Source organism: Frankia sp. CcI49 (genome assembly GCF_001983215.1).
Taxonomy (GTDB): Bacteria; Actinomycetota; Actinomycetes; order Frankiales; family Frankiaceae; genus Parafrankia; species Parafrankia irregularis.
The window spans coordinates 115,344-173,014 of the sequence record NZ_MOWP01000004.1; the positions used below are offsets into that span (position 1 = coordinate 115,344).

General features: G+C 72.8%; 41 protein-coding genes (2 of these 41 cut by a window edge). 19 read left to right on the forward strand and 22 right to left on the reverse strand.

The annotated features are described in order from the left end of the window. The 9 genes from gltB to meaB form a co-directional block, all read left to right on the forward strand. On the forward strand, positions 1 to 3,936 hold the 3' portion of the coding sequence (gltB, locus tag CcI49_RS01300; RefSeq protein ID WP_076823723.1) for a glutamate synthase large subunit. It extends 675 nt beyond the left edge of the window; the window shows 3,936 of its 4,611 coding nt (coding positions 676-4,611); the start codon falls outside the window, past its left edge; it ends in the stop codon at positions 3,934 to 3,936. A gap of 64 nt (positions 3,937 to 4,000) precedes the next feature. Next, a complete protein-coding gene (locus CcI49_RS01305) occupies positions 4,001 to 5,446 on the forward strand; it encodes a glutamate synthase subunit beta (protein ID WP_054564215.1) in 1,446 nt (481 codons plus the stop codon). 155 nt (positions 5,447 to 5,601) lie between these two features. After that, positions 5,602 to 6,201 carry an adenylate kinase gene (locus CcI49_RS01310; RefSeq protein WP_054564214.1) on the forward strand — a complete coding sequence of 200 codons (600 nt, stop codon included), beginning with the start codon at positions 5,602 to 5,604 and terminating at the stop codon, positions 6,199 to 6,201. Between the two features lie 111 nt (positions 6,202 to 6,312). Continuing rightward, positions 6,313 to 8,856: a hypothetical protein gene (locus CcI49_RS01315; protein ID WP_083749271.1), complete on the forward strand. Its 2,544-nt coding sequence runs from the start codon at positions 6,313 to 6,315 to the stop codon at positions 8,854 to 8,856. 166 nt (positions 8,857 to 9,022) lie between these two features. After that, the gene (locus tag CcI49_RS01320) at positions 9,023 to 9,478 is read left to right on the forward strand and encodes a TerB family tellurite resistance protein (protein WP_054564213.1); all 456 of its coding nucleotides are present in this window, start codon (positions 9,023 to 9,025) and stop codon (positions 9,476 to 9,478) included. A gap of 209 nt (positions 9,479 to 9,687) precedes the next feature. Beyond that, positions 9,688 to 10,491 carry a sulfite exporter TauE/SafE family protein gene (locus CcI49_RS01325; RefSeq protein WP_076823725.1) on the forward strand — a complete coding sequence of 268 codons (804 nt, stop codon included), beginning with the start codon at positions 9,688 to 9,690 and terminating at the stop codon, positions 10,489 to 10,491. Positions 10,492 to 10,668: 177 nt separating this feature from the next. Further along, positions 10,669 to 12,555 (forward strand): methylmalonyl-CoA mutase family protein, encoded by a 1,887-nt coding sequence (locus CcI49_RS01330; protein ID WP_076823727.1) that lies wholly within the window; start codon positions 10,669 to 10,671, stop codon positions 12,553 to 12,555. Next, the gene (scpA, locus tag CcI49_RS01335) at positions 12,555 to 14,810 is read left to right on the forward strand and encodes a methylmalonyl-CoA mutase (RefSeq protein ID WP_076823730.1); all 2,256 of its coding nucleotides are present in this window, start codon (positions 12,555 to 12,557) and stop codon (positions 14,808 to 14,810) included. The genes CcI49_RS01330 and scpA overlap by 1 nt, the downstream gene beginning before the upstream one ends. 5 nt (positions 14,811 to 14,815) lie before the next feature. After that, positions 14,816 to 15,802: a methylmalonyl Co-A mutase-associated GTPase MeaB gene (gene meaB, locus CcI49_RS01340; protein WP_054564209.1), complete on the forward strand. Its 987-nt coding sequence runs from the start codon at positions 14,816 to 14,818 to the stop codon at positions 15,800 to 15,802. Between the two features lie 11 nt (positions 15,803 to 15,813). Here the strand turns inward: meaB and CcI49_RS01345 are convergent, their stop codons facing one another. Then, on the reverse strand, positions 15,814 to 17,370 hold the full coding sequence (locus CcI49_RS01345; RefSeq protein WP_076823733.1) for a class I adenylate-forming enzyme family protein: 1,557 nt from the start codon (positions 17,368 to 17,370) through the stop codon (positions 15,814 to 15,816). A 639-nt stretch (positions 17,371 to 18,009) separates the two neighbouring features. Here CcI49_RS01345 and CcI49_RS01350 point away from each other — a divergent pair. After that, positions 18,010 to 20,673, forward strand: a complete 2,664-nt coding sequence (locus CcI49_RS01350; RefSeq protein WP_076823736.1) for an Hsp70 family protein — start codon at positions 18,010 to 18,012, stop codon at positions 20,671 to 20,673. Between the two features lie 185 nt (positions 20,674 to 20,858). Here the strand turns inward: CcI49_RS01350 and CcI49_RS01355 are convergent, their stop codons facing one another. Next, on the reverse strand, positions 20,859 to 23,582 hold the full coding sequence (locus tag CcI49_RS01355; protein ID WP_241839852.1) for a protein kinase: 2,724 nt from the start codon (positions 23,580 to 23,582) through the stop codon (positions 20,859 to 20,861). Positions 23,583 to 23,844: 262 nt separating this feature from the next. On the opposite strand from CcI49_RS01355, the gene CcI49_RS01360 reads away from it, so the two are divergent. Together CcI49_RS01360 and CcI49_RS01365 are read left to right on the forward strand one after the other, a co-directional pair. Next, the gene (locus CcI49_RS01360; protein ID WP_076824190.1) at positions 23,845 to 24,714 is read left to right on the forward strand and encodes a methyltransferase; all 870 of its coding nucleotides are present in this window, start codon (positions 23,845 to 23,847) and stop codon (positions 24,712 to 24,714) included. A 167-nt stretch (positions 24,715 to 24,881) separates the two neighbouring features. Continuing rightward, the gene (locus CcI49_RS01365) at positions 24,882 to 26,129 is read left to right on the forward strand and encodes an ABC transporter substrate-binding protein (RefSeq protein ID WP_076823741.1); all 1,248 of its coding nucleotides are present in this window, start codon (positions 24,882 to 24,884) and stop codon (positions 26,127 to 26,129) included. A gap of 153 nt (positions 26,130 to 26,282) precedes the next feature. Here the strand turns inward: CcI49_RS01365 and CcI49_RS01370 are convergent, their stop codons facing one another. Both CcI49_RS01370 and CcI49_RS01375 read right to left on the reverse strand, forming a co-directional pair. After that, the gene (locus CcI49_RS01370) at positions 26,283 to 27,329 is read right to left on the reverse strand and encodes a hemolysin family protein (protein WP_054564204.1); all 1,047 of its coding nucleotides are present in this window, start codon (positions 27,327 to 27,329) and stop codon (positions 26,283 to 26,285) included. Further along, positions 27,326 to 28,621 (reverse strand): hemolysin family protein, encoded by a 1,296-nt coding sequence (locus CcI49_RS01375; RefSeq protein WP_076823743.1) that lies wholly within the window; start codon positions 28,619 to 28,621, stop codon positions 27,326 to 27,328. The genes CcI49_RS01370 and CcI49_RS01375 overlap by 4 nt, the downstream gene beginning before the upstream one ends. A gap of 651 nt (positions 28,622 to 29,272) precedes the next feature. On the opposite strand from CcI49_RS01375, the gene CcI49_RS01380 reads away from it, so the two are divergent. Continuing rightward, positions 29,273 to 29,983: a DUF4232 domain-containing protein gene (locus CcI49_RS01380; protein WP_158230687.1), complete on the forward strand. Its 711-nt coding sequence runs from the start codon at positions 29,273 to 29,275 to the stop codon at positions 29,981 to 29,983. Between the two features lie 211 nt (positions 29,984 to 30,194). Here the strand turns inward: CcI49_RS01380 and CcI49_RS01385 are convergent, their stop codons facing one another. The 5 genes from CcI49_RS01385 to CcI49_RS01405 form a co-directional block, all read right to left on the reverse strand. Beyond that, entirely contained in the window at positions 30,195 to 30,407 is a 213-nt protein-coding gene (locus CcI49_RS01385) for a hypothetical protein (RefSeq protein ID WP_006539468.1), read from the reverse strand. A 450-nt stretch (positions 30,408 to 30,857) separates the two neighbouring features. Further along, the gene (locus CcI49_RS01390; RefSeq protein WP_277872662.1) at positions 30,858 to 31,622 is read right to left on the reverse strand and encodes a sulfite exporter TauE/SafE family protein; all 765 of its coding nucleotides are present in this window, start codon (positions 31,620 to 31,622) and stop codon (positions 30,858 to 30,860) included. A gap of 97 nt (positions 31,623 to 31,719) precedes the next feature. Continuing rightward, a complete protein-coding gene (locus CcI49_RS01395) occupies positions 31,720 to 32,832 on the reverse strand; it encodes a CaiB/BaiF CoA-transferase family protein (protein WP_054564201.1) in 1,113 nt (370 codons plus the stop codon). 98 nt (positions 32,833 to 32,930) lie between these two features. Continuing rightward, positions 32,931 to 34,124, reverse strand: a complete 1,194-nt coding sequence (locus tag CcI49_RS01400) for an acetyl-CoA C-acyltransferase (RefSeq protein ID WP_054564200.1) — start codon at positions 34,122 to 34,124, stop codon at positions 32,931 to 32,933. Positions 34,125 to 34,325: 201 nt separating this feature from the next. After that, positions 34,326 to 34,826, reverse strand: a complete 501-nt coding sequence (locus CcI49_RS01405) for a pyridoxamine 5'-phosphate oxidase family protein (protein ID WP_054564199.1) — start codon at positions 34,824 to 34,826, stop codon at positions 34,326 to 34,328. 61 nt (positions 34,827 to 34,887) lie between these two features. Here CcI49_RS01405 and CcI49_RS01410 point away from each other — a divergent pair, with 61 nt between their 5' ends. After that, positions 34,888 to 35,979, forward strand: coding sequence for a WYL domain-containing protein (locus CcI49_RS01410; RefSeq protein ID WP_241839854.1), 1,092 nt, complete (start codon positions 34,888 to 34,890; stop codon positions 35,977 to 35,979). Positions 35,980 to 35,998: 19 nt separating this feature from the next. Here CcI49_RS01410 and CcI49_RS43005 read toward each other — a convergent pair whose 3' ends face one another. Further along, positions 35,999 to 36,172, reverse strand: a complete 174-nt coding sequence (locus tag CcI49_RS43005) for a hypothetical protein (RefSeq protein ID WP_235497473.1) — start codon at positions 36,170 to 36,172, stop codon at positions 35,999 to 36,001. A gap of 293 nt (positions 36,173 to 36,465) precedes the next feature. Beyond that, positions 36,466 to 36,999: a hypothetical protein gene (locus tag CcI49_RS01420; RefSeq protein ID WP_054564198.1), complete on the reverse strand. Its 534-nt coding sequence runs from the start codon at positions 36,997 to 36,999 to the stop codon at positions 36,466 to 36,468. 350 nt (positions 37,000 to 37,349) lie between these two features. Between CcI49_RS01420 and CcI49_RS01425 the strand changes: the two genes are divergently transcribed. The 4 genes from CcI49_RS01425 (at position 37,350) to CcI49_RS01440 (ending at position 42,659) form a co-directional block, all read left to right on the forward strand. Continuing rightward, the gene (locus CcI49_RS01425) at positions 37,350 to 39,251 is read left to right on the forward strand and encodes a GAF domain-containing protein (RefSeq protein WP_076823748.1); all 1,902 of its coding nucleotides are present in this window, start codon (positions 37,350 to 37,352) and stop codon (positions 39,249 to 39,251) included. A gap of 239 nt (positions 39,252 to 39,490) precedes the next feature. Beyond that, a complete protein-coding gene (locus CcI49_RS01430; protein ID WP_076823751.1) occupies positions 39,491 to 41,038 on the forward strand; it encodes an AAA family ATPase in 1,548 nt (515 codons plus the stop codon). Positions 41,039 to 41,242: 204 nt separating this feature from the next. Beyond that, complete coding sequence (locus CcI49_RS01435) at positions 41,243 to 42,328, forward strand: nitroreductase (RefSeq protein WP_076823753.1); 1,086 nt, start codon at positions 41,243 to 41,245, stop codon at positions 42,326 to 42,328. A gap of 46 nt (positions 42,329 to 42,374) precedes the next feature. Beyond that, positions 42,375 to 42,659, forward strand: a complete 285-nt coding sequence (locus CcI49_RS01440) for a GNAT family N-acetyltransferase (protein ID WP_076823755.1) — start codon at positions 42,375 to 42,377, stop codon at positions 42,657 to 42,659. A gap of 148 nt (positions 42,660 to 42,807) precedes the next feature. Here CcI49_RS01440 and CcI49_RS01445 read toward each other — a convergent pair whose 3' ends face one another. Next, positions 42,808 to 43,836 carry a hypothetical protein gene (locus CcI49_RS01445; RefSeq protein ID WP_076823758.1) on the reverse strand — a complete coding sequence of 343 codons (1,029 nt, stop codon included), beginning with the start codon at positions 43,834 to 43,836 and terminating at the stop codon, positions 42,808 to 42,810. Positions 43,837 to 44,102: 266 nt separating this feature from the next. Then, a complete protein-coding gene (locus CcI49_RS01450; RefSeq protein WP_054564192.1) occupies positions 44,103 to 44,876 on the reverse strand; it encodes a pirin-like bicupin family protein in 774 nt (257 codons plus the stop codon). An 81-nt stretch (positions 44,877 to 44,957) separates the two neighbouring features. Between CcI49_RS01450 and CcI49_RS01455 the strand changes: the two genes are divergently transcribed. Next, positions 44,958 to 45,575 carry a MarR family transcriptional regulator gene (locus tag CcI49_RS01455; RefSeq protein WP_241839855.1) on the forward strand — a complete coding sequence of 206 codons (618 nt, stop codon included), beginning with the start codon at positions 44,958 to 44,960 and terminating at the stop codon, positions 45,573 to 45,575. A gap of 419 nt (positions 45,576 to 45,994) precedes the next feature. Here the strand turns inward: CcI49_RS01455 and CcI49_RS01460 are convergent, their stop codons facing one another. The 9 genes from CcI49_RS01460 to CcI49_RS01500 form a co-directional block, all read right to left on the reverse strand. Next, positions 45,995 to 47,233: an FAD-dependent oxidoreductase gene (locus CcI49_RS01460; RefSeq protein ID WP_076824196.1), complete on the reverse strand. Its 1,239-nt coding sequence runs from the start codon at positions 47,231 to 47,233 to the stop codon at positions 45,995 to 45,997. Positions 47,234 to 47,297: 64 nt separating this feature from the next. Continuing rightward, complete coding sequence (gene ftsH / locus CcI49_RS01465) at positions 47,298 to 49,286, reverse strand: ATP-dependent zinc metalloprotease FtsH (RefSeq protein WP_076824198.1); 1,989 nt, start codon at positions 49,284 to 49,286, stop codon at positions 47,298 to 47,300. Positions 49,287 to 49,372: 86 nt separating this feature from the next. Continuing rightward, entirely contained in the window at positions 49,373 to 49,705 is a 333-nt protein-coding gene (locus CcI49_RS01470; RefSeq protein WP_083749251.1) for a DUF2277 domain-containing protein, read from the reverse strand. A gap of 15 nt (positions 49,706 to 49,720) precedes the next feature. After that, positions 49,721 to 50,551: a PhzF family phenazine biosynthesis protein gene (locus tag CcI49_RS01475; RefSeq protein ID WP_076823760.1), complete on the reverse strand. Its 831-nt coding sequence runs from the start codon at positions 50,549 to 50,551 to the stop codon at positions 49,721 to 49,723. A 25-nt stretch (positions 50,552 to 50,576) separates the two neighbouring features. Beyond that, positions 50,577 to 51,440, reverse strand: coding sequence for a prephenate dehydratase (locus CcI49_RS01480; protein ID WP_054564188.1), 864 nt, complete (start codon positions 51,438 to 51,440; stop codon positions 50,577 to 50,579). A gap of 125 nt (positions 51,441 to 51,565) precedes the next feature. Continuing rightward, the gene (locus CcI49_RS01485; protein ID WP_076823763.1) at positions 51,566 to 55,564 is read right to left on the reverse strand and encodes a histone-like nucleoid-structuring protein Lsr2; all 3,999 of its coding nucleotides are present in this window, start codon (positions 55,562 to 55,564) and stop codon (positions 51,566 to 51,568) included. Further along, positions 55,564 to 56,796 (reverse strand): DNA repair exonuclease, encoded by a 1,233-nt coding sequence (locus CcI49_RS01490; RefSeq protein ID WP_076823765.1) that lies wholly within the window; start codon positions 56,794 to 56,796, stop codon positions 55,564 to 55,566. The genes CcI49_RS01485 and CcI49_RS01490 overlap by 1 nt, the downstream gene beginning before the upstream one ends. A 275-nt stretch (positions 56,797 to 57,071) precedes the next feature. Continuing rightward, positions 57,072 to 57,275, reverse strand: a complete 204-nt coding sequence (locus tag CcI49_RS01495) for a hypothetical protein (RefSeq protein ID WP_054564185.1) — start codon at positions 57,273 to 57,275, stop codon at positions 57,072 to 57,074. A 241-nt stretch (positions 57,276 to 57,516) separates the two neighbouring features. Next, positions 57,517 to 57,671, reverse strand: the 3' end of a protein-coding gene (locus CcI49_RS01500) for an SDR family oxidoreductase (RefSeq protein WP_054564184.1). Its footprint extends 634 nt past the window's final position; 155 of the gene's 789 nt are visible here — the last part of the coding sequence; its start codon lies beyond the right edge, outside the window; it ends in the stop codon at positions 57,517 to 57,519.

A 57,671-nucleotide genomic window follows, 5' to 3' on the forward strand; every position in this document is an offset into this window, starting at 1 on the left:
CAGCTCTCCGCCTACTTCCCGGACCTCGACGACCCGCGGTTCGACAGCGCCATCGCGCTGGTCCACAGTCGGTTCTCGACGAACACCTTCCCGAGCTGGCCGCTGGCACACCCGTACCGGCTGATCGCCCACAACGGCGAGATCAACACCGTGCGCGGCAACCGTAACTGGATGCGCGCGCGGGAGGCGCTGCTGGCCAGCAACCTCATCCCCGGCGACCTGGCGCGGCTGTTCCCGATCTGTGAGGACGGTGCCAGCGACTCGGCCAGCTTCGACGAGGTGCTCGAGCTGCTGCACCTGGGCGGGCGTTCGCTGCCGCACGCGGTGCTCATGATGATCCCGGAGGCGTGGGAGAACCACGAGGAGATGGACCCGGCCCGCCGGGCCTTCTACGAGTTCCACTCCGCGCTCATGGAGCCCTGGGACGGCCCGGCCTCCATCGCCTTCACCGACGGCACGATGATCGGCGCGGTGCTGGACCGCAACGGCCTGCGCCCGTCCCGCTACTGGGTGACCGACGACGGCCTGGTCGTGATGGCCTCCGAGGTCGGCGTGCTGGACATCCCGCCGCACAAGGTGGTGCGCAAGGGCCGCCTGCAGCCTGGGCGGATGTTCCTCGTCGACACCGCGAAGGGCCGGATCGTCAGCGACGACGAGGTCAAGTCGGCGCTGGCGAACGCCGCGCCGTACGAGGAGTGGCTGCACGCCGGCGTCATCTCCCTGGACGATCTGCCCGAGCGGGAGCACATCCTGTACGGGCACTCGTCCGTCCTGCGCCGCCAGCAGGTCTTCGGGTACACCGAGGAGGAGCTGCGGATCATCGTCGGCCCGATGGCGCGCTCGGGGGCCGAACCGATCGGGTCGATGGGCACCGACACCCCGGTCGCCGTGCTCTCCACCCGGCCGCGGCTGCTGTTCGACTACTTCACCCAGCTGTTCGCCCAGGTCACCAACCCGCCGCTGGACGCGATCCGGGAGGAGCTGGTCACCAGCCTCGCCCGCACGCTCGGCCCGGAGGGCAACCTGCTCGACCCGACTCCGGCGTCGGCCCGGATGGTGCACCTGCCGTTCCCGGTGATCAGCAACACCCAGCTGGCGCGGATCATCGGCATCAACGACGACGGTGACATGCCCGGCTTCGCGTCGGTGACGGTACGTGGTCTGTACGACGTCCAGGGTGGCGGTGCCGCGCTGGCCGCGCGCCTCGCGGAGATCTGTGCCGGTGTCAGCGAGGCCATCGCCGACGGTGCCCGCATTGTGGTCCTCTCCGACCGCGACTCCGACGAGCACAAGGCGCCGATCCCGTCCCTGCTGCTGACCGCGGCGGTGCACCACCACCTGATCCGTGAGAAGACCCGGACGAAGGTCGGCCTCATCGTCGAATGCGGTGACGCCCGCGAGGTCCACCACATCGCGCTGCTCACCGGCTACGGCGCGGCTGCGGTCAACCCGTACCTGGCCTTCGAGTCGATCGACGACCTGCTCGCCAGTGGCGAGCTCACCGGCGTCGACCGTGAGCAGGCCGAGAAGAACATGATCAAGGCGCTCGGCAAGGGCCTGCTCAAGGTGATGTCCAAGATGGGCATCTCCACGGTGGCGAGCTACACCGGGGCCCAGGTCTTCGAGGCGATCGGGCTGTCGCAGGAGCTGGTCGACGAGTACTTCGTCGGCACGCCCAGCCGGCTCGACGGCGTCGGCATCGACGTCATCGCCGAGGAGGTCGCGGCCCGGCACCGGCGCGCGTACCCGACGGTCCCCTCCGAGCTCGCGCACCGCACCCTGGAGGTCGGCGGCGAGTACCAGTGGCGGCGTGAGGGCGAGCTGCACCTGTTCAACCCGGAGACCGTCTTCCTGCTCCAGCACGCCACCCGCAGCCGCCAGTACGACCTGTTCCGCGAGTACACCGCGAAGGTCGACGACCTGGCCCGGCAGAACGCGACGCTGCGCGGCCTGTTCGCGCTGCGTGACACCGGGCGTGGCCCGATCCCGATCGACCAGGTCGAGCCGGCCTCCGAGATCGTGAAGCGGTTCGCGACCGGCGCCATGTCGTACGGCTCGATCAGCGCCGAGGCCCATGAGACGCTCGCGATCGCGATGAACCGCCTCGGCGGGAAGTCGAACACCGGCGAGGGCGGCGAGGACGCGCGCCGCTTCACCCCGGACGACAACGGTGACCTGCGCCGTTCGGCCGTGAAGCAGGTGGCCAGCGGCCGGTTCGGGGTGACCAGCGAGTACCTGGCGAACGCCGACGACATCCAGATCAAGATGGCGCAGGGCGCGAAGCCGGGCGAGGGCGGCCAGCTGCCCGGGCACAAGGTCTACCCGTGGATCGCGAAGACCCGGCACTCGACCCCGGGCGTCGGCCTGATCTCGCCGCCCCCGCACCACGACATCTACTCGATCGAGGACCTCGCCCAGCTCATCCACGACCTGAAGAACTCCAACCCCAAGGCGCGGGTGCACGTCAAGCTCGTCGCCGAGGTCGGGGTCGGGACGGTGGCCGCGGGTGTCTCCAAGGCGCACGCCGACGTCGTGCTGATCTCCGGCCATGACGGCGGCACCGGGGCGTCGCCGCTGACGTCGCTCAAGCACGCCGGCGCGCCGTGGGAGCTCGGCCTCGCCGAGACCCAGCAGACCCTGCTGCTCAACGGCCTGCGGGACCGCATCGTCGTGCAGGTCGACGGCCAGATGAAGACCGGCCGGGACGTGGTCATCGGTGCCCTGCTGGGTGCTGAGGAGTTCGGCTTCGCCACCGCGCCGCTCGTCGTCGCGGGCTGCGTGATGATGCGCGTCTGTCACCTGGACACCTGCCCGGTCGGCGTGGCGACGCAGAACCCGGAGCTGCGCAAGCGGTTCACCGGCCGCCCCGAGTTCGTGGAGGCGTTCTTCACCTTCATCGCCGAGGAGGTGCGCGAGCACCTCGCCGCGCTGGGCCTGCGCAGCATCGCGGAGGCGGTGGGCCGGGTCGACCTGCTCGACGCCCGGGCGGCGATCGACCACTGGAAGGCCTCCGGGCTCGACATCACCCCGCTCCTGCACACGCCGGAGCGGCCGTTCGGTGGCTCGCTGCACTGCACCGCGAGCCAGGACCACGGCCTGGACAAGGCGCTCGACAACTCGCTGATCCAGCTCTGCGAGGGCGCGATCGAGGACGGCCGGCCGGTCTGGCTGGAGATGCCGATCCGCAACGTCAACCGGACGGTCGGCACCATGCTCGGCTACGAGGTGACGAAGAGGTACGGGGCGGCCGGGCTGCCCGACGACACGATCTCGCTGCGGTTCACCGGCTCCGCCGGGCAGAGCTTCGGCGCGTTCGTCCCCCGCGGGATGACCCTCACCCTGGAGGGGGACGCCAACGACTACGCCGGCAAGGGCCTCTCCGGCGGGCGGCTCATCGTCTTCCCGCCGAAGGAGGCGCCGCTGCGGGCGGAGGAGAACATCGTCGCCGGCAACGTGCTGCTCTACGGGGCCACCGCGGGCGAGGCGTACTTCCGCGGCATCGTCGGCGAGCGGTTCTGCGTGCGTAACTCGGGCGCCGTCGCGGTGGTCGAGGGCGTCGGAGACCACGGCTGCGAGTACATGACCGGCGGTGTCGTCGTCGTCCTGGGCTCGATCGGCCGCAACTTCGCGGCCGGGATGAGCGGTGGCGTCGCCTATCTTCACAAGCCGGTGCTCCAGCGCATCAACACCGAGATGGTGGACGTCGACCCGCTCGACGACGATGACCGGGTCGCGCTGCGCGGGCACATCGAGAAGCACTACCGGGAGACGGGCTCCGCTGTCGCAGCCCGGCTGATCTCCCGCTGGGCGGACGAGCAGGACCACTTCGTGAAGGTCATGCCGCGCGACTACAAGCGAGTCCTGGCTGCCATGCGCAGGGCGCAGGAGCAGGGCCTGCCCGTCGACGAGGAGATCATGGCGTCGTCCCGCGTCTGACCAGGTCACCACGCGGGTACCGACCCATTGATCCAACGAAGAACCAGACCGCGACAGGAGTGTCATGGCTGACCCGACCGGGTTTCTCAAGCACCGCCGGGAGCTGCCCTCACGTCGGCCGGTGGACCTGCGTCTCACCGACTGGCGCGAGGTGTACGAGCCGTTCTCCGAGCCGGCGCTGCGCGACCAGGCCGGCCGGTGCATGGACTGCGGCATCCCGTTCTGCCACAACGGCTGCCCGCTGGGGAACATCATTCCCGAGTGGAACGACCTCGCCCGCCGCGGGGACTGGACCGAGGCGATCGAGCGGCTGCACGCGACCAACAACTTCCCGGAGTTCACCGGGCGGCTGTGCCCGGCGCCGTGCGAGGCGGCCTGCGTGCTCGGCATCGGCGACGATCCGGTGACGATCAAGCAGATCGAGGTCACCATCATCGACCGTGCCATCGCGGACGGGGTGGTGACCCCGGTCCAGCCGTCGGTGCGGACCGGGCGCCGGGTCGCGGTGGTCGGTTCGGGCCCGGCCGGGCTGGCCGCCGCCCAGCAGCTGACCCGGGCCGGCCACGAGGTGGTGGTCTACGAGCGTGCGGACCGCGTGGGCGGCCTGCTCCGCTACGGCATCCCCGAGTTCAAGATGGAGAAGAGCGTCCTCGACAACCGTCTCGCGCAGATGGAGGCAGAGGGCACCTCGTTCATCACCTCCTGCAACGTCGGTGTCGACCTCACCGCGGACGAGCTGCGGTCGTCCTACGACGCGGTCGTCCTCGCCGGCGGGTCGACGGTGGGCCGTGACCTGCCGGTGCCGGGCCGGGAGCTCAACGGCATCCACCTGGCCATGGACTTCCTGGTGCCCGCGAACAAGGTCCAGCTCGGTGACCTGGATCGGACGACCATCTCCGCCGAGGGCAGGCGGGTGGTGATCATCGGCGGTGGTGACACCGGGGCCGACTGCCTGGGCACCTCGCACCGCCAGGGCGCGGTGTCCGTCCACCAGCTGGAGATCATGCCCCGGCCGCCGGCGTCGCGCGCCCCGGCGAACCCGTGGCCGACCTTCCCGCTGCTCTACCGGGTCACCAGCGCGCACGAGGAGGGCGGCGAGCGGGTCTTCGCCGTGTCCACCGAGCGGTTCCTCGGCGATGACGACGGCAACGTGCGGGCGCTGCTCATGCACGAGGTCGAGATGGTCGACGGCAGGCCCCGCAAGATCGAGGGGACCGACACCGAGCTGCCCTGCGACCTGGTGCTGCTGGCCATGGGCTTCGTCGGGCCCGAGCGCCCGGGCCTGCTGGAGCAGCTCGGGGTCGACCTCGACCCCCGTGGCAACGTCGCCCGCGACCTGGGCTGGTCGACGTCCGTCCCCGGTGTGTTCGTGGCCGGTGACATGGGCCGCGGTCAGTCGCTGATCGTCTGGGCGATCGCTGAGGGGCGCTCGGCCGCGGCGGCCGTCGACCGGTATCTGATGGGCACGACGGACCTGCCCGCTCCGATCCTGCCGACCCGACGGCCCTGACGGCCTTTACGGCCTTTACGGCCAGCCGACCCTGACGATTGGTCAGGAACGGCCCGGACCGAGGGAGGTGAGCTGCCTTCCATCGAGTCCGGGCCGGGCCCTTTTGTCCTTTTGGTGCGGCTGTCGACGGCGCAACTGCCTGTAGCGTGCAGGGCATGAGGCTCGTGCTGCTCGGTCCACCCGGTGCAGGCAAGGGAACCCAGGCCGCACGTATCAGCGCGCGTCACGGCGTTCCCGCGATCTCGACGGGCCAGCTCTTCGACCAGCAGATCTCCGCCGGCACCAGCCTGGGCCGGCGGGCGGAGCGCTACGTCCGTGCCGGTGAGCTGGTCCCCGACGAGATCGTGCTGGACATCGTCGCGGACCGTCTCACCACCGGTGCCGACTGCGGGGCCGGCTTCCTGCTCGACGGCTTCCCCCGGACGCTGCCACAGGCCGAGGCCCTCGACCGCATGCTGGACGCCTCCTGCGGCCCGCTGGATGTCGTGATGGATCTCGAGGTCGACCAGGCCGAGGTGCTGGCGCGGATCAGCCGGCGTGCGCTGTCCGAGGGCCGCGTCGACGACACCGCCGAGACGGCGCGGCGCCGCATGGAGGTCTTCACCGCGGAGACGGCACCGCTGCGCAGCCACTACGGGGAGCAGGGCCTGCTGCGGACCATCGACGGTTCCGGCACGCCGGACGACGTCGCGGCGCGGATCGAGGAGGCTCTGACGGCCGTCCTCCACCCGCAGCTGCGTGCGAGCCAGCCCTGAGCTGATCTCTGAGTGTTCCCCGGCCGGCGGAACCGATCTCTGATCGGCCCGGCCGGGATAGGTTGGAAGCCGTCCATGACGGTGGGTGGTGACAGGTCGGAGATGGGCCGAATGGCTTCTGGGCTCCGTGGGCGCATAGGCAGGCGGGCCACCGCGCCCGGGTCCACCATGCCCGGGTCCACCATGCCCGGGTCCACCATGCCCGGGTCCACCACGGCCTCCGGGCCCGCTCCGACGCCCGGTTCCACGGCGGCGCACGGGTCCGACTCGGGGGATGGCTCTAACGCGGCCCCGTCCACGAGCTCGTCCGGCGACACCAGGCCGGCGGTCCCCGAGCCGCGTGCCGCCGACGGCGATCCGCCGGGCCCAGGCGGCGAACCACCCGCCGCGGGTGGCCGAGGCGCCGGAGCCGGCCGAACTGCCAGCGCCGGCCGGGTCGCCAAAGCCGGCCGGGTTGCCAGCGGCGGCCGGGCCGCCGGGCCGGTGCCGTCCGGCCGTGGGAGCGGTGTGCGGCTGCGGGCGGCCCAGGCGGGCCTGGCCGTGCTGCTGGCGCTGGTCTGGGTGCCCATCGTCGTGCTCACCACCGCGCGTTCCACGGTGCTCAGCCCCGACTTCTACTCCCAGTCGCTCACCGAGGCCGACGCCTACGACCGCATCTACACCGAGGTCCTGCCCGACCCGGCGGTGGACTCGCTGCTCTCCGGCCTGCCGATCGACTCGTCGCTGGTCACGGCGAACCTGCGCACGGTGCTCCCGCCGTCGACGGTCGAGGAGATGACCGACGAGCAGATCCGGCGCATCGTGGGCTACCTGAGCGCGAAGGATGACGATCTCGCGTTCACGGTCGACCTGACGCCGATCTTCGGCAACATCTCCGGCCTGGCCAACCGCTACATCGCCGGGGAGCTCGGGTCGGGGAGCAGCTACCAGGTCGAGTCCGTGACGGACTTCACCCGCGCGATCCTGACCGCAATCGACGAGATCATGGCCGGTCGCCCGCCGGCCGATCTGCCCACCATGCAGCTGTCCGCGCAGGACACCGACCGCGTCGTCGACGCGGTGCTCGGTCGGCTGCCGGCGGCCGACCGCGACGAGATGGCCGGCCCGCTGCGCGCGGACCTGCGCTCCGGGGACGTCGCCGGCGCGCTGGCCCTGGTCGGCCCGCTGTTGTTCCAGGGCGACGAGCAGGCGATCGGTGAGATGCGGTCGCACCTCACCGACGGTGCCGTGCTCGACCTGGGCGTCCGACTCTCCGACCTGCGCGACGAGCCGGCCATCAGCGCTGTCTCCCGGCTGCACGACGTCTCCGCGGCGCTGGACGGCCTGACCGTGGCCCTGCTCGCCCTGGTCGGCCTGATCGGTGTGGCGATCATCGGGCTGGCGGCCAGGCGGGGCCGGTCCCGGGTGCGCGCGCTGGCGGCCGCCGTGATCACCGCGGGTGCCGCCGCGGGCCTGTTCGGGGTCGCGATGCGGATCCTGCTGCCGAACCCGCTGCTGGCGCTGGACAAGCCCGGCGGGCCGCTGCCACCGGGCGCCGGGGCCGTCCTCGCGGACTTCTCCCGGCATGCCTACGGTGACATCGAGGCCGACTACCTGCGCATCGTCGGCTGGACGCTGCTCGTGGGCATGGTGGTCGTCGGCGCGGCCGTGTTCCGGCGGGTGTCCGGGCGGTGGGGCCGGGTCGGCCGGCGGCGCCGGCTCGCCGGTGGCCTCGTGGTGACCATTCCGGTGATGATCGCGGTGACCTGGGTCGCGTTCCCGGGCGCCGCGGCCACCGGGCGCGAACTGTGCAACGGCCAGGCCCAGCTCTGCGCGAAGCGCTACGACGAGGTCACCTACCTCGCGACCCACAACGCGATGGCGAACAGCGAGGACCGTTTTCTCGGCCCGACGCAGGATCCGTCGCTGGTGCACCAGCTCGACCTCGGCGTTCGCGCGCTGCTGCTCGACGTGCACCACTGGACCACGCCCGAGCAGGTCGACGCCGTGCTCGCGACGCTCCCGCCGACGACCCGGGCGGCCATCGAGCCGTTGACCCGCAACGCCAGGTCGGCCCGGCCGGGGCTGTGGCTGTGCCACGACATGTGCCAGCTCGGTGCGCTTGACCTGGTCGAGGAGCTCGGCAAGGTGGGGGACTGGATGGCCCGCAACCCGAGCGAGGTCGTCACCTTCATCATCCAGGACGGCGTGCCGGCCTCCGAGATCGCCGGCGCGGTCGCGCAGGCGGGGCTTTCCCGGCTCGTGGTCACCCCGCCCGCCGACGACGGCTCATGGCCCACGCTGCGTGAGATGGTCGACAGCGGCCGGCGGCTGGCCGTCTTCACCGAGAGCCAGGACCTGCCCGGAACATTTCTCCGAAGTTTCTACCGCTATGCATCGGACACACCCTTCTCCGTCGACTCGGCGGACAAACTTGTCGGCTGTGCGCGCAATCGCGGCGAGGCCGGGTCGGAGCTGCTCCTGCTCAACAACTGGGTGACCGACGCGGCGCCGAGCCGGCAGGCGGCTCTGGTCGCCAACAATGCCGACCGGATTCTCGACCGTGCGCACAGCTGTGAGTCCGAACAGGGGCGGCGCCCGACCTTCGTCGCGGTGGACTTCGTCAATATCGGTGATGCCCAGCTGGCCGTCGACCGGCTCAACGGCGCATCCTGACAAGCGAGGAGCGTTGCCCGGCAGTCGCACGTTCTCCTCGTGGGAGGCTGGCCAGGTCAGGCAGGGCTTGGCCCGTCCTGACGGGTCTGACCGCCTGATCTGACCTGCCACCACCAGAACGCCAGGATCCTCGAACACCGGAAACGCCACCGGCAAAGGAGCACAGGTGCCGATCTGGAACCAGCTACGCCAGTCCGCGCAGACCATGCAGGGCCAGCTCAACGCGAAGAAGAACGACCTCAAGAGCGGCGCGTTCCGTGACGCGAGCATGGCGATGTGTGCTCTCGTGGCCGCCGCGGACGGCAGCATCGACCCGGCGGAGCGCCAGCGGGTCGCCTCACTGATCGTCAGCAACGACGTGCTGTCCAACTTCCCGGCCGACGACCTGCAGCGCAGGTTCAACGACTACCTCGGCAAGCTGCAGGCGGACTTCGACTTCGGCAAGGTCTCCATCCTGCAGGAGATCGGCAAGGTCAAGAAGAAGCCGACCGAGGCCCGCGCGGTGATCCAGATCGGGATCGTCATCGGCGGCGCCGACGGCAACTTCGACAAGACCGAGCAGGCGATCGTCCGGGAGGCGTGCTTCGCGGTCGGGATCAACCCCGAGGAGTTCGACCTCTGACCGCGACCTCTGACTCAGCGTCGGTGGGTCGGCTGGCTCCGTCGCGGCCCGGGCCGATCGGCCCGGAAAGTGCCGTGACCTGGGCCGCAATCCCTGGAAAGGCTGCATTCATCCGGACAGGGTGAGGCCCGCGGCCTCCCGACGGGCGCCGTGTCGCCGTCGGTCGTGACCGAGTTGTCGGCGGTTCGTCACGACCGGACGGAGGACCTGTGGGACCAGCCGACGCTGCTCTCGTCGCGGGCGGCGGCCTGCTCGCGGGCGCGGTCAACGCCATCGCGGGCGGCGGCACGCTGATCGCGTTCCCCGCGCTGCTGGCGACCGGGATGCCGGCCCTGACCGCCAACATCACCTCTTCGGTCGGTCTCGTAACCGGCTATGCGGGCGGAGCACTCGGGTATCGGCGGGAGCTGCGTGGCCAGACCGGTCGGCTCAAGGCGCTGGCGCCCCCCGCGATGCTCGGTGGTCTGATCGGCGCGATCGTGCTCCTGCTGACGCCCTCCGACGGGTTCAAGTCGGCTGTTCCGTTCCTGGTCCTCGCCGCCTGCCTGCTGCTCGCGGTGCAGTCCCGGCTCGCGGCCATGGTCGCCCGGCGGCGGGCCGCCACGGTGGCCGCCGCGGCCGCCACACAGTCCGGGACGGAGCCCGGGCCGCCGGAGGGCGCCATCACCTGGCCGACGCGTATCGGCGTGTTCGTCGCCGGCGCGTACGGCTCGTATTTCGGCGCCGGGCTCGGCGTTCTGCTGCTGGGTGTGCTCGGCATTCTTCTCGTCGACGAGCTGCAGCGGACGAACGCGCTCAAGACGCTGCTCTCCTTCGGCGTCAACTCGATCGGTGTCATGGTCTTCCTGGTGACGGCGCAGGTCTCCTGGGCCTTCGCGGGCATTCTGGTGGTGACGTCGGCCTGTGGTGGTGTGCTCGGCGCGCGGGTTGCCCGGCTTCTGCCCGCGAATGTCCTGCGCACCGCGGTCGTCGTGCTGGGTGTGGTCGTGGCCGTGGTCCTTCTGGTCCGCTGACGTCCGCTTACCTCCGCTGACCTGCTCCGGCCCTGGCTGTCAGGCTGTTGATGTTGGTCTCGGGACGGCTGATGAGGGCGTCGCGCAGCTGGTCGGACGGGCATCCGGCGCAAGGCTCTGTGACGGGAGGAACATGCTCCGAGCCTCCGAGGTCGTTGCCCCCTAGCATTGCCTGTCATGACCGTTCCACCGGTGGAGCTGGAGTTGGCCGCCGACTTTCCGAGCGCGACCCGGGATGAGTGGCGCAAGCTCGTCCTGGGCGTGCTGCGCAAGTCCGGCGTCGCGGGCGAGGACGCCAGCCCGGACGAGGCCGAGGACCTGATCGCGACCTCGACGTATGAGGGCATCAGCATCCGTCCGCTGTATGACGCGGCCGATGGCGCGGCGCTCGCGCCGACGGGCCTGCCGGGGCTCGCGCCGTTCGTGCGCGGTGCGCGGCCGCAGGGCGCCAACACCGACGGCTGGGATGTGCGCGCGCTGCACAGCCATCCCGACGCCGGGCTCACCTCTCAGGCGGTGCTTGCCGACCTGGAGAACGGCGTGAGCTCGCTGTGGCTCCGGCTCGGCCCGGCGGGGCTGCCGCTGGACGGTCTCGCCACGGTCCTGAAGGACGTCTACCTGGACCTCGCGCCGGTGGTGCTCGACGCCGGCCCGCTCACCGCCGAGGCCGCGGCCGCCTTCCTGGCGCTGGCCGACGCACGCGGCGTCCCGGCGTCCCAGGTCAGCGGGGTGCTGGGTGCCGACCCGCTGGGGCTCGCCGCGCGGGCGGGGACCGCGCCCGACTTCACCGCGGTCCGCGCGCTCGCGCCCCGGGTGGCCGCCGAGTACCCGCGGCTGCGCACACTGGTCGTCGACGCCCGGGCGTACCACGATGCCGGCGGCAGCGACGCCGAGGAGCTCGGCGCGTCGATCGCCACCGGGGTCGCCTACCTGCGGGAGCTGACCGCGGCCGGCCTGAGCGTGGACGACGCCCTGGGCCAGCTGGAGTTCCGGTATGCGGCGAGCGCCGACCAGTTCCTGACGATCGCCAAGCTGCGGGCGGCGCGGCGGCTGTGGGCGCGGGTCGCGGAGGTCTGCGGCGCGCCGGCCCAGCTGCGGGCCCAGCGCCAGCACGCGGTGACCTCGGCCGCGATGATGAGCCGCCGCGACCCGTGGGTGAACATGCTGCGCACGACCGTGGCCTGCTTCGCCGCCGGCGTCGGTGGCGCGGACGCGGTGACGGTCCTGCCCTTCGACAGCCGGCTGGGGCTGCCGGACGACTTCTCCCGGCGGATCGCGCGTAACACCCAGACCCTGCTCCAGGAGGAGTCGAGCCTGATCCGGGTGGTCGACCCGGCCGGTGGGTCCTGGTACGTCGAGACGCTGACCGACCAGCTGGCCGCCRCCGCGTGGGCGATCTTCACCGAGATCGAGCGTGCCGGCGGTATCGCCGCGACGCTGGCGGACGGCTCGCTGCGCGCCCGGCTGGACGCCACCTGGACGGCCCGGGCCGACGCGCTCGCGCATCGGCGGGACCCGCTGACCGGGGTGAGTGAGTTCCCGAACCTGGGCGAGACGCTGCCCGCCCGCGAGCCCGCCCCGACCGCGGAGCCTGCAGGTGGTCTGCCGACCATCACCTACGACCAGGACTACGAGGCGCTGCGGGCCCGCTCGGACGCCCACACCGCGGCGACCGGTGCCCGTCCGGTGGTCTTCCTGGCGACGATCGGCAGCGTGTCGGCCTTCACCGGCCGGTCGACGTTCGCCGCGAACCTGTTCCAGGCCGGCGGCCTGGCCACGCCCGACGCCGGGCCGGGTACCGACCCGGCGGTGATCGCGGCCGCGTTCACCGCGTCCGGCGCGAAGGTCGCCTGCCTGTGCTCGGCGGACAAGGTCTACGCCGAGTGGGCGGCCCCGGTCGCCGAGGCGCTGCGCGCCGCCGGGGCGGAACGGGTCTGGCTGGCCGGCAAGGCCGGTGCCCGCGCGGAGACCGACGCCGCGGCCGGGGTGACCGGGTACGTCTTCGCCGGCTGCAACGCCGTCGAGGTGCTGAGCACGACCCTGGCAGCGGTGGGAGTGGCCTGATGTCTTCGATCCCCGACTTCTCCGAGATCGCCCTCGGCGCGCCGGCGGGTGCCGACGCCGACGAGGCCCAGTGGCGGGCCGCGCTGGAGAAGTCCACCGGCAAGGACGTCGACGCCCTCACCTGGGACACCCCCGAGGGCATCGCGGTCAAACCGCTCTACACCGCGACCGACACCGCCGGCCTGGACTTCCTGGGCACCTACCCGGGTGTCGCGCCCTACCTGCGCGGCCCGTACCCGGCGATGTACGTGACCCAGCCGTGGACGATCCGCCAGTACGCCGGCTTCTCCACCGCGGCGGAGTCGAACGCGTTCTACCGGCGCAACCTGGCCGCCGGCCAGAAGGGCCTGTCGGTCGCCTTCGACCTGCCGACCCACCGCGGCTACGACAGCGACCACCCGCGGGTCACCGGCGACGTCGGCATGGCCGGGGTCGCCATCGACTCGATCTACGACATGCGCCAGCTGTTCGAGGGCATCCCGCTGGACCGCATGAGCGTCTCGATGACCATGAACGGCGCCGTGCTGCCGGTGCTGGCGCTTTACATCGTGGCGGCCGAGGAGCAGGGGGTGGCGCCGGAGCAGCTCGCCGGCACCATTCAGAACGACATCCTCAAGGAGTTCATGGTCCGCAACACCTACATCTACCCGCCGCAGCCCTCGATGCAGATCATTTCCGACATCTTCGCGTACACCTCGCAGAAGATGCCGAAGTTCAACTCGATCTCCATCTCCGGCTACCACATGCAGGAGGCGGGCGCGACCGCCGACCTGGAGCTCGCCTACACGCTCGCGGACGGCGTCGAGTACATCCGGGCCGGGCGCAACGCCGGGCTGGCGATCGACGCGTTCGCGCCCCGGCTGTCGTTCTTCTGGGCGATCGGCATGAACTTCTTCATGGAAGTCGCCAAGATGCGCGCCGCCCGGCTGCTGTGGGCGCGGCTGGTGAACCAGTTCGAGCCGAAAAGCCCGCGCTCGACGTCGCTGCGGACCCACTCGCAGACGTCCGGCTGGTCGCTGACCGCGCAGGACGTCTTCAACAACGTGGTGCGCACCTGCGTCGAGGCGATGGCGGCGACCCAGGGCCACACCCAGTCGCTGCACACCAACGCCCTCGACGAGGCGCTGGCGCTGCCCACCGACTTCTCCGCCCGCATCGCCCGCAACACCCAGCTGCTGCTGCAGCAGGAGTCCGGCACCACCCGGGTCGTCGACCCGTGGGGCGGCAGCTACTACGTCGAGAAGCTGACCTACGACCTGGCCCGCAAGGCCTGGGGCCACATCAGCGAGGTCGAGGCCAGCGGCGGCATGGCGCAGGCGATCGACGCCGGCATCCCCAAGATGCGCATCGAGGAGGCCGCGGCCCGCACCCAGGCCCGCATCGACGCCGGCCGCCAGCCGCTCGTCGGGGTCAACAAGTACCGGGTCGACGCGGACGAGGCCATCGAGGTTCTCAAGGTCGACAACTCGGCCGTGCGGGCCGGGCAGATCGAGAAGCTGCGCCGGCTGCGCGAGGAGCGCGACAGCGCCGCCGTCGAGTCCGCGCTGCGTGCGCTGACCGGCGCGGCCGAGGCGGCCCGCGACGGCTCCCGGCCCGCCGACCTGGGGCACAACCTGCTCGCGCTGGCCGTCGACGCCGCCCGCGCCAAGGCCACCGTCGGGGAGATCTCCGACGCCCTGGAGAAGGTCTACGGGCGCCACGCGGGCCAGATCCGTACCATCTCCGGTGTGTATCGGGACGAAGCCGGGCCGGCCGGGAACATCGTCGCCGCCCGCGATGCCGCCGCCGCCTTCGAGCGGGAGGAGGGCCGCCGCCCCCGCATCCTCGTCGCGAAGATGGGCCAGGACGGGCACGACCGCGGTCAGAAGGTGATCGCCACCGGCTTCGCCGACATCGGCTTCGACGTGGACGTCGGCCCGCTGTTCCAGACGCCCGCCGAGGTGGCCCGCCAGGCCATCGAGGCGGACGTCCAGATCATCGGCGTGTCCTCGCTGGCCGCCGGGCACCTCACGCTGGTGCCGGCGCTGAAGGAGGAGCTGGCCGAGCTGGGGCGCGGCGACATCCTCGTCGTCGTCGGCGGGGTCATCCCGCCGCAGGACTTCGACGCGCTGCGGGCCGCCGGCGCCGCGGCGATCTTCCCGCCCGGAACGGTCATCGCGGACGCCGCGATCGAGCTGCTGGCGACCCTGTCCGAGCAGCTCGGCCACGCGCAGGCCGGGCAGGCGGGGCAGCCCGGGTCCGCCGAGGCGTCCTGACCACGGTGGCGCGCCGGGCCGTCGACGTCGCCGAGTACGCCGACGGCGTCCTCGCGGCGTCCAGGGTGTGGATCGCGCGGGCCGTCACGCTGGTCGAGTCCACCCGGGCCGACCACCGGGAGGCCGCGCAGCAGCTGCTGGTGGCGCTTCTGCCGCATGCCGGCAAGGCCCGCCGGGTCGGGATCACCGGCGTGCCCGGGGTGGGCAAGTCGACGTTCATCGACGCGCTCGGGACGATGCTCACCGCGAAGGGCCACCAGGTGGCGGTCCTCGCGGTCGACCCGTCCTCGACCCGGACCGGGGGCAGCATCCTCGGCGACAAGACCCGGATGGCGGCACTGTCCGCCGACCCGGCCGCCTTCATCCGCCCGTCGCCGACGGCCGGCACGCTCGGCGGCGTCGCCAAGGCCACCCGCGAAGCCATGATCATCATGGAGGCCGCCGGCTACGACGTCGTGCTCGTCGAGACCGTCGGGGTGGGGCAGTCCGAGACCACGGTCGCCGACATGGTCGACACCTTCCTGTTCCTGACCCTGGCCCGCACCGGCGACCAGCTCCAGGGCATCAAGAAGGGCGTCCTGGAGCTGGCGGACGTCATCGCCGTGAACAAGGCCGACGGGCCGCACGAGCTGGACGCCCGCCGGGCCGCCCGTGAGCTCGCCGGTGCGATCCGGCTGTTGCAGGGGTCCGCCCGCGAGTGGCAGACCCCGGTCCTCACCTGCAGCGCCGCCGAGAAGACCGGGCTGGACACGGTATGGGGCCAGGTCGTTCAGCACCAGAACGTCCTCGACGCCTCCGGTGAGCTGGCCGAGCGCCGCCGCCGCCAGCAGGTCGACTGGACCTGGGCGATGGTCCAGGACCGCCTGCTGGGCCGGCTGCGCGACAGCGCCGCGGTCCAGGCGGTCACCGCCGACGTCGAACGGCGGGTCCGCGACGGCGCCCTGACCCCGAGCCTCGCCGCCGACACCATCCTCGACGCCTTCGACACCTGACGCCGGCCTGGCTATTTCAGGCGGCCCTCATCGACCAGCCGCCTCAGGCCCCTGCGGTCGGGCTTGCCGCTGGGCAGCGCCGGCACCTCGTCGCCGGCCGCGACGATCCACCGGGTCGGCACCTTGTAGGCGGACAGACGCGTCCGGGCCCGCGCGGCCAGCTCAGCCACGTCCAGATCCTCTCCCGCCGCCACCACGACCGCGCACACCTCCTCGCCACGGGACGGGTGCTCGACTCCGACGACGACACAGTGCGCCACCTCGGGGAACTCCTCGATGACGGCTTCGACCTCGCGGGGCGACACGTTCGAGCCGGCGGCCTTGATGAGCTCGCTGTCCCGGCCGACGTAGAACAGCCGTGGGTCGCCCGTCCGCTGGTACACCCGGTCGCTGGTGTGGTACCAGCCGTCCGCGTCGAAGACCTCCCACCGTTCGCGCTTGTTGTATCCGGCCATCACGCCGATACCACGGATGAGCAGCTCGCCGACCGTGCCGTCCGGGACGCGCTCACCGTCCGCGTCGACGATCGCGATCTCGGTGAACGCGAAGCTGCCGCCGGACTCGGTCAGGCTGCGGTGAATCGGGTGACCGTCGGGGACATCCACCATCGCCAGGTCCACCGGACCCTGCAGCAGTGCGGGCGCGCTACGCAGGTCCCGTTCCGGGAAGGACGGGTGCAGCCGCAGCTGCTGGGTGAACGCCGGCCATCCGACGACGCCGTTAGCCCGTTCCCGCTCGGCGAGGTCGAGGGCCGATCCGGCCTCCAGCCGCTCCAGGGACAGCACCGCGACGGGCGCGTGCAGCGCTCCGGCCGCGGCGAGGATCCCGCCGATCCAGAAGAACGGCATGGCGCACAGGATGCGCGGCGTGTCCTCGACGCCCGTGAGGTGGCGGATCACGGCCGCCCAGGTGGAGGTCTGCCGCACCAGCGTGCCGTGGGTGTGTAGGACGCCCTTCGGGTCGGCCGTCGACCCGGACGTGTGCACCATCACGGCCAGGTCGGCCGGGGTGACCTCGGCTTCGGCCGCGGCGAGGATCTCGGCGCGCACCATCGGCGCGTCCCGCGCGTGCCACCGGGTGGCCCAGCCGCGGTCGGTCTCGCCGGTGAGCACGATCCGCCGCAGGTACGGCGCGCCCGCCAGCTCCAGTGGTCCGTCCAGCTGGCCCGGCAGGTCGGAGAACGCCGCCTCGAACCGGTCGGCGACGTCGATCCTGAGCACCCGCGTGGGCGCCACCAGCACCTGCAGGTCGGCCAACCGTGCCACCTTGGCGATCTCGGCCGGCGCGTACAGCGTGCTCAACGGCACGGCGAGGGCGCCGATCCTGGTGACTGCCAGCCACCAGGTGACCCACTCGACGCCGGTGGGGAAGAACAGCCCCACCCGGGTGCCCTTGCCCACGCCTTCGCGCAGCAGCCACCGGGCCACCCGCGCCGACCGCTCGTCGGCCTCGGCGTAGGTCAGCCGGTCCGTCAGGGTGACCAGGTAGTCGGCGGGGCCGAACTCGCCGGCGGCACGCCGGAGCAGGTCGGGGATCGTCGGTCGGACTTCGTTGTCGGTCGACGTCATGGGACTCACGCTCCGTTCCCGCGGCGGTGTTGATGGATCCCGGGTTCGCGTGTCGCCTGGGCGCGCGGGCCGCTGGCCGCCGTCCCGCCCAGCTTCCGTCCACTCGCACCTCAGAGGCGATGCAGCCTATTGCGGACGGAACCTGTGCGTAAAGGGTTGGTGTGGGCGGCTCGGGGATCTCTTCAGGCGCGGGCGGTCCGCGATCTCGAACGGCGGCGGCCCGGGGGCGAAACCGTGGGCGCCTTTACCCCGGCGGGCCTACCGGGCCTGGCCTGGATCCTGCCCGACGCCCGGTGATGGTGGTCTGGCGCAGTGGAATCGGCTGAACCCGGAACCCGGCCGGGGATTCCGGCGCGGCTTCCGACGGACGCGTTTCCGACAGATGTGTTTCGGATGGATTGGCGTTACGACGGAGGACAGGTCTTCGTGCGGTGTCCGTCTTCTGATATCGATGTCCGCTACCGGATAGGGAGCTCCTGGTCGGGCGGCCTACGATGTGGCCGCCGGATCTTTCGTTGTTGTGTGAACGACCCGCCTGATTACGGACGGTGTCGGGGGCGCTGAGGGAGCCGGGGGGATCACGCTGCGTCCGTCCATGACGGCCACGGCGGACAACGAGGGAACACAGCCGGAGGACCCATGGGCTACCAACTTGGCATTGACGTCGGATCGGCGAACACCGTTCTCGCGGTCTCCGACGGGGGATGGCCCGCCGTGCTCACCCTGGGCGGTGGGCGGGCGGTGCCATCCGTGCTCTACATGCCCCAGGCAGGAGGCATGCTCGTCGGCCGGTCGGCAGCGCGACGGGCCACGGCGGATCCCGAGCGGGCGGCCCGCGGCTTCCTGCACCGCGTTGGCGAGCCGGGCCACGTTCTGGTCGCGGGCGCGGCCTACAGCCCCGAGGGCCTCCTCGGCCGGCTGGTCGGTCACCTGGTCGGCCAGGTGGTCGCGGCCCGCGGCGAGGAGCCCGAGCAGATCGTCGTCTCGCATCCGACCTTCTGGCCGGAGCATCGCCGCGCCGCGTTCGCCGAGGCCGTCAGCCAGCTTTCGGATGTCTCCGCTCCCGTCACAACCTGCGCGTCCGCCGACGCGATCGGCACGCTGCTGATCAGCCGCCGGGCGGCCCGGACCGTTGACCTGGTGGGCTTCTACGACTTCGGTGCCGGCCACTTCGACTCGGCGGTGCTGTCCTTCAGCCCGTTCGGATTCGAACGGCTCGGATCGCCGGTAGGCGTCGGTCGCGCCGGTGGGGCCGAGTTCGACGAACTGCTGGTGGACAGGGCGCTGGCCCGGGTGGGCACCAGCCGCGACCGGCTCGACCTCGGCGACCCGGCGATCGCGGTCGCGCTGGGCCGGCTGCGGGACGAGTGCACGCAGGCCAAGGAGTACCTCGCCGAGGAGGAGGAGATCGAGGTAACGGTCAGCCTCCCGGGCCGGGAGACGGCTTCGGTCACCGTGTCGCGCTCCGATCTGGAGACCCTGGTCGCGCCGGTCGTCGACGACACGGTGCGGGCATTCCGGCAGGCGCTGCGCAGCGGCCAGGCGGAACCCGCCGACCTGTCGACCGTGCTGTTGTTCGGGGGAACCGCGCGGATGCCGCTCGTCGCGGCCCAGATGCGGGCGGCCTTCCCCGGTGTCGGCCGCTGGCAGGTCGGTTCGGACGACGACATCGCCACCGGTGCCGCGCTGATCGCGGCGGGGCTCGCCGAGCGTTCGCCGGGTGAGCAGATCACCTCGATCATCCGGCCGCCGGTCGCCGGCACGCAGCCGGGATCCGTGCCGCCGTGGGGGTCGTTCTCGCAGCCGGGCTCCTACCCCGCCGAGGGCTCGGTGCCCCCGGCGAGCTCCTTCCCACCGGCCGGTTCCGTGCCTCCGGTGTCCTCGTTCCCACCGGTCGGCTCGCTTCCACCGGCCGGGTCGCTTCCGCCGGTCGGCTCCACGTCGTCCGCCGGGCCGGTTCCGCCGGCCCGGCCGGCTGACCCCGACGCCACCGTGATCGGAGGCCGTACCGGCGCCCCGGTGTCGTCCCCGCCGCCGGCGGGCACGGCCCCAGGCACCCCGATGACGTATCCGACCGCGACCGGCGCCTCCCCGTCCTCCTCCGGCTTCGACGAGGGCGCGGCGACGATGCTCGGCGGTATGGAGATCGTCAACGCGGCGGGCGAGAGCCGTCCCGGGGGCGCCGCACCGGTGCCGCCGCAGGCCGCCCGGCCGGACACCCGTCACGGCGGTCGTGGCGGTCGCTCGGGTTCCGGCGGCGGCCCGTTCGCGGGCCGGTCGGGAGGGACGATCGCCGCCGCGGTCGCGGCGATCGTGTTCGTGACCGCCGGCGTCGTGTTCGGTGTCGCCCTGACCGGGGGCGATGACGAGGAGCCGACTGCGGTCGTGCCGATCGCCACGGCGGTCACGACCCCTCCGGCGCAGCAGAGCGCGTCCCCCGCACCGCTGACACGGGGGCCGAAAACGGTGCTGATCGCCGGTTCGGCCGAGGTCGCGCCGATCAGTGAGACCGCCTACGCGGGATTCCGCCAGGTCCAGCCGAACGTGACGGTGAATGTCAGCTCGTCGACGACCGAGGACGGCTTCGCCAAGCTGTGCGCGGGCGAGATCGACGTCGCCGACGCCTCCTTCGAGTTCGACTCCAAGGCCAATCCCGGCTGCGCCGACCAGATCGTCGGCTTCGAGGTCGCGCACCACACCCTGCCGATCGTGGTGAACCCGCAGAACTCGTGGGCTCGCTGCATGACCCTCGACCAGGTCCGCGAGATCTGGAACGCCGGCTCGCAGATCACCCGGTGGGACCAGATCGACTCCTCCTTCCCGGCGCAGCCGATCACCTTTGTGGGGCCGCCGCGTGACAGCGTGCAGGCGCAGGTGTTCAACGCGACGGTGAACGACGCCAGTAACCGGTCCCGCCAGTACCAGGAGGCAGACCTCAGCGGTGTGGCGACCGACGTGGCCCGCGATCAGTACGCGCTCGGCTTCCTCGACTTCCCGACCTTCCAGACGTTCGGTTCGCAGCTGCGGGGCCTGGAGATCGACAACGGCAAGGGCTGCGTCGAGCCGAACGCGGTGACCGCGGGCACCGGGTTCTACCTGCCGCTGTGCAAGCCGGTGTTCGTCTACGCCCGCAAGGACTCGCTGCGTGAGTCCGGGGCCGCCGCCTTCATGCGCTACTACATGCAGAACGGCGAGAAGATCGCCTTCGACGCCCACTATGTGCCGCGTGCCCAGAGCACGATCGACGAGAACGTGGCCAAGGTCGACGAGCTGATCAAGGGCGTTCCGCCGGTCACCGCCTGACCGCTCCACCGCTCGACGCCCTGCCGCCCTGCCGGCGGAAACGCACGGACGGCGACCCACGGGCTCTGGCCGACAGCCAGGGTTCGTGGGTCGCGGCATGTGGACCCGATCGGCAGGTGGAACCGAACCGACATCCGGTCCCGGTTGTGGGTCAGATGCTGCAGGGATCGGTGTACGAGTGTGGGTCAGATGCTGCAGGGATCGGTGTACGAGATCTCCGGGACGAACTGTTCCCACTCGGCCGGGGTGATCCGCGCCGACGGTTTCGCACAGGCGACGGCGGTGAGCCTGTCGGGGTTGAGCGACCAGATCGAGGTCTGGCCGCCTTCGGTGGTGAACGCGAGGTGGTCACCCGCGCGGTCGATCGCAATGGAAGTGATCTTGCTTTCCGCATCGGCGATCCGCACCACCGCCGCCGGATCCGCCCCGCCCCAGTAGCTCACGACGCCGGACTGGTCCCCGATGACGATCTGACCGGCCTCGTCGAACGCGACGGCGAAGACGGGGCCTTCGGGCCCGCGTAGCTCGGTGGCGACATGGCCCTGCTGTGGATCGCTCACGTCCCACACCTGGACGGTCCGGTCGTCCCGGCCCACGGCCAGCCGTGTCCCGTCGCCGTTGAAGGCGACGGTGTTGACAGCGGCGACCGGCCCGCGCAGCGCTCCGCTCTGCTTCGGGCGCGCCGGGTCGGTGACGTCCCAGAGCTGCACATCCCCGCTGATTCCCGCGGTCGCGAGCAGCGTTCCGGCTGGGTTCAGGGCCATGTCGGTGATGACGGAGCCGGTGCGCTGCAGGCGCGGTGGCTCGGGCGCCGCGGGGTCGGAGAGGCGCCACAGCGCGAACGTGCCGTCAGCGGTGGCGGCGGCGAGCAGCGTCCCGTCCGCGCCGAGCGCCACCTGGACGGGTGTACCCAGGCCGGACAGCGTGCTCAGCTGCGTCGGCTTGGCCGGGTCGGTCACATCCCACACCCGGGCCGGGTCCTGCGTGCCGCTGAGGGCCAGCCGCTTGCCGTCGGGAGCGAACGCGACAGCGGCGGCCGGGTCGTTGGTCGGTTGCTCGCTGAGCAACGACGGCTCGCCGCCGTCGGTCAGGCGGTAGAGCCGCAGCGCACCGTCCGACCCGGCCGAGGCGAGCACGGAGTCCGACGGGCTGAACGTGACGTCCTTGCCGGGGCTGGCGGCCTCCCGTGGTTGCACCGTGGTCAGCGCGCTGAACGATGCGATCATGGCGTCCTTGGCGGCGCTGACCGGAGCGATCCGGTAGGCGGCGAGGCTCAGCCGGGCCGCGAGGTCCGGGTCCTGCGCGCGCCTGGCGGCCGCCTCCGTGGCGAGCCTGGTCGCGATGGCGTCGCGGTCCGCGCCCGATGGTGAGTCACCGCCGCCGAGCGTCGCCACGGGGATCGCGATGGCGGCGGCGAGCACGACGGCGAAGCCCGCGATGACCACCCGCCGATCGGGCCTGCGCCGCCCCGTGCCGGTGTCCGGGCCCGTGTTCTGGTGGTGCGGCCCCCGCGCCGCCGCGGTGCCCGGGCCGCTCGGCGTGACAGGGGACGGGGAGGCCGGGTGCGGTGCCGGTGACCGCGGTGCCTGTGAATGCGGTGCCTGTGAATGCGGTGCTGGCGAGTGTGGTGCCTGTGACTGTGGTGCCGGCGAGCGGGGTGCCGGTGAGTAGGGCGCGGGTGAGTAGGTCGCTGGTGGGCGTGGCGCCGGGGAGTAGGGCGACTGCGGTGCCGGCGACTGCGGTGCTGGTGAGTGGGGCGGCGGCTGTGAATGCGGCGCCGGCGAGTGTGGTGCACGCGAGTGCGGGGCCGGCGAGTAGGGCTGCCGCGCGGCGGGGGGCGGCGAGGTCGGTATCGGTGGCGCGGGTGGGAGGGGCGACGCCGAGATGACGGTGTCGGCCGGTGAGGGGCGCGCGGGGCCGGCCGCCGCGCCCGTCGTCGAGCCCTCTGTCGCCTTGCGGCCGCCTCGCGACCAGCGACGTCCGCGTGGCGCGCGATCGCCCTGGTCGCTTTCGCCGGCCACGCCGGCGGAGGACGGGGCCGGGGCCGCCCGATCCGGGATGGCCACCCCGCCCATCAGGGCCGCGCGCAGCTCCTCGGCGCTGGGACGGGTGCCGGGGTCCTTGCGCATCGCGAGCTCGACGAGGTCGCGCAGCTCGCCGGTCACGCCCTCCAGCCGCGGCTGCTCGTTCACGATCCGGTACAGCACGGCCTCGACCCGCCCCTGGCCAAACGGGGGCTGCCCGGTGGCGGCGAAGACGATGATCGAGCCCCAGGCGAAGATGTCGACCGCCGCCGTGATGGGCTGGTCGAGGATCTGCTCCGGCGACATGTAGCCGGGGGTGCCGATCGCCTGCTTGACGTTGCGGGACAGGTCGCTGACGGTGTCGTACTCGCGGGCGAGCCCGAAGTCGATTACCTTCGGCCCGACCGGGGAGAGCAGGACGTTCGCGGGCGTGAGGTCGCGGTGCACGATCCCGGCGGCGTGGATGGCCGACAGCGCGGTGGCGACGCTGACCGCGAGCTGCTCGAGGTCGGCCGGCCGCATCGGCCCGCGTGCCGTGACATGCCGTGACAGTGTGGGGCCTTCGACGAATTCCGTCACCAGGTACGGCTGTGGGCCGTCCGGATCCGCGTCGAGGACCGCCGCGGTGGTGAAACGGCGAACTCTGCGGGCGCTTTCGGCTTCACGGGCGAAACGGGCCCGGAACTCCGGCCGGGACGCGAGCTCGGGCCGGATCACCTTGATGGCGACGGCGGTGCCGTCCGGCGCCTGGCCGAGAAAGACCGCGCCCATTCCACCCTGGCCGAGCCTGCCGACCACGCGATAGTTACCGAGCCGGACGGGGTCCTCCGCGCGGAGCGGCCGCGCGGTGTTCCCGGACACCGGCGGTTGTGTATACCCGCTCAAGGGGCCGCACTCCTGCCTGGGCACATCAGATCGCATTGATCCTACGACACCGGTCTGCGGCGCAGACGACGTCCAGGTTCATTGCCCGCCGACCGGGCGCCGACCGGGTGCGGATCAGATGCGGATCGTATGCGGACTCCGCGTGGACCGGTGTGTGACGTATATGTGGTGTGCCGCGTATACGGTGCATCCCGGCCGGGCTTTCCCATCTGTTCCGGCGGTTTTCCGGTCGATCTCGCGTCGGATCTGGGAGGTCATGGTGCTGCTGCGGCGCACGGCGAAGTTCGAGGTCAGTCTCACCCCGACGTCGGAATCGCTGTTGGCGCCGGTGGCGGACGAGCCTCGCGAGTGGCTGCTCGGGCGGGCACTGGACGAGTTCGTGGCCGACGTCCGGGCTCTCGACGAGGTCGCGCCGCGACTGGTGCCGGGCGCCACCCGGCCGAGGATCGAGGTGGCCCTCGACGCGGACACGCCGGTGGTCACCGGCGACACCCTGCTGGTCTCCGGCCAGGAGGTGATGCAGACCTGGGAGCGTCCCCTGATGCGGGCGCTGGCCGAGGCGGTGACCCGCACCGGGGGGACGGTCTGCGAGGTCGGCTTCGGCCTGGGGATCTCGGCCGGGTTCGTCCAGAGCCTGCGGCCGTCTGCGCACACGATCATCGAGGCGAACCCGGACGTCGCCGCGACCGCGCTGGCGTGGGCCGCCTCCGACGACGGTGACGGGGGCGGGGGCGGGGGCGACGGTGACGGTGGCCGGGCCGGCGTGCGGATCGTGACCGGCCGCTGGCAGGACGTGCTGCCGGATCTCGGGCGTTTCGACGGCATCCTGTTCGACACCTATCCACTGGACGAGCGCGAGGTCGACGACCACGTGGTGCGGGACGCGACGTTCGCCGAGCACTTCTTCCCGCACGCCGCCGAGCATCTGGCCGACGGAGGGTCGTTCACCTACTACTCGAACGAGATCGACTCGCTTTCCCGGCGTCACCAGCGTGCGCTGCTGCGCCATTTCGAGACGTTCTCGGTGCGGGTGGTGGACGGTCTGCGTCCGCCGGCGGACTGCAGCTACTGGTGGGCCCCGTCGATGGCGGTGATCGTGGCCGCCGGCCCGCGGCGTGGCCAGGGCGGCTGACCGCCTGACGCCTGACGCCTGACGCCGGACGCCTGGCCGCCGGACGCCTGGCCGCGGGGCGGCCGATCGCTGGGCTCTGCGTCCGTGATGTTGTACCGTTGCCGAGCCAGTTTGCCCTGATGGTCGGAAAAGTACGAACTATCCCTTTCTTGCCTCGGGGGACACTGTTGAGGATCGCAGCGACTGGCCGCCGGTGGCGGGCCGCAGGTGGTGCCCTGGCACTGGCGACGGCGGTGGCGACCCTGATCGGCGGATGCTTCGGGGAAGCCGGCGACACCTCGCCCGAGGCGTCCGCGGCCAGCTGTGCGCCGGTGGCCGGAGTGACCGCCGACGAGGTCCGGTTCGGCGCGCTCTACCCGGACACCGGAACCAGCTCCCAGCTCTCCCGCGCGTTCCGGGCCGGCGTCGACGCCAGGCTGGGCGAGGTGAACGCCGCCGGTGGCGTCCACGGCCGCCAGGTCAGGTACGACTGGCGCGACGACGAGTCGACCTCGGCGGGCGCCCTGCTCGCCGCGCGTTCGCTCGTGGAGCGCTCCCAGTCGTTCGCCGTCGTCGGTACCAGTGGCATCGCCGGCGAGGCGGCCGACTACCTGGCCGAACGCGGCGTCCCCACGATCGGCCAGGACCTCACGGCCGGCGGGGAGAACGTGTTCGGCTACTCCAACATGCTCGGCGGTGACCTCGGCAACTCGGTCTTCGGCGTGTTCGCGCACTCCCACGGGGCGACCAGGGCGGTGATCCTGCGTACGGACGCCCTCGCCGCCTCCGGGCAGATCGGGGACCGGCTGGCGCGCAGCCTGCGTGCCGACGCGGTCCAGGTGGTCGACACGATCACCTGGACGTCCACCGGCTTCGACCTGGCCGCGGCGGCGGAGCGGGTGCGGGCCGCCGGTGCCGACATGATCACCGGCGTCGTGCCCGTCCAGGCGTTCGCGGACGTCGTCGCCGCCGCCAGGGCCGCTGGCGTGACGGTGAAGGTGGCGATGCAGCCGGTCGGCTACGACCCCGGGGTCCTCGACCGCCGCCGCACCGGGCTGGCCGGCAGCTTCTACCTCGTCGACTTCCTGCCGTTCGAGGCGCACACCCCGGCGCATCAGCGTTACCTCGACGCGATGGCCCAGTACGCGCCGCAGATCGAGCGGCCGGAGCAGACCACCGGCCTGGTCGGTTGGCTGACCGCGGACCTGTTCCTGCGCGGCCTGCAGGAGGCCGGGCAATGCCCGACCCGGGCCGGGTACATCGCGGCGCTGCGCGCGGTGAAGGACTACAACGCGGGCGGCCTGCTGCCCGGCCCGGTCGATCTCGCCGCGAAGAACGCCCCGCGCGTCTGCGTGAGCGTCGTGCGCGTCGGGCAGGCGGCGGACGTCTTCCAGGTCCAGATGCCGATGGCACTGTGTGGGGACACCCTCCGCTGACCGGCCGCCGGCCCGGCACCGGCCGCCGCTGACAGCCGCTGGCCCGGCGCCGGCCCGCGGCGGGTGTGTCCGGAGAGCTTCCGGCTCACCGAACACACCGCAGCCGCAGCTGCATCCGGACGCGGACGACCCGCAGGCCGCCCGCGGCCGGCCTCAGGCGGGCTGGCGGGCCGCCTCGTCGCGGATCTCGCCGACCAGCTCCTCCAGGATGTCCTCCAACGCCACCAGCCCGAGGATGCGGCCGGTCTCGTCGGAGAGCCGGGCCAGATGCGACCCGGAGCGCTGCATGGTCGCGAGGACCGTGCGCAGGCTCTCGTCCGCGCCGACCCGCACCAGCGGCCGGATCCACTTCGGCGCGACCGGCGCGGATCTGCGGTCCTCACGGTTCTCCAGGACGTCCTTGAGGTGCAGGTAGCCGACGAGGTCGTCGTCCTCGCCACGGACCGGGAAACGGGTGAAGCCCGTGTCGGCGGCGAGCTGCTCGACCTCCCGCGGCGTGACCGTGGGTGCGACGGTGACCAGCGCCTCCGGCCGGAGCAGCACACTGCGGGCGGTGCGCTCGTCGAAGGACAGCGCGCCGGTGAGCAGGTCGTGCTCGTCCTCGGCCAGCAGGCCCTCGCGGTGCGACTCCTCGATGAGCCCGGCCACCTCGTCGCGGGTGTAGACGTTGGTGACCTCGTCCTTCGGCTCCACCCGCAGCGCCCGCAGGGTGAGGTTCGCGACCAGGTTGAGAGCCGAGATCACCGGCTTCACCGCCCGCACGACGGCGACCAGGGGCGGGGTGAGCAGCAGGACCGCCCGGTCCGGCAGGGCCAGCGCGAGGTTCTTGGGAACCATCTCGCCGATGACCACATGCAGGTAGGTCACCAGGGTGAGCGCGATCGCGAACGCCACCGGATGCCGCATCGAGGTCGGCAGGCCGACCGCCTCGAACGGCGCCTCCAGCAGGTGCGCGATGGCGGGCTCGCTCAGCGCGCCGAGGCCGAGCGTGCACACCGTGATACCGAGCTGGGCGCCCGCGAGCATCAGTGACACATGCTCCATGGCGTGGAGCGTCACCTTGGCGGCGCGCGAGCCGGCCGCGGCCCGCGGCTCGATGGTGTCCCGCCGCGCGGAGATGAGCGCGAACTCGGCGCCGACGAAGAAGGCGTTGCCGGCCAGGAGCACGACCGTCACCGCCAGCGCGATGATGTCGTTCATCGGCCGGCTCCGAGCCGGATCCGGTCGACCCGCCGACCGTCCATCCGTTCCACCTCGTAGCGGATGCCCTCGAGCGTGATCGTGTCGCCGGCGCGGGGGATCCGTCCCAGCGTGCGTGACATCAGGCCACCCAGGGTCTGGTACGACTCGTCGGCCGGGATCCGCAGGCGGGTGACCTCGCTGGCCTCCTCGGGCCGCAGCAGGCCGGAGAGCAGCCAGGTGCCGTCCCGGCGGCGCAGGGCCCGGGGGCTGACGCGGTCATGCTCGTCGATGACGTCGCCGACGATCTCCTCGATGAGGTCCTCCGCGGTGACCAGACCGTCCGTCCCGCCGAACTCGTCGACGACGATGGCCATCTGCAGACCGCCCGACCGCAGCGTCTCCAGCAGCGGGTCGAGCGGCATCGAGGACGGCACGGTCACGGCGGGGACCATCGCCTCCCGCACCGTCGTCGTGGCGCGCAGCTCCTCGGGCACGCTCACCGCGTGCTTGACGTGGATCAGCCCGACGACGTCGTCACTGCCGTCCCCGATGACCGGGAACCGGGCGTGGCCRGTCCGCCGGACGGCGTTGATCACCTCGCTGACCGGTGCGTCCGCGTCGATCGACTGCATGCGCATGCGGGGTGTCATGACGTCCTCGGCCACACGGTCACCGAAGGTCAGCGAGCGCTGCATGAGCGTCGCGGTCTCCCGGGGCAGGGTGCCGTGCTCGGCCGATCGCCCGAGCAGGGAGAACAGCTCCTGCGGCGATCGGGCCGAGGCGAGCTCCTCCTGGGGCTCGATGTTGACCCGTCGCAGCAGCGCGTTCGCGGTGCTGTTCAGCGAATGGATCAGGGGACGGACAGCCCGGGTGAAGACCCGCTGCGGGCGCTGCACGGCCCGCGCCGTGCCCAGCGGCCTGGCGATCGCCAGGTTCTTGGGCACGAGCTCCCCGTAGAGCATGGTGAACGCGGTCGCGAGGACCAGGGCGAGAGCCACGGAGACGCCACGCGCGACGCCGTGGGAAGCCCCGAGGCTCGTGAGCGGGCCCTCGAGCAGATCCGCGATGGCCGGCTCGGCGAGGAAGCCGATGGCCAGATTCGTGATGGTGATACCGAGCTGTGCCCCGGAGAGCTGGGTGGACAGCTGTCGCAGCCCGGTCAGCACCCCGGCCGCGGACCGGTCGCCCGCGTCGGCGGCACGTTCGACGGAAGGTCGGTCAACGGTGACGAACGCGAACTCCGCGGCGACGAAGACGCCGCAGGCCACCACCAGCACAATACTCAGGAGCAGAAGGAGCGCCTCTGTCACCGATCGACCCCCGCGGGCGCTTCCCTACGCGTGGGTCGGCCGGAACTACATCCGGCATCGTCGGTACTGTTCATGATCCCTTCCGTCGGGTGGGACGCTGTCGGGCCCGACAGTCGCCCAGCGGTGTGTCTACCCCCGTCAAGCTGGTTCAACGCCTGCCAGGTGCGGACCGTTTCACGATGGCCTGTGGGATGTGTGTCGGTCCAGGGGGCCACCGTGTGGTTCGGCGGGTACCGGCGGGGCCCCGGCCGCATGATTGCTCACCATCCGCACCGAGCACCAGCCCAAAGCGCGACCGCCGCCCGACGGCTCGCGCGGAGCAGCTCACCCGCAGACCGGCTCGCCCCACGGGACACGCTCGGATGGGCCAGGCCTCGGATGGGCTCGGCCACGCTGCTGGGCTCGGCGACGCAGATGGGCTCGGCCACGCAATGGTGCGCTTCGTCACTGTCGCGGTCGGTGACCAGACCGCAGGTGTGGCGACCCCGGGAAAGGGGAAGGTGATCGGTGCCCGGGGACATCGTTTACCGGGAGTTCGGAACGGGCCCAGATCGGGGGATCCGGGAGGGCGTCATGCGTCTTTCTCCGTTTTCTCCGCGCATCCTCGAATCGTCCGTCTCGCGTCGGCCGGAAATGCCGCCGGAAAGGCGCGTGGTGGGATTCCACGTCCTGACTACGACCGGGATGGCCGCCGCCACGCTCGCGGTGGTCGGTTTCGCGTCGGCGGGTTTCGCCGGAATTGCCGTGGCCGGTTCCGGGCTGGGCGTCGGTATCTCGGGCGGCGGTATTTCCTGCGACTCGGGTGAGCTTCGCGCCGAAGTGACGGACATCCAGCATGGCGCGGGTCAGACGCACGCGGCGCTGAGCGTGGTCAACATCGGGCGGCGGGCCTGTGAGCTGCGCGGCTACCCGCTGGTTTTCCAGGTCGACGAGGCCGGCCACGGGCTCGGCCCGGCGGCCGATGCCCAGGGGCCGGTCGGGCCGTCGGTGCCGCTGGCGGCCGGCGGACGGGCGCAGGCCGGTCTCACCATGACCGCCGCCGGGTTGTTCCCGAGCTGCCCCGATGCACCGGCCAGCCCGGCTGGGCTGCGCCTCATCCCTCCCGGCGGAACAGGTCCGCTGCCGGTGGACGGCTTTGCGGGGCTGCTCCCGTCGGACGCTGGGCTCGTCGCGGACGGCGTTGCCGGGCCTGGGCCACTCGCGGACGGTGTTGCCGGGCCTGGGCCGGTGGCTGGGTCTGTTGCCGGTCCTGCGGCTGGGCCTGCAGCTGCCGGGCCTGGCTCGGTGGCCGGCGCGGGCTGTGCGGCCACGGTGTTGACCGAGCTGCGGGTGACGACGTTCTTCTCGGCGTCGGGCGGCTGAGGGGCGTCGGGCGGCTGAGGGGCGTCGGGCGGCTGAGAGCTGCCGGCGGCGCTGGCCGGTGCCGTCTCCCGCCGTGCGCGGCGGCGGGAGACGGCACCATGGGACGGCACCACGGCTGGACGGCCGCGCAACCGGCCGCGCAGCCGCACTGCCGGCCGGCGGTGTGCCGGCGAGCGGCCCGGGTCGCGCATGTCGACCTCTACGTGGACATCTACCGCGGGGTCAGGCCGATGGAATAGAAGATGGCCAGCGGCCAGGCCAGTGTCGCCACCACGGCGGTGAAGAAGTGGCGCAGGGTGGCACCGTCCCAGTCGGTGACGTTCCAGTAGTCCTGGCTGATGGTGACGATGAGTCCGATGGCCAGGTAAAGAAGAAATCCGAGGCTGACGCTGCCGTAGGTCCGAGTGCGCACCCGGGTTGCCATCGGGCGCTCCTTCCGTAAAAGGGGGAATATCCGCTGAGCCGGCAAATACCCGGATGTATGCGGGATAACCTCCCGGGCGTGCCACTGTTTTCGGGCTGCCGCTGTGACTGGCTCGCTACCGGGCGGGACCGGAGCGGGACCCGAGGATCCTGGTCGCCGGTGAGTCGCGGGTCGGCGCCGATCAAGATCGCCATTTGGCGGGTGGGGAGGGCCGCGCTCCTCGAACGCGGCCGGACCTCCCAGTGCCCGGTAGCCCGGTTTGGTGAGTCGCAAGGGTGAAGGATTCTGGTCGTGCCGACGACCAAAATCCTTCTTTCTTGCGCGTTACCAGGCGGCGCTATGCCACTTTTGTCCCACTTGAGGTGAATTGCCGGTGGGATCCGTGCCCGGCGGCGAGGAGAACAGCGCGGCTGGGCCGCGGGCCGGGCTGAGTTGCGTTGGGCACGGGTCTCAGCGGTAGGCGTCGAGACCCAGGGACACGGCCAGGCCGACCGCCGCGGCAGCGATGATCCAGCGCAGCAGCTCGGCGGGCAGCGCACGGACGATGCGGGGGCCGATGGCGCCGCCGGCGAGCAGCCCGGCGGCCAGCGGGGCGGCGGCCGTCCAGGCGACCGATCCCACGACGGCGAACAGGACCGCGGCGACCGCGTTGGAGAAGCCCGACGCGACGTTCTTCACCGCGTTCACGCGGGCCAGTGGCTCCGGGATCATCACAGCCATGATCGCCAGCAGGGCGACGCCGGCACCCGCGCCGAAATATCCGGTGTAGATCGAGACTGCGAACACGGCGGCCAGCAGGCCGGGGCCGCGGGGGCCGAGAGGGCCGGCGGCGGTGTCACCGGCCGCCGGCCGAAGGCGAGGCGAGAGCACCAGGAGCACCGCGGCGCCGACGATCAGCCAGGGCACGACCAGCTCGAAGGCGCGGGCCGGGGTGGTCATCAGCAGCACCGCGCCGAGGGCCCCGCCGGTGAGGGTGGCGGCGCCGAAGCGGGCGACCCGCCCGCCCTGGCCGGCGAGTTCGGTACGCGAGCCGAGCGCGGCGCCGAGCGCCACGAACAGCAGGGCCGCGGTGTTCGTCATGTTCGCGGTCCGTGGCTCCAGGCCCACGGCGAGCAACGCCGGGTAGGAGACGAGGGACGCCAACCCCGCGACCGTGCTCGTGATGCCCGCGAGGATCCCGGCGCCGACGAGCAGCGCGACGTCCGCCGCGCTCAGCCGGCTCTCACCTCGACGCGGGCGAGTCGGATGCGGGTGGTTCGGGAACGGGTGATCCGGGTGCGGGTGAGTCGGACGCGGGTGAGTCGGATGCGGGTCACCCGGCCGGCGGTGCGCTCGCCCATTCGGCCAGGACGGCGTCCGGCTCGCTGTAGACCGCGCGGGGGGGTACGGGCGTGGGGCTGCGGGAGAAGCGGGGCGCGGGCGCGGCCTGGGGGACACCGTCGACCTCGACCACGGCGCCGCGGGCGGACATGTGCGGATCCGCCGACACCTCGGCCAGGCTCAGGACCGGCGTGACACAGGCGTCCGTCCCGTCGAACCGCGCCGCCCACTCGTCGCGGGTGCGGGCGGCGAAGGCGGTGGTGAACGCCTCGCGCAGCACCGGCCACCCGGCCGGGTCGTTCTGGTCCGGCAGCTGTGCCGCGTCCAGGTCGAGGCCCTTGAGCAGCTCGGCGTAGAACTGCGGCTCCAGCGGCCCGACGGCGACGTGGCCACCGTCGGAGCAGGTGTAGGTGTCGTAGAAGGGCCGGCTGCCGTCGAGCAGGTTGGACGCCCGCTCGTCGGACCAGTCGCCGTAGCCGTGCCAGTCGCCCATGGCGCGCCAGGCCCACATCATCTGCAGCAGGACGCTGGTTCCGTCCACGATCGCCGCGTCGACGACCTGGCCCTGGCCCGAACGGCCGCGTTCCAGCAGCGCGGAGAGGATCCCCACCAGCAGGAACATCGAGCCGCCGCCGTAGTCGCCGACCAGGTTCAGCGGCGGTGCCGGGCGTTCGTCGGCGTCGCTGCCCATGGCGTGCAGGGCACCGGTCAGCGAGATGTAGTTGATGTCGTGGCCGGCCCGGTGCGCGAGCGGACCGGTCTGGCCCCAGCCGGTCATCCGGGCGTAGACCAGCCGGGGGTTGCGGGCCAGGCACTGCTCCGGGCCGAGGCCGAGCCGCTCGGCCACTCCGGGCCGGTAGCCCTCGATCAGCACGTCGGCCCGGGCGATCAGCTCCATCGTCTGCGCGAGGCCCTCGGGGCTGCGCAGGTCTACCCGCAGCAGGCGGCGGCCGCGCAGCAGCCAGTCGTCGGGGCCGTCGCCCAGGTTCGGCCGCTGCACGCGGACGACGTCCGCGCCGAGGTCGGCGAGGATCATCGCGGCGTGCGGCCCGGGGCCGATTCCCGCGAGCTCCACGACCCGCAGCCCGCTCAGCGGACCGGACACACTGCCTCCCCGAACAACCTGGAGTAACTGGACCAACGCCAAACCCGACGCCAAACCCGAACGGTCCCGAACGGTCCCGAACGACCCGGAAAACGAACCTACAGGCGTTCGATGATCGTCGCGTTGGCCATGCCGCCGCCCTCACACATCGTCTGCAGACCGTAGCGCCCGCCGGTGGCCTCCAGGTAGTTGAGCATGGTCGCCATCAGCTTGACCCCGGAACCGCCGAGCGGGTGGCCCAGCGCGATCGCGCCACCGCGCGGGTTGAGCTTCGCCGGGTCGGCGCCGAGCTCCTTCGCCCAGAACAGCGGGACGGACGCGAACGCCTCGTTGACCTCGTAGGCGTCGATGTCGTCGAGGCTCAGGCCGGAACGCCTGAGGATCTTCTGCGTCGCCGGCAGCGGCGCGGTCAGCATGTAGAGCGGGTCGTCACCGGCCAGCGCGAACGAGTGGAAGCGGGCCCGCGGCCGCAGGCCCAGCGCGGACGCCTTTGACTCGCTCATGATCAGTGCGGCGGACGCGCCGTCGCTGAGCGGCGAGGAGTTGCCCGGGGTGATGTGCCAGCCGATCTGCGGGAAGCGCTCGGCGTACTGCTCGGTGTAGAACGACGGCTTGAGCCCGGCGAGCCCCTCGGCCGTGGTCGACGGGCGGACGGTCTGGTCGACGGTGTGGGTGAACGTGCTGCCGTCCGGGGCGACCGCCTCGAACGGGATGATCTCGTTGTCGAAGCCACCGGCCGCGGCGGTCGCCGCCGCTCGCTGATGCGACCGGGCGGAGAACTCGTCGAGCTCCTCGCGGGTCAGCTTCCACTTCGCCGCGATCAGCTCGGCGCCCACGCCCTGGTTGGCGAGGCCCTCGGGGTAGCGCGCGCGCATGCCCGGCCCGGACGGATCCCGTCCCACCGAGGCGAAGCGCATCGGGACCCGGCTCATCGACTCGACGCCGCAGGCCACGACGACGTCGTAGGCACCGGCGATGACGCCCTGCGCGGCGAAGTGCATGGCCTGCTGGCTCGAGCCGCACTGCCGGTCGACGGTGGTCCCCGGCACAGACTCGGGGTAGCCGGCGGAGAGCACCGCGTTGCGGGCGATGTTCGCCGTCTGCTCCCCGGCCTGGCTGACGCAGCCGGCGATCACGTCGTCGACGATCGCGGGGTCGATGTCGTTCCTGGTGACCAGCGCCTTCAAGGTCGCCGCGAGAAGCTCGACGGGGTGGATCTCGGACAGCGCTCCGCCGGGCTTGCCTCGTCCCGAAGCGGTGCGCACGACGTCGACGATCACTGCGTTTTCCACGGCACTCCCCAACCCGGAAGCAAGCCAGCCGGAAGCCCGGAACGGGCCAGCCGGAAGCCAGTACGGAACGTACGGAACATTTCCGCTCGTCGCGGTGGTTCGGCGCGAGCGCCACACCTGCTAATCGAACGTATGAGTACGCCGTTCTCAGGGTCAAGAAATGCCGTTACGGACCAGCGGTGCCCGGACGCGCGGTGTGGGCTATTCCTCCCGGGCCGGCGCGTCGTCGTTACCACGGCGCAGAACACGCAGGCCACGGCCGTCGGGATGCCAGCTCTCGACTATCAGCTCGTCGCCGGCGACCGAGATCCGGACGACTTCGGTGACCTCCACCCGGAACAGGTCGAACGGCGTCGGCGGCTTCACCTCGTCGGCGAAGCTCCGCAGTGTGCCCGGGTCGGTGACCGGCACGGCCCGGCCGGCGACCCGGGCATCACCGTCGGCCATGTCGGAGCCCGGGCCCGGGTTCGCGTGCAGCGCGAACCGGGGCTCCCGGATCAGGTCGGCCGACTTGCGCGCACCCGGCATGCCGCCGAGCCACAGCTCACCCAGCAGAAAGCTCGTCTCGATGCCGCTCACCCGAGGTGATCCGTCCGCGCGCACGGTCGCCAGCACGTGGTGGCGGTAGGCGGCGAACCGCTCGCGGACGGCCCGCCCGAAGTCCGGCTCCGCCGTCTCGAACTCGTTCCAGCTCACAGTCATGGCCCTAGCCTCACCTCGAACAGTGACATCTGCTGTCAGGGATCGGAGCTACCTTCGCCGGGTGCGTTCCAGCCGCCTGATGGCCCTCCTGCTGCATCTCCAGGCCCACGGCGGGGCCACCGCCGCCGATCTCGCCGCCCGGTTCGAGGTGTCCGTCCGCACCGTGCGGCGTGATGTAGCCGCGCTCGCCCAGGCGGGCGTGCCGGTGTGGTCCGAGCCGGGGCCGCGCGGCGGGATCCGCCTGGTCGAGGGGTGGCGGACCCGGCTGGACGGGCTGACCGGCGACGAGGCGTCCGCGCTGCTGCTGGCGGGGGCCGGCGGCGACGCGCTCGCCGGCCTCGGGCTGGACGCCGTCGCCGCCGCCGCGCGGGGCAAGGTGCTGGCGACCCTGCCCCCGCAGCTGCGCGTCCGGGCCGGGCAGGTCGGCGAACGGTTCCACCTGGACGCGCCGGGCTGGTTCACGGACGCGGAGCCGGTGCCGTGCCTGGCCGCCGTCGCCGCGGCGGTCTGGGCCGGGCACCGCCTCGACATCCGGTACGGCCGGCCGGACAGGCAGGACAGGCGGGACAGACCGGATGGAGCGGATGGAGCGGATGGAGCGGATGGAGCGGATGGAACGGACGGAACGGCGCGGCCGGGCAGGGCGGACCGGCTGGTTCAGCGCCGGATTGAGCCGCTGGGGCTGGTCCTGAAAGCGGGGGTCTGGTACCTGGCCGCGGGCCAGGACGGTGACAGCCAGGACGGTGACATCCGCAGCTACCGCGTCGCCAGGATCGTCGCGGCGGAACCGGTGCCGGGGCCGCGGGCGAGCTTCACCCGGCCCGCGGACTTCCAGCTGGACCGCTGGTGGGCCGCCTCGAAGGAGGACTTCGTCCGGTCCCTGCACAGCTGGCCGGCGCGCCTGGCGCTCACCGCGCTCGGAGAGCGGATCCTCGCCGGGGTGCTGGACCCGCTCGTCGCACGGCGGGCCCTGGACACGGCCGGCGCGCCCGACGCCGACGGCTGGCGCGAGCTGGACGTGTGGTTCGAGGGCCCGGAAGTCGCCGAGTCGCAGCTGTGGGCGCTGGGCCCGCACGTTCGGGTCGTCGCCCCGCCATCCCTGCGGGCCGCGCTCGCGGGCTCCGCCCGGCGCATCGCGGCGATCAACGCCTGAGCCCGCCGGATGGGAGCGGTCAGGCGGGACGGACGACCGGGTCGGTGGTGATCTGGCGCGGGAGGGTCAGCAGCCGCCCCGGGGCCCGTTCGTCGTCGCGGCGCCAGTAGCCGCCGTCCGCGCACAGCCCGGCGTCGACGGGCGGCACGCAGTGACCGTCGTCGCGGTGCGCGTCAAACCCTTCGCTTCCCACAAAGGTCTCGTGGCAGGTTGGGCAGTGCGCAGCGGTCAGCGCCGTCCAACGCACATCGCAGCGACCGCATCCGATGAGTGTCGGACGGTCATAGTCGATGTCGCGGCCGCGCAAGAGCCGCCCCCCCTCGTTGTTCGCCGGACGAATCCGCGCCTTGGATGGTCAGGCACCGTCAGGTCGATTCATTACGCCCGCCCCTGGTGCGGACCGCAGATGCGGCATCGACCGTAACGATTTGCCGGGCCGGTCCACCATACGGGGGTGCCGGAGGTGCGAATCCGCTTCCCGCCGGTTCAGTGGGCACGGAGCTCCTCAAGCGGTGAAAGGCTGCTGGGCGACGGCGGCCGGACGGGGTGCCAGCCCGGCTCGGAATAGGCCTCGCCATGTTGCCAGGCGACAAGGACGGCATCATCCAACCTGTCCAGCCCCGCGGGGAGGTCGATGAGCGGCCGCCAGCACGCCTGCCCCGGCCGCCCTGCCGGCTCCCGCGCCGTCGTCGCCGCTGTCACGGCTGTCGCCGTCGCCACCTTCGCGGTGCAGTCCAGCAGGAAGTAGAGGGTCATCCGCTCCTCGCCTCCGATCCGGTGGTGCGCCGTGTGCGCCAGGGTGAGCGCCGCCTCGTCGGCCAGCGGTGCGGCCGCGTCGGCCGCCAGCCGCAGCGCCGTCTCCCGGGCCGGCTCGCCGAGCCGCAGCGAGGCCGCGGGCAGCCGCCACTCCGGCGTGGGTGAGCCTTCCGAGGCGCCTGACATGATCAGGAAGACGGTGCCGGCGACGACCACCATCAGCCGCAGGTCGACGGGATGGCACAGCGACCGCGTGGGGTACAAGGCTGGCTCCAAAGGCTGGCTCCACCGGAGGTCGGACACTGTCGGGGCGCGCCAGCCCAGGCACCGATCATCCGGGGTTGCACGTGCACGTGCAAGGGCCGTTGCGCGGATTGGCCGGATGGCCGGAAGAGCCGCGCGGCCCGGATGGTGCCCGGGGGTGCCGGAAGGCCCGACCGGATGGGTCCTTGTGGCACCCGTCTCGGTAGCTGTGGCCGGTGGTGATGACCAGCGTCTCCGGCGGTCCGTGCCGTCCGGCCAGGTCATGGCGGGGCCACGATGGTCACCCAGCGCGATGGCTGGGCCGATGATCGAAGCTGTGCTTCCCTGATGTTCGATAGCGTCTGTAGACCATGGACCCGTGGCTCGAGGGCGCCTGTGGTGATAACAGCCCTGGCGACGACACCGACGGCGGGTTGGACGACACCGACGGCGGGTTGCTGGAGACACCGCGGCTGCTGGGGATTCGACGCCTCCGGGAGCTGCTGGACGGGCGGGAGGCCGGGGAGATGATCGACAGTGAGAAGCTCCTGGACGCCCCGGCTCCGCTCCCGGTCCCGGACTCGTTCGGCGAGGCTCCGCCCACCCGGACAGACCGCCTTGAGCTGGACGAGCTGATGGCCCAGCTGGTCGAGCGGGCCCACGAGGTGATGACCACCCAGGGCCGGCTGCGTAGCCTGCTGCGGGCCCATCGCGCGGTCGCCGCCGACCTGAGCCTGGAGGTCGTGCTCCGCCGGATCGCCGAGGCGGCCTGCGAGCTTGTCGACGCCCGCTACGGAGCCCTCGGAGTGATCGCCCGGGACGGGCGGATGGAGCAGTTCATCCACGTCGGAATGGACGCCGACCTGGTTCGCCGGATCGGCCACCTGCCGCGCGGGGAGGGCGTGCTCGGCCTGCTGACCGCCGACCCCCGGCCCGTCCGCCTCGACGACATCGCCGCGCACGACCACGCGGTCGGGTTCCCGCCGGGGCATCCGCCGATGCGGACCTTCCTCGGCGTGCCGATCAAGGTCCGCAGCGAGGTCTTCGGCAACCTCTACCTCACCGAGAAGCGCGGCGGGCGGCGGTTCACCGCGCAGGACGAGGAGCTGGTCCTCGCCCTGGCCGCCAGCGCCGGTGTCGCGATCGAGAACGCGCGGCTGTTCGGCGCGGCGCAGCGGCGCCAGCAGTGGCTGCAGGCGTCCGCCGACATCATGCGCCACCTGCTGGCGGACGGCGCCGAGCCGCTGGCGCTGATCGTCGGGCGCGCCCGGGAGGTCGCCGACGCCGACCTGGCCTGCGTGCTGCTGGCGGACGAGGTCACCGGGGAGCTGCTGATCGAGGCCGCCGACGGCCTGGCCGCGGACAGCCTGGTCGGCCAGGTCGTTCCGACCGAGGCGACGCTGGCCGGCAGGTCGGTCGCCGACGGCCGGCCCGTGCTCGTCGACGACGCCACCCTGGAGCCGGGCAGCTCCGGGCTCGGCACGGTCGGCATCGGGCCGATCATGGTCATCCCGCTGGTGGGCACGCAGACGCGGCTGGGCGCGGTGGTCCTGGCGCGGGAGACCGGTGGCCGGCCGTTCGCCGACACCGACCTCGACATGGCGGCGACGTTCGCCGGGCACGTCCAGGTGGCTCTCGGCCTGGCCACCTCCCGTGCCAACCGGGACCGGCTGCTCGTCCTGGAGGACCGCGACCGCATCGCCCGCGACCTGCACGACCATGTCATGCAGCGGCTGTACGCGGTCGCGCTCGGCCTGCAGGGCATGGCCGCGGCCGAGGACCGCGCGCCGGCGGCGGGCCGGCTCAGCACCTACGTCGACGACCTCGACGCGACCATCCGCGAGATCCGTTCGACGGTGTTCGAGCTGCGGGGGAGGCGGTCCAGCGGTGGGGCGGGCGTGCGCGCCCGGCTGGTCGAGATCGTGGAGGAGATCGGCGAGGCCCTCGGGTTCAGCCCCCGGCTGCGCGTCGACGGGCCACTCGACTCCGTGCTGTCGGGCAAGACCGTCGACCACCTGCTGGCCGTCGCGCGCGAGAGCCTGTCCAACGTGGCCCGGCACGCGCGCGCGAGCCGGGCTGAGCTGTCGGTGACGGTCGGGCAGGGCTGGCTGCGCGCCGAGGTCACCGACGACGGGGTCGGCCTGGGGGACACCAGCCGGCGCAGCGGCCTGGACAACCTCCGCAGCCGCGCGGAGGAGCTGGGCGGAACGTTCGACATCGCCGCCGGCCCGTCCGGGGGCACCCGGCTGCGCTGGGCGGTTCCGCTGCGCTGACCGGTTCCGCTGCGCTGCCCCGTCTGCCCGCGGTCCGGCCCGGTCTGACCGCTTGCCCGGTCTGACCGGCCGGCCGGCAGCGCCGGGTGCGCGTGGTAGTCCTCCGCAGGAGTTTCAGGGGACTGAAGGCAGCTCTCTCAGGTACGAAAGGCCCGGTTTCCGGGGCCGCTCGCGGGCGCTGCGCCGCCCGGTCGGCCGTAACGATGGATGCCGGACGCAACGGTGCGGAGAGAGGTGCCATGCCGGTCGAGCAGATGGCCGCGAGGCCCGTTCCCGCGGCGCTGTGGTCACGGCCGGGCGCCGGCGGCCGGGTGGTCGAGACGGCCGACGCGGTGCTCTGCCTGACCGCCGACCGCGTCCTCAAACGGCGCCGGCCGCTGGACCCGGGCGAGCCCGCCTTCCGTGGCCTGCTGACCCGGCTCGCGGCGTGCCGCGCCGAGGTGGCGCGTAACCGGCCGCTGGCACCGGATGTCTACCTCGGCGTGGCGGACGTCGTCGACGACGGCGGCGTCGTCCAGGATCACGCTGTCGTCCTGCGCCGGCTGCCGGCCGGTCGCCAGCTCGCGTCCCTGCTCCGGCGGGGTGGCCACATCGACGAGGAGGTCCGCGCCGTCGCGCGGGCCGTCGCCGGGTTCCACGCGCGCTGCGAGGCCTCGCCCGGGAGCGGCGTCGACGATCCCGGGCGGTCCGAGGCACGGTGGCAGGAGGCGATCACCGCCGCCGACGCGTTCCGGGGGACGGTGCTCGAGGCCGAGCTGGTGGACGAGATCGGCCGGCTGGCCCGGGCGTACCTCGCCGGCCGCGGCGCGATGCTGGCCGGGCGGGTCACGGGCGGGTGGGTCCGCGACGGGCACGGAAGCCTGCGGGCCGACGACATCTACTGCCTGGACGACGGGCCGCGCATCCTCGCCCGGGCGGAGGCCGACGGGCGGCACGACGACGTCCTCGGGGACGTCGCGCTGCTCGCGGTGGAGCTGGAGCGCCTCGGGTCATCGGAGGACGCCGACCTTCTCCTGCGCGCCTACCAGGAGTTCGCCGGGACGGCGCATCCGCGCTCGCTGGAGCACCTGCACATCGCCTACCGTGCGCTGGTCGAGGCGGCCACGGTCGCGGCCGCCGCGGGGGAGCAGGCTCGCCGTCTCGCCGACATCGCCTACCGGCATCTGCGCCGCGCGCGGGTACGGCTCGTGCTCGTCGGCGGCCTGCCCGGCACCGGGAAGACGACCCTGGCCGGCCGGCTCGCCGCCGGCGACGGCGGCCGGGTGCTGATCCGCTCCGACGAGGTGCGGGCGCGGTTCTCCGCCGAGGAGGTGGGCGCGGACAACTCCTACGTGTGGCCGCTGGCATCGGAGATCACCGCGCGGACGTACCTGGAGCTGCTGGCGCGGGCCCGGGTCTTCCTGTCCGGCGGGGAGACGGTGATCATCGACGCCTCGTGGTCGGACGGGCGCCACCGCGCCGCGGCCGCGCGGCTCGCGCGGGAGACCGGAGCGGAGCTGATCGAGCTGCGCTGCGTGACCTCGCCCGAGGTTGCGGCCGCCCGGCTGGCACGGCGTGACGCGGCCCGGCAGCCGGCCTCCGGGCCGTCTGGGCCGTCCGGGCCGTCCGGGCCGTCCGGGGCGTCCGGCACGGCGGGGTCCGGCAGGCCCACGACCACCGCCGGTGCCATGTCCACCCTGCACAGGGCGATGAGCGCCTGGGCCGAGCCGTGGCCGACGGCCAGGGTGATCCAGACGACGGTGCCCGAAGGCGAGGCGTTCCAGGCCGCCGAGCGCTGCGTCGCCTGAGCGGGTGACGGAGTCGGCCCGGGCAGGTCCAACGTTCGCGAGTCTGGGTAGGGCGAACACTGGAAGGCTGGGTAGGGCGAGTTGGAGCGGCCCGGTGAGCCGGCGAGAAGCGACAATGGGGCCTTCGGGTGACCGGGGGGTCCTGTACGCATGATGTCGGCGACGCACGACGATGGACCGGGTCGTCGACGGACGGGAGAGGCCATGGTCGGTACCGCCATGCGGCTGACGGAGAGTGACGCCCGCGCGATCGTCGAGCTGGCCGAGCTCGCGCCGTCCATTCACAACACCCAGCCCTGGCGCTGGCGGCTGGACGCGGCGGGGCTGCACCTGTTCGCCGACCCCGCCAGGCTGTTGCAGGTCGCCGACCCCGAGGGGCGTCAGCTGCTGATCAGCTGCGGTGCCTCGCTGGCCTTCGCCCGCCTCGCGGCCCGCTCACGCGGTCTGCTGGTCGACGCGGTGCTCGGCCCGTTCGCCGACGACGAGACGGGCGTGCCCGCGGCGGACCAGCCGCTCGCCACCCTCACGGTGAGCGGGCGCCGGCCGGCCAGCCCGGCCGAGGCCGACCTCGTCGCGGCCATGGCCACGCGCCACACGGACCGCCGGCCGTTCCTGGCGGGCGACCGCGGGCGGCTGACCTCGGACGATCTGTCGGCGCTGCGTCACGCCGCCGAGGCCGAATCCGCCTGGGCCTGGTTCGTCGACGACACGGACTCGCGGATCGAGACCTCCGTGCTGTTGTCCCGCGCCGACTGGCACGAGGCCCACGACCCCGCGTACGCCGCCGAGCTGCGCCAGTGGCGCCATGAGCCGTCGGTGGCGGCGGATGGGATTCCGTCCAGCGCGGTGCCGGACGTGGCCGGGGAGCGCCAGTCGGAGTTCGTCCTGCGGGATTTCGGCGTCGACGGCGGGAACGACGCTTCGGGCGCTCCGGGCGTGGCAGGCGGCGGCCTGGCGGGCGGCGGTACCGCGTCGGCGGCACCGGGGGAGGGGCCGGTGGAGCGCCCGACCGTCCTCGTGGTCGGCACCGACAGCGACCGCCCCGTCGACTGGCTGATCGCCGGCGGTGCGACGGGGCGGGTGATGCTGACCGCGACCGCCCGGGGGCTGGCCGCCTCGCCGCTGGGCCAGGTGATCGACCTCACCGCCAGCCGCGCGCAGCTGGGCGCGGTGATCGGAGCCACCGGGCACGCCCAGATGATGCTGCGCCTGGGCCGCCCCGACCCGGCCCTGCCGCCGCTTCCCGGCACGCCCCGCCGCGGGGTCGACGAGATCCTCCAGATCGGTTGAACGGGGTCCGATAGCCCTGGGTGCCGCCACCGGCCAGGATGGCGTTATGGACGTCACCGTTGTCGACAACTCCTCAGCCAGCCGCTTCGAAGCCCGGACCGGGACCGGTGAGGTCGCCGGCTTCGCCACCTACACCCGGACGAAGTCGGCGGTGACGTTCGTGCACACCGTGGTGGACCCGGCCTTCAAGGGCACCGGTGTGGGGTCGGCCCTCGCCGCCGCGGCGCTGGACGCGGTACGCGCCGAGGGGCTCGCGGTCRTTCCGCAGTGCCCGTTCATCAGGGCGTTCATCGACCGCCACCCCGAATACGCCGACCTTGTCCGGAGCTGACAGCCCAGACCGAGCCGAGCCGCCTTCGGGCCTGGTCGCACCGTCGCGCAGCGCCAGCAATTCACATCAGGAGGGCTCGACTCCTGCCCGGCAGCAGCCACAGCCCGAGCTCCGGATTCTGCCGAACGGGTTGGCGGAGTGCTGGGCTCTAGCGCTGGGYGGGAATGTCGTCGAGGGTGGGAAACGGGTCCGGAGGGACCTCGTCGGGGGGCGACCGGTGAAGGTGCCCGGGCCTGCGTGCGGCGGGGGATGGGGTGTGCGGGGCGCGCCGGGAACGTCGGCGGGGTGTTCGTCGGCTCAGCCTGCGGGCGAGTGGGGCGGCGGCCAGTCCCGCGGCGGCGAGCACCACCCCGAGGGTGGCCGTTCCGGCGAGAAGGGCCCGCTCGGCCGTGGACCGCGCCGCCCCGCCGCTCGTGGGTGATCCGCGATCGTGGGCGCGGGCCGCGGTCAGCTGCCCCGGCCTCGCCGAAGCGGGTGCCGGTACGACGCTCGGACGCGGACCGGGCCAGCTGACCGCGTTGCCCTGATGTGATCCGGAGGGCCCGGAGCGGTCGCCGACGGGGTCGTCCGGGGCTTCGGGCGGTGTCGCCACCGGTGATGAGGCCGGTGGCAGGCCCGCGTCCGTCGTCTCGGACCGTGCGGTGCCGGAGCCAGGCACGCCACGTGCCGCCCCGCCGGCTGGCTGAGCTGCGCCGGCCGGTTGGACTGCGCCGGCCGGTTGGACTGCGCCGGCCGGAGGGCCCGCGTCGCCCGCGGCTGCTGCTCCGGTCGCGGTGGCCGGCGCGCTGCCGCCCCGGGGTGCTGCCGGGCCGTTTCCATCGCCGCGACCCGCGGGGCCACCGGCCGCCTGGCTGGGCTTGCCCGCCGGCGTGTTCCCGGGGTGCGCGGTGTGGTGGTGCCCGGCGGCCGGTCCGGGCCGTTCAGCGGGTTCGGCGGCCTGGTCGTCGTCCGGTTCGGCGGAGCCGAAGAGGTCTGGCTGGTTCTGGCCCGGCTCCGGGTCCAGGTCGACGTGGACCTCGATGGGGCCGATCAGGTCCTCGGTGCCGAGCGCGACGACGAGCGTCCCGTTCGGCGCGGGGGGCGGGGAGCCGCTCGCGGCCGTGGCAGCGGCGGCCGGCGCGATGAGCACCGCGATGATCGTCGAGGCCAGTGTCGCCGCGGTCAGCGCTGCCCGCACGAGGAGTCCTTTCGGCGCTCGCCGATCGGGGTCGGCGGGCCACCGGAAGGTCAGGGGCGGCTGGTCGGACGGCACCGCGTGTCTGCGGAGCCTCGGGGCTGGGTCGGCAGTCTCCGTCCCGAGGCCACGGCGCGGCAACGCTCCACGCCGACGGCCTCCCACCCGAATCAGGGTCGGAAGGGTGGCCACCTGGCCCGCGGCGCCAGCAGCAGGCCCGCGCCGAGCGGCCTGGCGGCCGTTGGTGGGCCGCCAGACGCCCAGGTGGGTCAGGCGGACAGACCGGCGTGCATCTCCCAGACCAGGACCTCGGCGGGCTCGACACCGGTCACCCGCTGGCCACCGACGGCGGTGAACCGCACCGCGTCACCTTCGTGCAGCGGACCGGCCCCTTCCAGGTTGACTTCGCCGCGTGCGACGAAGAGGTGCAGGTAGGGGGCGTCGGGCAGCTCCACGCTCTGCCCCGGGGTGAGCCGAGCGACGTGCAGTGCCGCGTACCGGTTCTTGATGCGGATCGCCGACGCGCCGTCGTGTCGGTCCATTCCGGAGGCGACGGTCACGAGGCCGCCCCGGAGCAGCTCGTTGTCGATCTCCAGCTGCTCGTAGCCGGGGTCGATGCCGCGCTCGTCCGGAACGACCCACATCTGGATGAAGTGGACCGGGTCGTCGTGGGGCTCGGTGTCACTTGTCAGCCGCCAGGCGTCGTTCTTCTCCGAGTGCAGGATGCCCCGGCCGGCACTCATCCGCTGGGCGAGACCCGGGTAGATCACACCCTTGTTGCCCGTCGAGTCCTGGTGGACGAGCGACCCCTGCAGCACCCAGGTGACGATCTCCATGTCCGTGTGCGGATGGGTCTCGAAACCCGTCCCCGCCCGCACGGTGTCGTCGTTGCTGACGAGCAGCAGCCCGTGGTGGGTGTTGGCCGGGTCGTAGTGCTGGCCGAACGAGAAGGAGTGCTTCGAGTCGAGCCAGGCGATCTTCGTCTTCGCGCGGTCGTCCGCGCGGCGGATGTCGACCTGGGGGCTCAGTGTCGCGCTGGCCATGGTGACCCCTTTCCATCTTCATGACGTGTCATTAAGCTACATGACGTGTCAACTAGAGGTGCGGACGAGGTATTCCAGCCCGTGACCGGCGCCGCGGCGACCGGCGCCGCGAGTGCGACCGGCGCTGCGGGCGCTGCGAGTGCGACCGGCGCTGCGGGCGCTGCGGGTCCGGCGGGCGTTGCGGGTCCGGCGGGCGTTGCGGGTCCGGCGGGCGTTGCGGGCGAGGTGCGCTGGCTTGCCGAACACGAGCAGCGGGCCTGGCGTCGCTACCTGCTCATGGCCGGTGAGCTCGCCGCCCGGATGAATCGCGAGCTCACCGCCGACGCCGGCATCTCCTTGGCCGACTACGACGTCCTCGTGCACCTCACCGAGGCGCCGCAGGGGCGGCTGCGGGTGAGCCGTCTCGCCCACGCGCTGTCGTGGGAGCAGAGCCGGCTGTCCCACCACGTCGCGCGGATGCAGCGCCGTGGCCTGGTGGTCCGGGAGGAATGCGCCGAGGATGGCCGCGGCGCGCTGGTCGTCCTGACCCCGCAGGGCCGGGCCGTGATCGAGCGCGCCGCGCCCGCGCATGTCACGTTCGTCCGGGAGCATGTGTTCGACGCCCTGACCGAGGCCCAGGTCGGCGCGCTGGACGCCATCTCCGCCGCGGTGCTGGCCCGGCTTGCCACTGCGGCGGGGAACCGGCCACCGCTGTCCTGACGTCGCCGTCCGCTATGAGGTTCCTGCGGCCTGCGGCCGGGCTGTGGCGGTCGGGCGTGGCTGCTGCCCGGGCCACCAGCACGGGCCTGGCGGAGCGGTGCTGACGGAATGCGAACCCCACCCCACCCCACGGCCACTCGCCGAGGATCCCGCACCGCCCACGCAGTAACCGTCAATTCACCGCGAAGCAGGGTAAAGGGGGCGCAGGATCGCCTGGCGAGTCGCAAGAAAGAAGGATTTTGGTCGTTGGAACGACCAAAATCGTTCACTCTTGCGACTCGCCAAAACGGGCTAATCGACGAGTCGCGTCGTTGCATGTCCGATCTCACTTATGCGTCCGGTTTCGTGGCCACGAGCACGAGACGGTTCTCGACCCGCACCGGACCACCGGCGAAGTCCCCTGAGGTAGTCGCGCCTGGTCAGGGGAGCTCGGGTCGGAAGCCGATGCCGACGATGTGGGCGAACGCGCCCTGGGCCGCCGGGGTTCGGGCGATGCGCCGGAGCAGTGCGGGGGCTGTGGGCGGCGACCCGTCGGCCGGTCCGTCCAGGGTCGGGCCGAGAAACGCTCGCTGGGCGGCCCGCTGCAGCAGCTGGGTGAGCACGGTCGGGGGGAGGCGCCGGCGCTGCACCGCGGCGAGCTGTCGTGGCGTCGGCGCGCGGGCCGGCTCGCGGCCGGCGAGCAGCGGCCCGGCGAGCAGGCGGGCCGCGGCGACCGCGTCCTGTACGGCGAGATTGATCCCGACCCCGCCGATCGGGCTCATCGGATGGGCCGCGTCCCCGATGATGAGGGCGCCGGGCGCGTACCAGCGCCGGGCCCGGTCGATCCGCACCGTGAGCAGGTGGACGTCGTCCCAGGTCCCGATGCCGCCGACGCGGTCGGCGAAGTCGGGGGCGACCGCCGCGACGCCGCGGCGCAGCGCGTCGATCCCCTCGGCGCGGACCGCGTCATAGCCGCCCTTGCGGATCAGGTAGGCGACCTGCCAGTACTCGCCCCGATCGATCCGCACCAGCAGGCGGCCAGACCCGGCGAGGCCGCCCAGCCCCGCACCGTCCTCGGGGCGCCGGGGGAGCCGGAACCACAGCACGTCCATCGGCGCGCCGAACTGGCGCATCGGCAGGCCGAGGTGGGTTCGTACGACCGATCCCCGGCCGTCGGCGCCCACGGTGAGCCGGGCCCGCACCGTCTCCGGTCCGTCGGGGCCGTCTGCGGTGACCCCGACGACCTGCCCGCCGCCGTCCCGGAGCAGCCCCGTCACGTTCCGGCGGCGCAGGAGGGTGAAGGCGGGAATCTCGGCGCCGGTGCGGGCGAGCATCTCCAGCAGGTCCCACTGCGGGACGAAGTACAGGTAGGGGTGATCCGTCCGCAGCCGGGCGAAGTCGGCGACCTGGAATGTTCCGTCGGCGAAGGTGACGCTGAGACTGGTCACCCGACGGCCGGGCAGCGCCCGGGTGGGCCCGCCGAGCCCGATCCGGTCGAGCAGCGTCAGCGTCGACGGGTGCACCGTGTCCCCGCGGAAGTCCCGCAGGAAGTCCTCGTGCTTCTCCAGCACGCAGGTGCGCAGGCCGTGCCGGGCGAGCAGCAGGCCGAGCATGATCCCGGCCGGCCCGCCGCCGACCACACAGACCTCGAACGTGTGGCTGACCCGCTCCGGTGTCATGCCCATACCAGCTCCGGCGTCATGACAGCTGCCTACCCCGTCAGGCCGCCGGACCGACGTGGGTTCAGGTCTCCAGGGTGATCTGGGGCGGTATTCCCCCCTGCGGCCCCTCACCGTTCGRCCCGGTGCCACCCGGGGCGTGGGCGAACTTCGCCACCGAGGCGGCGGCGATCTCGTCCACGACCGTTCCGTCGACCGTCTCCTCCTCGAGCAGGCGGGCGGTCAGCTCGTTCAGGGCGTCCCGGTGCATACGCAGCAGGTCGACGGCACGTGCCTCCGCCTCCCGGAGCAGCCGCGCCACCTCGGAGTCGATCAGCCGCTGGGTCTGCTCCGAGTAGGGGCGGCCGACGATCTCGTCGGTGCCGAGGTAGCCGGGCCCGTCCGAGGCGTACCCGACCGGGCCGACCTCCGCGGAGAGACCGAACTCGCGGACCATGCGGGTCGCCAGCGACGTCGCCCCGGCCAGGTCGTTCGAGGCACCGGTGGACCCGTGCCCGAACACGACGAGCTCGGCGGCCCGGCCCGCGAGGCGGACGGCGAGGCTGTCGGTGAGGTAGTTCTCGCTGTACAGGTGCCGCTCGGCCTCGGGGAGCTGCTGGGTCACCCCCAGTGCCATGCCCGCGGGCAGGATCGTCACCTTCGCCACCGGATCGGCGTCGGCGCAGAGCGCCGCGACCAGGGCGTGGCCGGACTCGTGCACCGCCACCGACCGCTTCTCGTCCGGCAGCAGGGCGTTGGACGCGTCGCGGCGGCCGAGCAGGATCCGGTCGCGCGCGGCGTCGAGATCCGCGGCGCTCAGGGTGGACCGGCCCGCCCGCACGGCGTTGATGGCCGCCTCGTTGATCAGGTTCGCCAGGTCCGCGCCGGAGAACCCGGGAGTGCCGCGGGCCACCCGGGTGAGGTCGACGTCCGCGGTCAGGTGCTTGCCGCGGACGTGCACGGCGAGGATCTCGGCGCGTTCGGCCTGGTTCGGCAGCGGCACGGTGACCTGGCGGTCGAAGCGCCCGGGCCGCAGCAGCGCGCGGTCGAGGGTCTCGGGGCGGTTCGTCGCGGCGAGGATCACCACGCCGCTGCTCGCCTCGAAGCCGTCCATCTCGGCCAGCAGCTGGTTGAGGGTCTGCTCGCGTTCGTCGTTGGCGCCGCCGAAGGCGCTGCCCCCACGACGGCCGCCGATCGCGTCGATCTCGTCGATGAAGATGATCGACGGCGCGCGCCGGCGTGCCTCGGCGAACAGGTCCCGCACCCGGGACGCGCCGACGCCGACGAACATCTCGACGAAACCGGACCCGGCGATCGACAGGAACGGGACCTCGGCCTCACCGGCGACGGCCCGGGCGAGCAGGGTCTTGCCGGTGCCGGGCGGGCCGACCATCAGCACGCCGCGCGGACCGTGCGCGCCGGCCTCGCGGTACTGGTCGGGGTTGCGCAGGAAGTCGACGACCTCGCTGATCTCCTGTTTCGCGCCCTCGTAGCCAGCGACGTCGGTGAACCTGGTCTCCGGGCGGACCACGTCGGTGACCTTCGCGCGGGAGCGGCTGAACATCCCGAGCGGGCCGCCGGCGCCGCCGCCGAGCTGGCGGCGCGCCATCCGACCGGACCAGACGAAGAAACCGATCAGCAGGAGCAGCGGCAGGAAGCTGAGCAGCACCGACAGGAAGGACGTCCCCGTCCGGGTCGCGGTGATCTCGACCTTCCTGGCCGCGAGCTTGCTCGTCAGCGCGGTGCTGTCGAGCGCGGTCGGAATCCGGGTGGTGAAGTCCTTGCCGTCGGTGAGCGTGCCGTCGACGGCGCCCTGGTCGTCGATCGTGACGGAGCGGACCTGGCCGGCGTCGACCCGGCCGACGAAGTCCGAGTAGGCCAGCTCGTCCGGCGCTGCGGCGAACAGGCTCGGGCCGAACAGCAGCAGCACCGTGACGACGAGCCCGAGCGGGATCAGGAACCGGCGCCAGCCCGGCATCGGCGGGGGAGCGGGCTTGGGTGGGGTGTCCTTCGGCGGGCCGGAGCGCGCCGGAGCGGAGCGATGCTCACCGTCGAGGACGACACGGGAGATCACCGGCTCCACCACAGATCCGCCGGCCGCCCCGCGGGCGATCCAACAACAGCTGTCAAAACTCCAGGCACGAACCTCAGTATGCCCAGCTATGACCCGGGCGCCGCCGGTGTGTGCCCTGCATGTGCTTGTTTGGCGGTACCGGAGGAGGAAGAGGAGGCAGCGGCGAGCCGGGCCTGGACCTCCGGTCGGCGCAGCGGCGGCACGGTAGCCGGTGGCGTTCGCCGCGCGGGCAGCTCGCCCAGCAGCCGGTGCACACTCGCGGCGACCTCGGCCACGGCCGCCTCGAACGCCTCGGCCGCGGCGGCCGGTGGCTGGCGCAGGCCGCTGACCTTACGGACGAACTGCAGGGCCGCGGCCTCGATCTCCTCGTCGCTCGCGGGCGGGGCGAGCCCACGCAGCTCCGTGATGTTGCGACACATGCATACCACGGTAGATCAGAGGTCGACCTCGCCGATGATGCAGGTCACGGCGTCGCCGCCGACCCAGATGGTGCCGGCCTCGTCGCGGGAGAGACGGACCTGCCCCTCCCGGCCGAGCCTGGTGCCCTGCCGGGTGGTGTACGGGCTGTGGACCACGCCGGTGTCGAACAACCAGGTGGCGAGCGAGGCGTTCAGGCTGCCCGTCACCGGGTCCTCGACCGTGGTGAGCAGATGGCTGAACGCCCGCACCTCGAAGGCGGCCGGGCCGCCCTCCGGGTGCGGGCCGATGACACCCACGCTCAGGTCGACGGCGCCCGGCTGGATCGCCAGCACCGCCTCGGCGGAGTCGAGCATCACCGCCACCCAGCCCGGGCCGTTGTCCACCCACTGGGCGGCGACGATGTCCGTGGTCTCGATCCGCAGGACCTCGGCGAGGTGAACCAGCAGCTCGGCGTCCGCCTGCTCGTAGCGCAGCAGCGGCGGCGCCGCGAAGGCCAGCCCCGACGGCGCCTCCCGGCGGACGGTGATCAGGCCCGCGTCGCATTCCTGGATGATCCGGTCGTCGTCGCGGGGTGYCCCGCCCGCGCCCAGCCAGGCGTGGGCGGTTCCCAGCGTCGGATGGCCCGCGAACGGCACCTCGCTCGCCGGGGTGAAGATACGGACCCGGTAGTCGGCCGCCGGTGTGGTCGGCGCGACGACGAAGGTCGTCTCGGAGAGGTTCGTCCAGGCCGCGAACCGCTGCATCTGCGCGGCGGTCAGGCCTTCGGCGTCGAGGACCACCGCGAGGGGATTACCGAGGCAGGGCCGGTCGGTGAAGACGTCGACCTGCTGGAACGCGCGTCGCATGGCGGGGCCGGGTCGGCGGGGGCGCTCAGGCGCGCTCGGTCGCCGGGCCGTACCGCTCGCGGAACCGGCTGGCCCGGTAGACCCCGAGGATCCGGTAGTCGGCGAAGAAGCCGAGCTCGGAGAAGGCCCGTTCGACGGCCGGGTCCTCCGGGCTGCCCTCGATGTCGGCTAGGAACTGCGTCGCCACGAACTCGCCGCTCACCATGCAGCTCTCCAGTTTCGTCATGTTGATGCCGTTGGTGGCGAAGCCGCCCATCGCCTTGTAAAGCGCCGCCGGCATGTTCCGGACCTTGAAGACGAAGGTGGTGACGATCGGCCCGACGCCGGCCGCGGCGCGCAGGCGTTCGTTGGAGAGGATCAGGAAGCGGGTGGTGTTGTGCTCCTCGTCCTCGAGATCGGCCCGCAGCACCCGCAGACCGTACTCCTCGGCCGCCAGCCGGGAGGAGACCGCCGCCTTCGTCACGTCGTCCCATTCGGCGACCTCGCGCGCGCTGCCCGCGGTGTCCGCGGCCGGGACGGCGGTGAGCCCGAGCGCGCGGATGGCGTTGCGGCACTGTGCCAGCGCCTGCGGGTGGCTGTGCACCGTCTTGAGGTCGTCCATGGTCGCGCGCGGCAGGCCCACGAGCTGGTGCCGGATCGGCAGGAAGTACTCGCCGATGATGTGCACGGACGAGTTCGGGAGCAGGTGATGAATGTCCGCCACCCGGCCCGCGGTCGAGTTCTCGACCGGAATCATGGCCAGGCCGACGGTGCCGTCCTCCAGCGCGGTGAAGCACTCCTCGAAGGTCTGGAACGGTACCGCCTCGAAATCGGGGTAGACGTCGCGGCAGGCGATATGGGAGTTGGCCCCCGGCTCGCCCTGATATGCGATCTTCTGACGCCCGGCCATTACGGTTTCCTGCCTTCGGTTCGTGGTTGGTCCTGCGTGCGGCACGTCCCGGTGCCGCCTTTCGACGGTACCGGGCGGTGAGCGGGTTCCCGCCCGCCGCGGGACGGAGCTCACCGCGGCGGGCGTCAGCCCGAGTGGGCGGCCTCGAAGGCCTCGATGATCTCCCGTGGGATGCGGCCGCGGTCACCGACCTCGAAGCCGTTCTGTTTGGCCCACCAGCGGATCTGGCCGGGATCCCGGCCGCCGGCCCCGGCGCCGCCCGGGCCGGAGGAGCCGGCGGTGCCCGAGGAGCCCGGGGAACCGGCGGAGGTGAGCGCCACCGACCCGCGCGGCCCGGCCGGGGCGGGAAGGAGCCGGTCGCCCGGTTCGGTCGGCAGCCCGATCCCCGCCATGGCCCGGATGTGATCGGGCTCGCGGGCAGCGGCGATCGCGAACGCGGCGGGCAGATACGTGATCGTGATCAGGTCGTCGTCGTCCCGGCCGACGACGACGTCCCGGGCCAGGTCGGCGAGGTGCTCGTGGTGGGTCAGCAGGATGATCTGCCAGCTGGGCGCGAACTCGGTCAGCACCCGCAGGGCGGCCCTGGTCCGATCGTCGTCGAAGGTCATCAGGACGTCGTCGAGCACGACCGGCAGCGTGGGCTCGCCGCGATCGGCCCGCTCCCGCTGCAGCTGGTCGATCGCGGCCAGCCGCAGGGCGAGGAACACCTGGTCGCAGGTGCCCTCCGACAGCTCGTGCGGCCCGAGCTCGTGCTCGTCCGAGCGGATGACCTTCAACGTCCGGGCGTTGTCGCCGCGGTCGACGGCCCGCAGCGCCACGTACCGGCCCTCGGTGAGCCGTTCGAGCAGCTGCCCCGCCGCAGTGAGCAGGGGCGACGCGTGGCGACGTTCGTACGCCGCCAGCTCGCCGCGCAGCGTCTCGTGCTGGATACGGGCGATGACGTAGCGTTCCGCGGTCTCCGCGACCAGGGCCAGCGACTCCTGGGCCCGCGCGTGCAGCTCGCCGGCGCTCGCGCCGCTCTCCAGATCGAGCAGACGTCGCTCGACGGTGCCGACCGCCGTCCAGGCGTCCGTCTGCGCGGTGGCGTACCGGTCCCGCTCGTCCCGGGCGCGGGTGACCTCGGCCGCCAGCTCCGCGTCCGTCCGTCCGGTCAGGTCGCCGACGACGGCCTCGAGGTCGTCGCCGGGGACGGTCGCATGCAGGAGGGCCTCGGCGGCCGTCAGCTCCGCCGTCACATGGGCAAGGTCCCGCTGGCGGGCCGCCGCGTCCGCGAGGGTCTGCCCGGGTGTGAGGGTGACCTGGGCACCGAGCTCGTCGAGACGTCCCGCGGCGCTGTCCCGCAGGCCCGCCGCCGCCTCGACGCGGGTGGTGAGTCCGTCGATCGCCTGGTCGATCTCCGTGGCGCGGGCCCGGTTCTGCGCGGCGACCCGGTGCAGGCCGCTGAGCTGATCGACCAGGTCGGCCAGTGCCCCGATCTCGGCATCCAGATCGTCGGCCGTCGCCGTCGCCGTCGCCGTCGCCGTCGCGTTTGCGGTCACGTGTGCCGCTGCCGCTGCCGCTGCCGCTGCCGGCGTGGCGGTCCGGCGCAGGCCGTGCCGGGCGGCCAGGCCCGTCACCTCGGCGGCGAAGTCGCCGAACACGCCGCCGGCGGCGTCGGCGTCCCGGCCGGCCCGCAGCGCCAGCTCGTGCAGCGCGGCGGCCTCGGTGAGCACAGCCCGCCGCTCGGCCCACCCCCGGGGGTCGGTGACGTCCGCCAGGGCGGCCCGGCGGACGAGGGCCTGCCAGTCGTCCTCGGCACCACGCAGCTCCTCGCGGCGTTTCGCCAGGTCACGCTCCGCCTCGTCGACGACACGCCCGGAATGCAGCGCGGTGGCGCGCTGCTCCCGGGCCCGATCGTCGTCGTCGAGCACGCCATGCGCGGCGCCGAGCAGGCTGTCGAGGTCGGCTTCCGCGGCCGGGACACCGACCTGGGCCAGCGCTTCGGCCAGCGCGCCGCGCTGCGCCCGCACCTGCGGGTCCAGCCCGGTGACGCGAGCCTGCGCGGCGAGCAGCTCGCCGTGCGCACGATGCGCGTCGTCGACGGCCTGCAGGACGTCGTCCACGTCGTCCCGGTCGGGAGCGGCGAGGCCGGCGTCCTGCCACAGCGCCGTCCAGACGGCGCCGGCCCGATCGGCGGCGTCGGCAGCCGCGGCGGCGGCGGACACCGCGTCCGTGACCCGCTCCCGGGCGGTCGCGGCCTCCCGGCGGAGCTGACCGCGCCGGGCCGCGAGGTCGGCGTGCCGGATGAGCTGGTCGGCGACCTCGTCGGCCTGGGCGATGCCGGCGGCGAGCACCGGCAGGAGCTCACCGGCCCGCTGCCGGCTCAGACCCTGCGCCGCGCCGGGCGCGGCGGTGTCCGATGCGGCGATGACGTCCGATGCGGCGATGACGTCCGATGTGGCGGTGGTGTGCGACGTGGCGGTGGTGTCCGACGCGGCGGTGCCGGTCGCGGCGATCAGCAGGTTCCACAGCCGGGTGCGGGTCGCGCGGGCCTGCTCCAGCGTCGCGGAGTCCGGCAGGTCCTGCTCGTCCACTTCGGCGAGCCGGCCCTGGGCGAGATCGTCATCGCGGGTGGCCCCGACCAGTTCCTCTTCGCGCCGGGCCAGTGTCACCCGCGCCGCGTCCAGCTCCTTGCGCGCCGCCCGCACCTCGGCGCGCAAGGGCAGGGCCGGCGGAGGGCCGTCCAGGTCGCGGGCACCGGCGCGGTGCAGTGCCGCCCGCCGGTCGCGGACCGCGTGGGCCGCCGCGTCGACGGCGTCCCGGGCCAGCGCGGTCGCCGACCCCTGGGCGCCGACCGCGGCGACCACGGCCTTGAGATGGCTGATCGTGGCCGGATCGGCCCCGGGGGAGAGCTCGGTGGCGGCGTCGTGGCGCTGGCGGGCGGCGGACAGTGTCTCCTCGGCCCGGCCCAGCTCGTCGCCGAGGTCACCTATCGTGGCGGCCAGCGCGTCCAGCTGGGCGGCGAGATCTCGGGGGACGTGCAGCTGGTCGAGCAGGTCGGCGGTGTCGCGCCCGTCGCTCGGGCCGACGAGGCCCAGCACCAGCGCGCGGGCCCGCGCGGCCTGGTGACCTGACTCGGTGCCCAGTTCATGGGCACGGCGGCCGTCGCCCAGCCGGGCGACGCTGGCCCGGTCCAGCCGGATGATGGTCTCGCCGTCCGCGAGCACGGCCTCGTCGACGGTCAGCTTCGCGCGCGCGGCGCGGCGTTCGGTCAGCTCGGTGGTCAGCCGTTCCAGCTCCGCCTCGGCGGCCACGGTCTGCGCGGCACTGGCGTCGAAGACCGCCGCCTGCTCCGCGGTGAGCACGGTGCCGGCTGTGAGCAGGGCGATCCGGCGCTCCCGGAGCACCACGAGGTCCCGGACGAAGGCCGCGGCCCGGCCCCGCTGTTCCATCCGGTCGAGCCGCGCGGCGGCGGCCCGGGCGGCCGCCGCTGCCGCCGCGGCCTCGTCGCGGCGTAGCGCCAGCTCGTGGCGCGCCGCCTCGACCTGGGCCGCGCGGGTCATGGACGACGTCGCCTGCTCGGCCTGGCGCTGGTAGTCCGCGAGCGCGATGCGCAGCTTCGACGTCCTGCTGTTGCGATGCTGCTTGTAGAGGGAGTCGACCTCGGCCTCAAGCGCGTCGAGCAGGCTGCGCACGGCCCGCCCGCTGCGCGCGGTGAAGACGAGCTCGGCGAGGTCACCGCGGCCCGCGAAGACCAGGTCGCCGCCTTCGCGCAGCTCGGCGTGGGAAAGCCCGAACGCGCGGCGCCAGCGGTCGCGTTCCGCGGCGCCGCCGGAGCCCCAGGGCGGCGTGAACGGGACGCCGTCCGCGACCGTCTGCAGACCGGTGTTGCGGCGCCTGATCTCCGTCGGCGCCGTCGGCGCCGACGGCAGCTCGACCTCGGCGCTCAGGCTCAGCGCGCCCAGGCCGAAATGGAAGCTCTGCCGGGTGCCGCGGAAGGTCCACAGCAGGTCGGACAGCGCGTCCAGGGTGGTGGACTTGCCGGCCTCGTTGGCGCCGACGACCAGCGTCAGCCCGGGGCCGAACTCGACGCGGCGGGCTTCGAAGGCACCGTAGCGCTCAAGCCCCAACGCCCGGATGCGCATCAGGCGTCACCGCCGGCCAGCCGGGCCAGCAGGCCGGCCCCGGCCCGGTGTGCCAGCTCGCCGAGCGTGCCGGGGTCACCCAGGTCGAGCAGCTCGGCGGTGCGCAGCAGCCGCCCGACCTCCCGATCGAGCGGGCCGGCCCACTGCCGGAGCAGGTCCGGTTGCCCGCCGAGCGATTCGCACGCGACCCGGATCGACGTGATCAGCTCGGGGTCGACGCCGCCGGCGGACGCCGGATCGGTGACCCGGGTGACGATCTTCTCCAGGCAGACCCGCAGGCCGTCCGCGACGGAGCGCAGCTCCTCGCGCAGCCGCTCCGCGTCGGCGAGGTCGGCGGCGGCCCGGCTGGTGCCGGTGAGCACGATCCGCGCGACGACGGGGCGGTCGCCGGCGGCGTCCCGCGCGTCCCGCAGCTCCCGTGCGATCCGGTCGAGGACGGCGTCGAGGGTGGCGGTGCCGCTGGTGTCGACCGTGATCATCGCCCAGCGGGCGACATCGCACGGCACGTGCTCGACGCGGGCGGGGCCGGTGCCGGTGATCTCGACGACGAGCGCGCCCTTCGGGCCGGCCTCCCGCGGGGTGCGGCCCTGCAGGTTCCCGCTGAACGCCGCCACCTGCTCGCCGGCGGCCACCACGCGATGGGTGTGGACGTGGCCGAGCGCGAAGTAGTCGTACCGGGTGCGGGCCAGGTCGTCCGCCGAACACGGCGCGTAGTTGTCGTGGCCGTCGGCGCCGTCCGCCGCGGTGTGCAGGAGACCGACGTTGACCAGCCCGCCGACTGCGTCGGGGTACCGCAGGACGAGGTTGGCCCCGACGGCACGGGTCGCGTAGCTCTGCCCGTGCACCGCCAGGCCCAGGTCCTCGACGATGTGCGTGTCCGGCTGTTCGGCCGGGAACACGAAGACGTTGGGGGGCAGCGTGAGCGTCCGGGTGATCTCGCTCTCGGCATCGTGGTTCCCCGAGATCATGAACACCCGGACGCCGCTGTCGCGCAGGCGCCCCATCTGCTCGACGAAGTACCGCCCGGTCGCGTAGTCGTGCCAGGTTCCGTCGTAGATGTCCCCGGCGAGCAGCAGTGCGTCCGCCTGCCTGGCGATGGTGAGATCGACCAGGTTGCCGAGCGCCCGCCTGGTCGCCTGGCGGAGCAGTTGGGCGAGGTCGCCGTCGCCGARCCGGGTCAGCCCGCGCAGGGGGCTGTCGAGGTGGACGTCGGCTGCGTGAACGAGACGCATCTTCCCTCTTGCGGCGGGCCGCCCCCGCGCAGTGGGTGATGCGCGGTTGCGGTCGGGTGGCACGGCTCGCGTGGTGCGATCCGCGGACGGCCCTCGTCGCGACGCGCGAGGCCGAACGGCCAGAACCTAGTACCGCAAAGGGACATCTCGAACAGTCCCACGCCGTGTGGGCGCGTGACATTGGCGAATTTCCGGATCGTTGCCGGTCCAGCGTGGTCCTGATGTTTCTCTCTGTTGCGTGGGCAGCTGTGCGTGCAGCCCCGGTACGGGAGCGTTCAGCGCCCGGAGCGTGCGCCCGATCCCGACGTCGAGCGCGTGCGCCGGGCCCGGCTGCGCGTGCCCACGTCGACCTGCCGGGTCGGCCCGGCGCCGTCGGCGACGCTGGCCAGGTCCGCCGCGATGCTTCGGTTGATCAGGCCGACGGTTCGTTCCCGGTCGCTGGCGTCGAGTCCTTCGAGCAGGCTGTGGATCAGGCTCACGGTCGTCCTCCGCGTGGTGGTGTGATCGTGTTGCTCGTTTTTCCTGCTTCCCGGGTAGGCGCGGGTTAAGCCTGCGAATTACGAGATTCCGACCCGGAGCACCGGGTGACCTGGCTCACCCGGCGACCTGGCTCACCCGGCGACCTGGCTCACCCGGCGGCTCGGCCCACCGGGTCGATCCGCTCACCGGGTGGCTCCTTCACCGGGTCGCTCAGTGCACCGGGTCGCTCAGTGCGGTCGCTCAGTGCACCGGGGAGAGCCCGCCGTCCAGGTTGATGCCGGCGCCGGTGAGGTAGGCCGCCCGCGGCGAGAGCAGGAACGCGGCGAGGTCGGCGAAGTCCCGGGCCTCGCCGACCCGCCCGAGCGGGATGCCGGAGTTCTGGCCGAGGTCGGCGT

Excerpts from the sequence above, each read along its gene's own strand:
- CcI49_RS01305 (WP_054564215.1), top strand. The coding sequence starts at position 4,001 with ATGGCTGACCCGACCGGGTTTCTCAAGCACCGCCGGGAGCTGCCCTCA.
- CcI49_RS01310 (WP_054564214.1), top strand. The coding sequence starts at position 5,602 with ATGAGGCTCGTGCTGCTCGGTCCACCCGGTGCAGGCAAGGGAACCCAG.
- CcI49_RS01315 (WP_083749271.1), top strand. The coding sequence starts at position 6,313 with ATGGCTTCTGGGCTCCGTGGGCGCATAGGCAGGCGGGCCACCGCGCCC.
- scpA (WP_076823730.1), top strand. The coding sequence starts at position 12,555 with ATGTCTTCGATCCCCGACTTCTCCGAGATCGCCCTCGGCGCGCCGGCG.
- CcI49_RS01345 (WP_076823733.1), bottom strand. The coding sequence starts at position 17,370 with ATGACGTCGACCGACAACGAAGTCCGACCGACGATCCCCGACCTGCTC.
- CcI49_RS01350 (WP_076823736.1), top strand. The coding sequence starts at position 18,010 with ATGGGCTACCAACTTGGCATTGACGTCGGATCGGCGAACACCGTTCTC.
- CcI49_RS01370 (WP_054564204.1), bottom strand. The coding sequence starts at position 27,329 with ATGAACGACATCATCGCGCTGGCGGTGACGGTCGTGCTCCTGGCCGGC.
- CcI49_RS01385 (WP_006539468.1), bottom strand. The coding sequence starts at position 30,407 with ATGGCAACCCGGGTGCGCACTCGGACCTACGGCAGCGTCAGCCTCGGA.
- CcI49_RS01405 (WP_054564199.1), bottom strand. The coding sequence starts at position 34,826 with ATGACTGTGAGCTGGAACGAGTTCGAGACGGCGGAGCCGGACTTCGGG.
- CcI49_RS01425 (WP_076823748.1), top strand. The coding sequence starts at position 37,350 with ATGGACCCGTGGCTCGAGGGCGCCTGTGGTGATAACAGCCCTGGCGAC.
- CcI49_RS01430 (WP_076823751.1), top strand. The coding sequence starts at position 39,491 with ATGCCGGTCGAGCAGATGGCCGCGAGGCCCGTTCCCGCGGCGCTGTGG.
- CcI49_RS01435 (WP_076823753.1), top strand. The coding sequence starts at position 41,243 with ATGGTCGGTACCGCCATGCGGCTGACGGAGAGTGACGCCCGCGCGATC.
- CcI49_RS01450 (WP_054564192.1), bottom strand. The coding sequence starts at position 44,876 with ATGGCCAGCGCGACACTGAGCCCCCAGGTCGACATCCGCCGCGCGGAC.
- CcI49_RS01460 (WP_076824196.1), bottom strand. The coding sequence starts at position 47,233 with ATGACACCGGAGCGGGTCAGCCACACGTTCGAGGTCTGTGTGGTCGGC.
- CcI49_RS01470 (WP_083749251.1), bottom strand. The coding sequence starts at position 49,705 with ATGTGTCGCAACATCACGGAGCTGCGTGGGCTCGCCCCGCCCGCGAGC.
- CcI49_RS01480 (WP_054564188.1), bottom strand. The coding sequence starts at position 51,440 with ATGGCCGGGCGTCAGAAGATCGCATATCAGGGCGAGCCGGGGGCCAAC.
- CcI49_RS01485 (WP_076823763.1), bottom strand. The coding sequence starts at position 55,564 with ATGCGCATCCGGGCGTTGGGGCTTGAGCGCTACGGTGCCTTCGAAGCC.